Genomic DNA, 55,311 nt, shown 5'->3' on the forward strand with positions numbered 1-55,311 from the left:
CTCAAGGTGGCGCGCAGCGTCGGCGCGCTGGCCCGCTTCGGGCTGCACGCCCGCCACCTGCGGGCCGTCAAGGCGGCCGCCGAGCGGGAGGCGGGCCTGGTCGAGCAGACGGTGGCGCCCATCCTGAAACGGCGGGCGCCCGGCGCGATCGGCGAGGCCGACGAGGTCGCCAGAGAGCTGTCCGCTCTGCTGCTCGACCTGCACGCGGCTCTGCTGCGCACGGGCGTGCGCAGTGTTCTCGGGCGATGAGCGGCCCGAGGGACATTCAGGGCCCCCCGGGTGTTACGTTGAATTGCAGAAGCGGACCAGCTATGAGCTGTGCCGGGTCGCCGGCCAGTCGAATATGGAGCAGCCCGTGTTGCAGATGGAGGTCGTGGGTGTTCGCGTAGAAATGCCCACAAATCAGCCGATCGTCTTGCTCAAGGAGGCACACGGGGAACGGTTCCTGCCCATCTGGATCGGCATGACCGAAGCGACGGCCATCGCCCTGGCCCAGGCGGAGGAGCCGCCGCCGAGGCCCCTGACGCACGACCTGTTCAGAGACGTGCTGAGCGCACTGGGCGTGGGGCTGCGCGCCGTCAACATCGTCGCGCTGCGCGACGGCATCTTCTTCGCCGACCTGGTCTTCTCCAACGGCGTCGAGGTGAGTGCCAGGCCCTCGGACTCCATCGCGCTCGCGTTGCGCACCGGGGCCCGCATCTTCGCCAGCGAGGAGGTCGTCCAGGAGGCCGGAGTGATCATCCCCGACGACCAGGAGGACGAGGTGGAGAAGTTCAGGGAGTTCCTTGACACGATCTCTCCCGAAGACTTTGGCAGGGCGGGGTAGGTATTTCAGTGCATTTACGCTTCACGACGCGCCGAGCCGGATCGTTGACTGAGCATGGTCACGGTCCTACGGTGCAAGTGAAACCCGTGGTCGCCTTTTTACGAACCCCCAGATCAGGCCACGGGATGAGAGAAAGCCGGAGGTCCGCGTGGCGGTCAGCAGCGGCGAGGGAAAGACGGCCGGCCAGGAAGATCCGGTGCGGCGTGAGAGCGCGCGGCAGCGTGCCGGAGAGCAGGGTCTGCTCTTCGACGAGCAGCCTGCGAAGCTGCCGGACGACATCGGATACCGTGGCCCGACGGCGTGCGCGGCGGCCGGCATCACCTACAGGCAGCTTGACTACTGGGCACGCACCGGCCTGGTCGAGCCCACGATAAGAGCAGCGCAAGGATCGGGCTCCCAACGCCTCTACAGTTTCCGCGACATCCTGGTGCTCAAGGTCGTCAAGCGGCTGCTGGACACCGGGGTCTCCCTTCAGCAGATCCGCACGGCCGTGCAGCATCTCCGTGATCGCGGGGTCGCCGACCTCGCGCAGATCACGCTGATGAGCGACGGCGTGAGCGTTTACGAGTGCACCTCGGCGGACGAAGTGATAGACCTCCTCCAGGGTGGCCAGGGCGTGTTCGGCATCGCGCTCGGCCGGGTCTGGCGCGAGGTCGAGGGATCCCTCGCGGAGCTGCCGGGGGAACGGGCGGCGGTCGCGGACACCGTCCCGGCCGATCACCCCGCTGACGAGCTGGCCCAGCGGCGTCGCGCGCGCCGCATTGGGTAGTAATCTAGGACATGCTGACGACCCCGTGCGGGAGAGTCCCCGGCAGGCCCGGGGCGCCGAAGGAGCAACCCTCCCCGGAATCTCTCAGGCATCCTGTACCGCTCGGGTGAGGCAACTCTGGAAAGCAGGTGCGCCCGCCAGGCGCACCTCACCGACGGTGCAAGCCCCTCGGGGTGAAGCTCTCAGGTCGCGAGACAGCGCGCGGTGACAGAGGGGGAGATCCGGCATTCGCCCGCGCCCTGCGCCGGTCTCCATAGCCTCGGGAGGCATCTCCATGACCGACCTGTCACCACCCCCGTTCTCGACCCGGCACATCGGGCCGTCCCAGAGCGAGCAGCAGCGCATGCTCGAAACCGTGGGCTTCGAGTCCGTGGCGGATCTGGTGGCCGTGGCCGTCCCGGAGGCGATCAGGGCCAAGGACCGCCTGAAACTGCCCGCCGCCGCGAGCGAGGTCGAGGCCATCGCCGAGCTGCGCGCCCTGGCCGACCGCAACCAGGTGCTCACCTCCATGATCGGCCTGGGCTACCACGACACCGTCACGCCCGCGGTCATCCGCCGCAACCTGCTGGAGAACCCGGGCTGGTACACCGCCTACACGCCGTACCAGCCGGAGATCTCCCAGGGCCGGCTGGAGGCGCTGCTCAACTTCCAGACCGTGGTGTCCGACCTCACAGGCCTGCCCGTCGCGGGCGCCTCGCTGCTCGACGAGAGCACCGCCGCGGCCGAGGCGATGACGCTGGCCCGGCGGGCCGGTAAGAGCAAGAGCGCGGTGTTCGTGGTCGACGCCGACACGCTGCCGCAGACGAAGGCGGTGCTGGCCACCCGCGCCGAACCGCTCGGCATCACGCTCGTGGAGAGCGACCTGGCCGGCGAACTGCCCGAGTGCTTCGGCGTGCTCGTACAGTATCCGGGCGCCTCCGGCGGGCTGCGCGACTTCCGCGCCGTCGCCGAGCGGGCGCACGCGGCCGGCGCGCTCGTCGTGGCCGCCGCCGACCTGCTCGCGCTCACGCTGGTCGCCGCCCCCGGCGAGCTCGGTGCCGACATCGCCATCGGCTCCTCGCAGCGGTTCGGCGTGCCGTTCGGCTTCGGCGGCCCGCACGCCGCCTACATGTCCGTACGTGAGGGCCTGCAGCGGCAGATGCCCGGCCGTCTGGTGGGCGTGTCCGTCGACGTCGACGGAGACCCGGCCTACCGCCTCGCCCTGCAGACCCGCGAGCAGCACATCCGCCGCGAGAAGGCCACCAGCAACATCTGCACCGCCCAGGTCCTGCTGGCCGTGATCGCCGGCATGTACGCCGTCTACCACGGGCCCGAGGGGCTGCGCCGCATCGCCGCACGCGTGCACCGGCACGCCGCGGCCCTGGCCGAGGGCCTGCGCCAGGGCGGCGTGGAGGTCGTCCACCAGGAGTTCTTCGACACGGTCCTGGCCCGCGTGCCCGGCAGGGCGGCCGAGATCGTCGCCGCCGCCGCCGAGCGGGGCGTCAACGTCTGGCAGGCCGACGCCGACCATGTCTCCGTCGCCTGCGACGAGAAGACCGGCGCGGCCGAGCTGGCCGCCGTGTGGGGCGCCTTCGGCGTCGCCGAGGTCGCTCTCGACGACCCGCGCGTGCACGACGCGCTGCCCGCCTCGCTGGCGCGCGAGTCGGCCTACCTGACCCACCCGGTCTTCCACAGCCACCACTCCGAGACGGCGATGCTGCGCTACCTGCGCAAGCTCCAGGACAAGGACATCGCGCTCGACCGGTCGATGATCCCGCTCGGCTCCTGCACGATGAAGCTGAACGCGACCACCGAGATGGAGCCCATCACCTGGCCGGAGTTCGCCGCCATCCACCCCTACGCCCCCGAGGCGCAGGCGGCCGGCTACGTCGAGCTCATCGAGACGCTGGAAGGCTGGCTCGCCGAGGTCACCGGCTACGACGCGGTCTCCATCCAGCCGAACGCGGGCTCGCAGGGCGAGTTCGCCGGGCTGCTCGCCATCCGCGCCTACCACCGCGACCGCGGTGACAGCGAGCGCGACGTCTGCCTCATCCCGTCCTCGGCACACGGCACCAACGCCGCCAGCGCCGTCATGGCCGGCATGCGGGTCGTGGTCGTGGCCTGCGACTCCGACGGCAACGTGGACCTCTCCGACCTCGACGCCAAGATCGCCAAGCACCGTGACCGGCTGGCCGCCATCATGGTGACCTACCCCTCCACGCACGGCGTCTACGAGGAGACCGTCACCGAGGTCTGCGCCAAGGTGCACGACGCCGGCGGCCAGGTGTACGTCGACGGGGCCAACCTCAACGCGCTGGTCGGGCTGGCCAAGCCGGGCGAGTTCGGCGCCGACGTGTCCCACCTGAACCTGCACAAGACGTTCTGCATCCCGCACGGCGGCGGCGGGCCCGGCGTCGGCCCCGTCGCGGTCCGCGCCCACCTCGCCGCCTACCTGCCGGGCCACCCGCTGCGCGACGGCACGCCGGTCGGTCCCGTCTCGGCCGCCCCGTACGGCTCGGCCGGGATCCTGCCGATCTCCTGGGCGTACATCAGGATGATGGGCGCCGACGGCCTCACCGCGGCCACCGAGCAGGCCATCCTGTCGGCCAACTACCTGGCGCGCCGCCTGGCCCCGCACTACCCCGTCCTCTACACCGGGCGGGGCGGGCTCGTCGCCCACGAGTGCATCGTCGACCTGCGGCAGATCACCAAGGAGACCGGCGTCACCGTCGACGACGTGGCCAAGCGGCTCATCGACTACGGTTTCCACGCGCCGACCATGTCGTTCCCGGTCGCGGGCACGCTCATGATCGAGCCGACGGAGAGCGAGGACCTGGCCGAGCTGGACCGGTTCGCCGATGCGATGATCGCCATTCGTGGCGAGATCGCGAAGGTGGGCTCCGGCGACTACGACCAGACGGACAACCCGCTGCGTAACGCCCCCCACACCGCGGAGGCGCTCACCGCGGACGAGTGGTCCCACCCGTACTCGCGCACCGAGGCCGGCTACCCGGTGCCCTCGCTGCGCGACGGCAAGTACTGGGTGCCGGTGCGCCGCATCGACCAGGCGTACGGCGACCGCAACCTGGTGTGCTCCTGCCCGCCGCTGGAGGCGTACGAGGACTGACCCGCGACCGGGGCCCGGCCCCCGTGCGTGTCGTCGCGCGAGGGGGCTGGGTCTCCAACGTGCGGGCGCGGACCCATGAGGTGCGCTGCGCGCGGCCCCCGCCGGGCGGGGGCCACGCGCGTTTCCGAATCCACCACGAACGCCATCAGTACCGGCCAAAGGTGACCCTGTCATTCCTACGGGCGCAAGTGAGCAGACATGATCGCCAGAAGTCGTTAGGCTCGGGGCGATCGTCGCCGAAGGAGCTCTCTTGACGTCCTCAGAGCTGGAGACCCCGCCCCTCGACACCGCCCGCCGCCTGGCCGAAGACGGTGACCTCGACGGCGCGGCCACCATACTCGCCAAGGTGGCCTCCGCACCGGGCGGTCCCGACGTGGCACAGGCCGCCGTCGGCCTCGCAGTCGTCCTCGACCAGCGCGGCGACGTCGAGGGCGCCCGCGCCGCCGCCAGGACCGCGCTGGCCACCGGCCACCCCGAGTTCGCCGCGCAGGCGGCCTGCCACCTGGCGCAGGGCTTCGAGCGCGAAGGCCGTTACGGCCAGGCCAGGGCCGCGTGGCAGGCCGTGCTGGGGGTCGGCACACCCGCCTACGTCCCCCTCGCCCACCTCGCGCTCGCCAGGCTCGCCACCGAGACCGGAGACTACGACGAGGCCGAGGCCGCGCTCCGCGCCGCCATCGACGCCGGCCACCTGATGGACGCCCAGCAGGGAGGCGGCAGGGACGCCGACGGCGGCCCCCTCCGGGACGGCGGCCAGGGTGGCCAGGGTGGCCAGGGCGGCACGGGTGGCACGGGTGGCACGGGTGGCACGGGCGCAGCCGCGGACGGCCGGATCGGCAGGGCCGCGGATGGAGGAACGGGACAGCCGATCGGCGGCGGCGCGGCAGGGCCTGCGGACGGCGGGCACGAGGGCGCGGACCTCCGCGTGCACGCCACTCAGCAGCTCGCCGACTTGCTGATGGAGCGCGGTGAGCCGGGGGAGGCGGCGGAGGTGCTGCTGGACGCGCTCGAGGACGCCTCGGGTGACCACGCCGCCCGGCTGCGCGTCCAACTCGGCATCGCGCACCTGGAGCTGGCCTGCGCGGAGTTCGCCGGCGCGGTGGAGGACGGCGGCGAGCCGCAGACCAGCGCCCTCGCCATCGAACTGCTGGCCCGCACCCTCCCGCTGCGAGGCCGCGCCGACGACGCCGACCACGTGTGGGCGTACGGCCTGGACCACGAGGACGAGACGCTCGCGTCAGAGGTGCGCCTGCGCTACGGCCGGGGCGCCTGACCCCAGGCGAGCGCGCGCGGGCGAGCGCCTCACCGGTCCTGCCGGAGTCTGTCGCTGTGTCTGTCGCTGTGTCTGTCGCGGTGTCCCGGGGCGTGGGTGGCATGACGGTGAGCGAGCGGAGAGCCGGCCGGCGTGGCCGGAGAGGAAGGGTACGTGGAATTCGTCGTGGTCGAGTGGCGGGACGGCGCGCTGATGCACGACCCGAGCGCCTATCTGGACAAGCTGCCCGAGCTGGGCCCGCGACTGCCCGCCGGTGCGGAGGCGTTCGCCCGCGACCCGGACCACTACGACTTCTTCGGTCCCCGGTGCGTCAAGGATCTCGACTTCGGCGGCCTGTCCCTGACCGGCGGTCCGCTTGACCTGGAACTGCGTCTCGAACCGAACCCGTGGAAGCACTCCGAACGGCTCGTCATCCGCTATGCCAGGGTGGCGAGCGTGCGGGTCGACGCGGACGGCATGCGGGGAGCGCCTGACGGCGGCGCGGGCTGACGCCACGGCCAGCCGGTGGCGCGCTGTGCTACGGGCGGCGCATGATGGCCGTGGCGGCCGCCACATTGATCACGATGATGGAGACCCAGGCGATCATCAGGCCCACCACGCCGGCGGTGCCCGCCGCGACCGCCGTCAACGGGATGCCGATGCCCATCGAGCCCAGCGCGATGGGGATCATGGCGTTGCCGCTGCTCTTCTGCTTGGGGGGCACGGCGCCGCGCATCTGGAGCTCGGCGTGGACCCGGGCGGCGATGGTGGCGTCAAGGCGCTCGACCAGAGAGTCGACCAGGGCGGACTCATACTCGGGGCCGAGGTCGCGGCGGGCGGCCAAGGTGGCCTGCAGGTCCTCGCGCAAGGGACTCGTGTCTGGCATACGGGTAATCCTCCATGCTCGCGGGCACGCCGTCATCCCACCTGAGGGCCATCTTCGACTCATCCCCAGGTACGGTGCTGCCATGGAGATCATGACTCCTCGGGGGGCCGCGCGGGTCGAGGTCGACGAGGTGGAGCGGGCCCGGCTGCTGCTGGTGCTCACCCACGGGTCCGCCGGGGGAGTGGACGCGCCCGATCTCGTGGCGGTGCGGGACGCGGCGCTCGGCGTGGGCGCGAGCGTGGCCAGGGTGACGCAGGCGTTCAGGGTGGCCGGGGCGCGGGCGCCGGGGGTGGCGGCCAGGCAGGACGAGGCGTGGCTGGTCGTGGTGGACCAGTTGCGCGCGCGGTGGCCGGATGTGCCGCTGGTGCAGGGTGGGCGGAGCAACGGGGCGCGGGTCGCCTGCCGGACGGCCGGGACGGTGGGCGCGGTGTCCGTGGTGGCGCTCGCCTTCCCGCTGCATCCGCCGGGCAAGCCGGAACGTTCCAGGGCGGAGGAGCTGCGCGGCGCCGGCGTGGACGTGCTGGTGGTCAGCGGGGACAGGGACCCGTTCGGGATTCCCGATCCGGCGGACGCCGCGCGGTTGGTGGTGCTGCCGGGGGAGGGGCACGACCTGAAAAAGAACCCCGCCCGGGTGGGCGAGGTGGTGGCCGACTGGCTGACGCGCTACAGGAAGTAGCGGGGGCTCGCCGTCCCGTGGAAGGTGGCGGCGCGTGACGCCACCGACGCACGCGGGGGTGCGTGATCGGCCCCGCTGCCGGCTATGGCCGCCGATCGTGTGTCAGGCCGCGCCGACCAGGGGGTCGGGGCGGTGCGGGGCGATGGCGGTGCCGCCGGGCAGGAGCTCCCCGGTGTCCTCGAACAGGACTACGCCGTTGCACAGCAGGCTCCACCCCTGCTCGGGGTGGCAGGCCAGGGTGCGTGCGGCCTCGCGGTCGGGCGCCTCGGCAGACGGACAGACCGGGTCGTGCGGGCACATCGGCGTGCCTCCGATATCTCGTGGGTGCTCCCGGAAGAGGGGTGGGAGCGGCTCGGGTTCAGTTTCAGCAAGTGTGCGGTGTATGTCACACGTTCCGACATAGCCCGTTAGGACTGTTAGAGGAGGATGCCCCGAGCGTGTGACCTTCGACACAGCGTGCCTTATGCAGGATAACGGTCCAAGCTCGACACGCACACTACGTTTCCAAGCCTCGGAGCAAAGCTTCGAGTCCTCGCTCGAAGTCGGCGTCGGCCCGCTCGTCGCGCCGGGTCCACTCGTCGACCTCCGGGTCGGCCCATCCCGACTGCTGCACCTCGACCGCGACGCTGCCGAAGACGAACGCCCGCAGCGACCGCACGGCGTCGCGCGCGTCCGGCAGGCCCGCGTCCGCGAGCTGCTCGATCTGCTCGCCGATGGCCAGGGCGGTGCCGCCCTTGGGCGGTTTGGTCAGGGCGAGCGCGAGCACGCCGGGATGCTCGCGCAGCACCTCCCGGCTGGCCCGGCACCAGGCCCTGGCCGTCTCCTGCCAGGTGGCCGCCTGCTCCACGCGGACGGCGGTGACGTGCTCGGCCAGGGCGTCCATCAGCGCCTCCTTGCCCCTGGGCAGGTGGTGGTAGATGGCCATGGCCTCCACTTGGAGGGCGTCGCCGAGCCTGCGCATCGTCAGCCGGCGCAGGCCCTGGCTGTCGGCGATGTGCAGCGCGGCCTCGATGATGCGCTCGCGGGAGAGGGGGACGGGTGGTCGCTTGGCGGGCATGGTGATCATCTTACTATGTAAAGGCGCCGGGACCGGATAACTCGCGCGGATCCGGTTACTGGGCGTGGCGCGTCTCGGCGTACCCTTGTCGCTGGTAAGAGCCGACAGCTTGAAGGGCAGAGTCGATGGCGTTTTTCCGTCCGCGGGTGAGCCGCGAGGCCGAGGTCCGCTTCCACGCGGATCTGGAGATCTCCAAGAGCATCCCCGAGCTGCTGGACAAGGCGCGGCAGGCAGAGCGGACCCTGCGGGACCTGCGGGCCGCCGACGCGGACGAGGTGGAGCTGCTGGCCGCGGGGCAGGCGTTCGACAGGGCGCTGACCGAGGCGTTGCGCGCGGCGGAGGCGGGGCAGCGGGCCACGTTCGGCGTGAAGGCCTATGACGACCGCATCGCCCGCCGCAAGGCGAAGGCCACCCCCAAGGGCGCCATGTGGACCGCCGAGGTGGATCGGCTGCGCACGCTGCGCGAGGACAACCGGCTGTGGGGCATCCCGCGCGTGCCGCGGCCGCTGCCCGCCGCCCGGTGAGCGCGCTCAGCCGAGCGCGAGTTTGACCTGGGCGGCCTCCGGGCTGCCCAGGGCTTCGAAGAGGGTGAGAGCCTCCCGCCAGGCCGCGCCCGCCGCCGTGGCGTGGCCGGCCGTCTGATGGACCTCGCCGAGCGTGCGCAGGACCCGGGCGGCCTGCGCGCGCACTCCCAGTTCCCCGGCGAGGCAGGCCGCCTCCTCCAGCCACCGCACCGCCTGCCCGTAGCCGTAGGCGTTCGGCTGCGCGCGTCCCTGGTCGTGCTGGGTATGCTCCTGCCCGCGCAGGTGGTCGCGGTCGCACTCGTGTGCGGCCCGGCCGAGCGCGTGCAGGGCTCTGATCTGGATCCGCCGCGACGGTATGGCCTGCCCGATCTCCAGGGCGTCCAGCAGCGCCCTGATGGCGTCGTCGTGTGCTCCCAGGCGGGTGCGGACCTCGCCGAGCCCCAGCAGGCCCATCGCCTGGCCGGTCGCGTCGCCGATGTCGCTGGCCGTGGTCAGCACCTGGCCGAAGGCGGCTTCGGCGGCCTCCAGGCGGCCCTGGCGGAGCTGGAGGGTGCCGAGCCAGAAGAGGGCCTGGGCGCCGTTCCTGGGGGAGCCGCTGCGCTCGCTGATGGCCAGCGCCTCGCCGAGGTAGGCGTGCGCGTTGGGGAAGTCGCCCGACTCCAGGTGGATCTGGCCGATGTTGCGCAGGCAGTACGCCTCCCCGCCGTGGTCCCCGGCCTCCCGCAGCCCGTCCAGAGCCTCGTTCAGGCGGCGCAGCGCCAGGTCAGAATTGCCCAGATACTGGTCCAGCGCGGCGGCGTAGGACAGGGCCAGGGCGTGGCCGTGACGGTGCCCGAGCTCGCCGAACAGTCGCAGCGACCGCTCGAAGCAGTCTCCGGCGTCGTCGTAGCGTTCCTGGTCGGCGCGGAGCAGGCCGAGCCTGAAGAGCACCACGGCCTGGCCCAGCTGGTCGTGGCGGGTGGCCGCCAGGACGGACGACAGCGTCTGCGAGGGCTCCTGCGTGTGGTCGCGGATGGTGAACATGGGCGAGCAGGTCCCCGCGAGGTCCCAGGCGAGCTCGACCCGGCCCGTCCTGATCGCCTGGCCGGTGGTGGCCACGAGGGCGAGCCGCTCGGACTCCAGCCAGCTCAGCGGGTCGGCCGCCACCGAATCCTGGACGCCGCCGTCGGGGATCCAGCGGGGCGCGTCGCCGTGCACCATCTGGTAGTCGCCGCCGTAGACGCCCCGGTAGGCGTGCTCGGCCAGGTAGAGCCACGCGCCGCAGGCGCGGGCCAGGGCATCGGCGTGCTCCTGCGGCCTCAGCGTCGTCTCCGCGCGCTCCCTGGCGTAGATGCGGACGAGGTCGTGGAAGCGGTAGCGCGGCAGCCCGCGGCCCGCGCCGCCCTCCACGTCGAGGAGCTGGGCGTCGACCAGCTCCTCGACCGCGTCCTCCGCCTCGGACTGGGAGCAGTCGAGCAGCGCCGCGGCCGCCCAGGCGGCGAAGTCCGGCGCGTCGAGGAGGCTCAGGGCGTGCAGCGCCCGGCGGGCGGCGGGTTCCAGCGCGTGGTAGGTGAGCGTGAGGCTGGCCCGCACGTCGAGCTGCCCGAACGCCAGCTCGTCCAGGCGGCGGCGCTCGTCGGCCAGCCGGGAGGCGAGCTGACCCACGCTCCAGTGGGACTTGGCCGCCAGCCTGGCCCCGGCGACGCGCAGCGCGAGCGGCAGATGGCCGGCGAGAGCGGCCAGGCGGTGGGCGGTCTCCTCCTCGGTGTGCACGCGCCCGGCGCCGGCGATCCTGGCGAGCAGCGCGACGGCCTGCTCAGGGTCCAGCACGTCGAGTTGGACGTCGCGCGCGCCCGCCAGCGGGGTGAGCCGTTTCCTGCTGGTGACCAGCACCCCGCAGGTGGGCACGCCCGGCAGCAGCGGCTCCACCTGGCCGGGGTCGGCGGCGTCGTCCAGCAGCACCAGCAGGCGCCGATGGGCCAGCAGCCCGCGGAAGAGCTCGGCCCGCTCGTCCAGGCTGGCGGGGATGTCGGCGGCACCGGCGCCGAGCGCCCGCAGGAATCTGCCCAGCGCCTCGCTGGGGTCGGTCGGCTCGGCGTGGCTGCCGCGCAGGTTCACGTACAGCTGGCCGTCGGGGAAGCCGCCGCGCAGCAGGTGGGAGACGTGGACGACGAGTGCGGTCTTGCCGACGCCGGCGCGCCCCGACACGGCGGCCACCGGCAGCGCGGTGCCCTCGCCGTCGAGCAGCACCCGGGTCAGCAGCTCGGCCTCCGCCGTGCGTCCGGTGAAGTCGGCGATGTCGGGCGGCAGCAGGCAGGGTGCCGAGGCGGGCGCGGCCGGTGCGGGGACGGCGGACCGCCGCTCCGGCGGGTCCCGCAGCAGTGCCGTGTGCGCGTCCCTGAGCAGGGGAGAGGGATCGACGCCGAGGTCGGCGGCCAGCCGCCGCCTGATCGACTCGAAGCGGTGCAGCGCCTCGGCCCTGCGCCCGCACGCGCCCAGCAGGCTCAGCAGGCGGGCCTGGATCGACTCGTCGTAGGGGAAGCGCGCCGCCACGGCCTCCACCATGGCCAGCACCTCCGGCGCCCTGCCGGAGGAGAGCGCCAGGTCGGCGAGGGCGCGCGCGCACGAGAGCCGCTCCTGGTCGAGCTGGAGCGCCGCGGGGTCGGTGCGCAGCCATTCGGGCGCGTCGGCGAGCACGCCGCCCCGCCACAGGGCCAGGGCCTCGCCCAGCAGCGGGATCGGGTCGTCATGCAGCCGGGCCGCGGCCAGGCGGGCCTGGAAGCGCCCGGCGTCGACCCACAGGGCGGGCAGGGCCAGCCGGTAGCCGCCGCCGGTGAACCGGACGACGTCCTGGAGCCCTGCCTGATCGTGCAGCCACGCGCGCAGCCGGGAGGCCGCCGTGCGCAGCGCGGCGGTGCTGCCGCCCTGCGGACCCCAGACCCTGGCCAATAACTGGTTTTCGGTCACCCGTTCAGGGGCGTCGAGGAGCAGCGCGCCGAGCAGCCACCGCACGTGGCGGCCCGGCAGGACCAGCTGGAGGCCGTCCGCGTGCGCCTCCAGCGGCCCGAGCATGCGGAAGTCGGCGGAGACGTCCGGAATGCGGTCCGCCACACTGGCCTCCGACAGATAAGCCGCAGATCACTTGAATCTACGCGGTCGGCCCCGTCGGCACCAGGTGGACCAGCGTGTTCACAGGCAGGAGAGAGGCGGCGGCGTTCCCCATTCGAAGTTGCAGTCGATCGGTGGCGGCTCGGCGTGGGCGACGGCGGCGGTCCCCAGACCCGCGGCCAGAGCGATGAGTACGACGCCGGTGAAGCGTTTGATCATGTCTGCCCCCGTGGACGATCGTGCGAGGTCGGGTCGATCGTGCCAGGGACGGATTTCATTTCGTTTGCAGCGGGGGCGCCGGCCCGTCAACGAGCCGCCCGCGCGCGCGGTGATCGGCGCGTCCGCTGCAAGCGGCCCGTGTCACCTTGGGTGGTGTACGGAGGTCTTCGTGGACATCCGAGGAGCGGTGTCCGGCCGGCTCTCATACGGGGGTAGAGCGGCCGGGGAGCGCGCCGACGGTGGCCATGATCGCGGAGCGCGGGCTGCGGGTGAGCATGCGCTCCGTCTTTCCCGCCCGGCCCGATCCCCACGGGCAGCCTCCGGCATGCGCAGGCCCCGGCCCGGCGGCCGGGGCCTGCGCATGGGCGCGGGTGTGGAGGGGCGGTCAGCTGGCCCAGTCGAGCAGCGGGCGGGTGTTGCTCGGGTGGCGCAGCTTGGACAGCGACTCCTTCTCGAGCTGGCGGATGCGCTCGCGGGTCAGTCCCATGTGCTTGCCGATCTCGTCGAGCGTGTGCGGCTTGCCGTCGACCAGGCCGAAACGGAGCGCCATGATCTTCGCCTCGCGCGGCGACAGGTTCCGCAGCACGCCTCGCAGCTGGTCGCCCAGCAGCTGGCGGTCGACGATCTCCGAGGCCTCCGGCGAGTCGACGTCCTCGATGAGGTCGCCGATCGTGGTCTCGCCGTCCTCGCCGATCGTCGCGTTCAGCGAGATGGGCTGGCGGCTGGTGCGCAGCAGTTCCTCGATCTGGTCGGGGGTCTTGTCCAGCTCGACGGCGAGCTCCTCGGGCGTGGGCTCGCGGCCCAGCCGCTGGTGCATGTCGCGCTCGATGCGCGACAGCTTCGAGAGCATCTCCAGTACGTGCACCGGCAGGCGGATGGTGCGCGCCGAGTCGGCGAAGCCGCGCTGGATGGCCTGGCGGATCCACCACATGGCGTAGGTGGAGAACTTGAAGCCCTTGGTGTAGTCGAACTTCTCCACGGCCCGGATCAGGCCCAGGTTGCCTTCCTGGACGACGTCCAGCAGGGACATGCCGCGGTCGGTGTACTTCTTGGCCACCGACACGACCAGCCGGAGGTTGGCCTCCAGCATGTGGTCCTTGGCGGCTCTGCCGTCCTCCACCACCAGCCGCAGGTCCTCGCGCCGGGCGGCGGACAGGCCGGTCGCGGTCTCCAGCTTGTACTCGGCGTACAGGCCGGCCTCGATCCGCCTGGCCAGCTCCACCTCCTGCGCGGCGGTGAGCAGGGTGCGGCGGCCGATGGACTTGAGGTAGGTGTGCACCGAGTCGCCCATGACGGACTGGTTGTCGTCCAGGTCGAGCGGCTCGTTCTCGGCCTCGACCTCCTCCGCCACCTCCGCGGAGATCTCCAGCGCGAGGTCGTCGGGGCCTTCCTCGTCGCCGTCGGCGGTCGTGGTCTTGGTTTTTGCTTTCGCGGTCGCCGAGTCGGTAGTCTCGGTACGCGAGGCCTTCTTGGTGGAGCGCTTGGTCACAGACTTCTTCTTCTGGGCGGAGTCGCCTGGCGAGGGCTCTTCCTCCGAGGCCAGGCTCACCCCGGCGTCGGTGAGCTCGCGCAGGATCGAACGGCCCTGGGCCGGGCTGATCCCAGCCTGGGCGAACGCGTCGCGCAGCTCCGCGAGAGAAAGGTGACCCTGAGCTCGCCCTCGGTCAATCAGCTGCTCGAGGGTTGCGGGTGGGGTCGCCACGGCGGTTCGGGGCATGAGGACACCTCCTCCATACGGAGCGAAAGCGATCTGGGCGGGTTTGTGGTGGGGCGACCGGCTCAGGCCGCACTACTCACCAGTATCAATAACGCCATCAATCGCCATTTGTTCCCGCGAGGTGGAAAAAGGGCGCAACCCTCTTGATAGGGCCTGCTCCGTCGTTCTACTCGGCCAGTTCGAGCTCGCCCGGCTTGACCTCGGGCATGGGCATCGGCTGCGCCTCCTCCAGGCGCTCGTCGGTCCAGTAGCCGGTGACCTCGTCCGGGTCGGGATTGACCTCGGTGGTCACCACGATGCCCTCGGTCGGGTCGGGGGTCGGAAGCGGGCTGGACGGGGTCGCCTTCTCCACCACTGCTCTGGTCTGCCGGACCTGGTCGAGCCTGCCCGCCGAGGCGGCGGCCGCGACAGTGACGCCGCCGACGAGAATCACGCCGACAGCCGCCGCGGACACCCACATCTTGCGGGTCTGGTTCATGAAGGCTCCCTCCTTCTCCCTTACTATGACGCATCCAGCAACGCATCAGGTTCCGGACTTTAGCCGCAGAAGATCGGTTTTGCCGTTAGGCAGGAGCGGCAGGCGGGGCATCAGGCGCAGCTCGCGCGGCGCGGCGAAGGGCGGCAGCCGGTCGGCGCAGTAGGCGCGGAGCTGGGAGAGCGTGGGCGGGCTCGCCGGGTCGGCGGGGACCGCGACGGCGACCACCGCCTCGCCCCATTCGGGGTCCGGCCGGCCCACCACCGCCACCTCGGCGATCTCCGGGTGGGTGCCGAGCACGGCGGCCACGGTGGCGGCCACCACCTTCTCGCCGCCGGTGTTGATCACGTCGTCGGCCCTGCCCAGCACGCGCAGCCTGCCCCCGGACAGCTCGCCGAGGTCGGAGGTGACGAACCAGCCGTCGTCCGACGGCGTCTCCCCGCCGAAGCGGTAGCCGGAGAACAGCACCGGCCCGGCCACGCGGATCCGGCCGTCCTCGCCGATCCTGAGATCCACACGGTCGAGGGGGCGGCCGTCGTACACGCACCCGCCGCTGGTCTCGCTCATCCCGTACGTGGTGACCACCGTGGCGCCGAGAGCCCCGGCCTCGGCGAGGAGCCCCGGCCGGGGCGCCGCGCCGCCGAGCAGGACGGTGCGGAACCGCGACAGGTCCGCCTGGAGCGCGACGAGCCGGTGGAGCTGCGTGGGGACCAGCGAGACGTGCTCGGCGCCGGAGGCCAGCACCGCCTCGGGATCGAAGCGCTCGTGCATCACCGGCTCGCTCTCGCTGAGCAGCGAGCGGACGAGGACCTGCAGGCCGGACACGTGTGAGACGGGCAGGCAGCACAGCCACCGCTCGCCCTTGGACGCCTCCAGCCGGCGCAGCGAGGATGCCGCGCCGGCGCGCAGGGCCGTGGCCGAGAGCATCACGCCCTTCGGGGCGCCCGTGCTGCCGCTGGTCGCGATGACCACCGCCACGTCGCCGGGCACGCCCACGCCGTCGGCCTGCCGTACGCCGTCCACGTGGGTGGGGCGCAGCGCCGCGAGCGCGGCGCGCTCCTGGCCGGGAGTGAGAGGCAGCACGGCGGGCCCGTCGCCCGACAGCGCGTCACGGATCGCGGCGAACAGCCGGGGGCCCGCGGGCTGCACGACGGCGTGCAGCGGGCGGTCCGGATGCGACGGGTTCCTCCACATGCTCGTAAGGTTAATGGCGTCAGTTCGGGCAGCGGCGCAGGGAGGGTCGTGACGCGTTCTCCCGTGGTCTTCCGGATTCCGATGCGTACCAGGTTCCGGGGTCAGACGGTCAGAGAAGGGGTGCTGCTGCACGGGCCGGCGGGGTGGGGCGAGTTCTCGCCGTTCCCCGAATACGGGCCGCGCGAATGCGCCCGGTGGCTCGCGTGCGCGCGCGAGGCCGCCTTCGAGGGATGGCCCGAGCCGCTCCGCGAGTCGGTGCCGGTGAACGCCACCGTGCCGGCCGTGGGGCCCGAGCAGGCGCACGAGATGGTGCGGCGTTCGGGCTGCGGCACGGCCAAGGTCAAGGTGGCCGAGCGGGGCCAGAGCTTCGCCGAGGACGTGGCCAGGGTGGAGGCCGTGCGTGACGCGCTCGGCCCGTCGGGCAGGCTGCGCGTCGACGTCAACGGCGCCTGGGAGGTGGACGAGGCGGTGCGGCGGCTCAAGGAGCTCGACCGGTTCGGCCTCGAATACGTCGAGCAGCCGTGCGCCACGCTGGAGGAGCTGGCGGCCGTGCGGCGGGCCTGCGAGGTGCCCGTGGCTGCCGACGAGTCCATCCGCCGGGCCGAGGATCCGCTGCGGGTCAGGGCCGCCGAGGCCGCCGACATCGCGGTGGTCAAGGTGCAGCCGCTGGGCGGGGTGCGCGCGGCGTTGCGGGTGGTGGAGGCGTGCGGGTTGCCGGCGGTGGTGTCGAGCGCCGTGGAGACCTCGGTGGGGCTGGCGGCGGGGGTGGCGCTGGCGGCCGCGCTGCCGGAGCTGCCGTACGCGTGCGGGCTCGGGACGATGTCGCTGCTGTCGGGCGATGTGGTGGAGGATTCGCTGGTGCCTGTGGACGGGATGCTCGCCGTACGACGTCCTAGCGTGAATTTTCAGTATTTGTCGGAATTTGAGATTGATTCTCCGTCGTGGCTACGCCGGATGCAGGAGGCGTCACTGTGAATCCCGCTACCGCGCTGGCCACGGTCCTGGTCGACGAGCTGGTGCGCTGCGGCCTCACCGACGTCGTGGTGGCGCCCGGCTCCCGCTCCGCGCCGCTGGCGCTGGCCCTGCACGCCGAGTCGCGGGTGCGGCTGCACGTGCGGATCGACGAGCGGTCGGCGTCGTTCCTGGCGCTCGGGCTGGCCAAGCGGTCGGAGCGGCCCGTCGCGCTGATCTGCTCCTCCGGCACGGCCACCGCCAACCTCCACCCGGCCGTCATCGAGGCGAGCGAGTCCGGCGTGCCGCTGCTCGTGCTCACCGCCGACCGCCCGCCCGAGCTGCGCGGCACCGGCGCCAACCAGACGATCGACCAGCTCAAGATGTACGGCTCGGCCACACGCTGGTTCGCCGAGGTCGGGGTGCCCGACGACCGGCCGGGACAGGTGGCCTACTGGCGATCGCTGGCCTGCCGCGCCTACCAGCGCGCGGCCGGTCCCGACGATCCCGGCCCGGTGCACCTGAACCTGGCGTTCAGGGAGCCGCTGATCCCCGACGGCGACGCCTCGTGGTGCGAGCCGCTCGACGGCCGCGCCGGCGGGCCGTGGGTGCGGGCCAGGGTCGCGCCGCCGCCCGTCGCCCTGCACATCCCGCCCACCAGGCGCGGGGTGCTCGTGGTCGGCGACGGCGCCGCGAACGTGCGCCGCTACGTCGCCGCGGCCGGGATGGCGGGCTGGCCGGTGCTGTCGGAGCCGAACGGCGGCGCCCGCTACGGCGACCACGCCGTCTCCACCTACCATCACCTGCTCGGCGTCCCCGAGTTCGCCGACGCCTACCGCCCGGACGTGGTGGTCACGCTGGGCAGGCCGGGGTTGTCGAAGCCGCTGCTGTCGTGGCTGAAGCGGGCCGACGAGCACATCGTGGTGGCCCCCGGCCTGGACCGCTGGCCCGACCCGACCCGGTCCGCCAGCCAGGTGGCGCAGGCGGTGGAGATCCCGGTGGCCTCGGGCGACGACAGCTGGCTGCACTCCTGGCGGCAGGCCGACCTGGCCGCCAGGACGGCGGTGGACGAGGTGCTGGACGCCTCGGGGCTGAGCGAGCCCCGGCTGGCCCGCGATCTGGTCGACATGCTGCCCAACGGGGCCCTGCTCTTCTGCGGATCCTCGATGCCGATCCGGGACCTGGACCAGGCGATGCGGGCGCGGCGCGGGATCAGGCTGCTGGCGAACCGGGGCGCCTCGGGGATCGACGGGCTGGTGTCCACGGCGATGGGGGCGGCGCTGGCGCACAACGGCCCCTCCTTCGCCCTCATCGGCGACCTGTCGTTCCTGCACGACCAGAACGGCCTGATCCTCGGCCCGCGGGAGCCCAGGCCGGACCTGTGCCTGGTGGTGGTGAACAACGACGGGGGCGGCATCTTCTCGCTGCTGCCCCAGGCGGCGCTGCGCGACCCGTTCGAGCGGGTCTTCGGCACGCCGCACGGGGTGGACCTGGGCTACGTCACCGCCGCCACCGGCACCCCCTACGCGCAGGTGCAGGACGCCTCCGAGCTGCCGAAGGCGCTGCGCGGGGAGGGGCCGAGAGTGGTGGAGGTGCGCACGGACCGCGAGGCTAACGCCCTCGTGCACGCCCGCCTGCGCGACGCCGCCGAGGCGGCGGTCATGGCCTTCCTGGAGGGCGCGCCCGCGTGAGCTTCAGCGCGTCATGGTGGGGAAGTGCACGTCGAGGCCGGTGATCCGCAGCAGCCTGGCCATGGGCGGGGGTGTGCCGGCCAGCAGCAGCCTGGTGCGGAGGAGCCGGGCGCGGCTGCGGATGGCGACGAGCGTGCCGAGCCCGGCCGCGTCGATGAACGACAGCCCGCTCACCTCGAGCACCACCTCGCCGGCCCGCTCGAGCGCGTCGAACAGGTGGGCGCGCAGCAACTCGGTCGTGGCGATGTCGAGCTCGCCGGAGACCGAGACGGTTACGGTGTCCTCATGGCTGCTCGTCGTCAGGTGGAGTGGATCCATGTGCTCGCTTGCCCGCCGTTCCCAAAGCGTTCGGACGCTCCGGGACGCCATCGCCCGCCCCGCGGACGTGGTGGACCCGGAGTGGCCGGCGCGAAGCTTGCGTGACGCGGGGTTCGGGCGGCACGTGAGTCATCACGATCTGCGACTGGTCGTTTCCACGGTGCAGTGTAGCGGGGGGACTGCCAGTTTCGCCGGGATAGAACTGATACAGGTAGGAAGAGGGTTCCAGCCAGAAGGATAGGAGAAGTTGCCCGAGGGCGATGGGACGACGTTTTTCACCGCTCGATGAGGGTGACCTCGAGGGAGTAGTGCGAAGCCCGGTAGACGTGCGAGCCGTGCTCGACCGCCCTGCCCTGGTCGTCGTAGGTGGTGCGGATCATGGTAAGCAGAGGGGCTCCGCGCCGCTCGTCCAGCAGTTTGGCCTCCGTCTGGTTGGCGGCGCGGGCGCCGATGCGCTGGTTGGCGACGCGCATCCGGACCCCGGAGCCGCGCAGCAGCTCGTACAGGCCGCGCCCTTCGAGGTCGGCGGCGGTGAGCTGGGACAGGCCGAGCGGCAGCCAGTTGTGCAGCAGGGCCAGCGGCTCGCCCGCGGCGAAGCGCAGGCGCTCCAGGTAGAGGACGTCGCTGCCCGGCTCGACGCCGAGGATCGCGGCGATCTCGTCCTCGACCTGGCGTGGCTCCAGGACGAGCACCTGGGTGGCCGGCTCCTGGCCGGAGCGGCGCAGGTCGTCGTAGAGGCTCGTCAGCTCGACCGAGCGTTTCACCTGGCCGTGCACCACCTGGGTGCCGACGCCGCGCTTGCGCACCAGCAAGCCCTTGTCCACGAGGTATTGGATCGCCTGGCGGATCGTGGGCCTGGACAGGCCCAGCTTGTCGGCGAGCAGGATCTCGTTGTCCAGCCGGGAGCCGGGTGCCAGGTCGCCTCGCCTGATCGCCTCGGCGATCTGCTCGGCCACCTGGAAGTAGAGCGGCACAGGGCTGGATCGGTCCAGGTCGATCGCCAGGTTCGCGGTCATGCTGATCAGATTAACCGAGGTCAGAATGTCCTGACAAATATGGCTTGTTAGGCTGCAGGTCGTGACGCTCGTTCATCTGGAGGTAACTATGTCCTGTCATGGTCTCCTGTGAAGAGCGGCCTGCGATCCTCAGGGGGACAGATGGACGTGACCGGACTGCTGGACACCGCCGCCGAAGCGGCCAGGGCGGTGGGGCCCAGGCTGCGCAAGGCCTTCAGATCCCGGCCGCAGGTCACCACCAAGCGCGACTTCCACGACCCGGTGACCGAGCACGACAGGGCCGCGGAGGAGACCATCCGCGCGGTCATCACCGCGCGCTGGCCGGACAGCGCCATCGTGGGAGAGGAGGGCGGCGAGACCGGCTCGGGCGACCTGCGCTGGTACGTCGACCCGATCGACGGCACCGCGAACTTCGCCGCCGGGCTGCCGTTCTTCTGCGTCTCCATCGCCGCCGCCGTGCGCGGTGAGCTGGTCGCGGGCATCGTGTACGACCCCGTTCGCGAGGACGAGTTCACCGCCTCCAGCGACGGGGCCTGGTGCAACGGCACCCCGATCCGCAGCAGCGGAGCCGCCCGCGACCGCGAGGCGATGCTGCTGTCCAGCTACCCGACTCCGCTCGACCTGGAGGCCGAGGGCGAGGAGGCGCTGCGCCGCTACGGCCGCCTGGTCGGCTCCTTCGCCGCCGTGCGCCGGCCGGGCAGCGCCGCGCTCAAGCTCGCGCACGTGGCCGCGGGCTGGTCGGACGTCGCGTACGGCACCCGCGCCCATCCCTGGGACGTGGCCGCGGGTGCCCTGCTGGTGCGGCAGGCGGGCGGCGTCTATCTGGGCGACCCGCTGGCCCGAGGTGCCTATCTCGCCCACGTCGGCGGCTTCGACCTGGAGGGCTCCGCGCTGGCCGAGGTGCGGCCAGGGCGAGGTTGAGGGCGGGCGCTCAGGCGCGGGCGACCAGCGGCGGCAGCTCGGCGAGCGAGGTGATCCTCGGGAAGCCGGCGGGAGCCGTCTCGACGCCGAGCCGGTCCAGCCAGGCCGAGCGCATCCCGGCCGCCGCCGGTCCCGTGACGTCCTTGGCCACGTCGTCGCCCACCAGCAGCACTTCCTCGGGCGCCAGCCCGAGCGCGGCCGCGGCACCGGTGTAGCAGGCGAGGACGGGCTTGTAGCAGCCGTCCAGCACTTCGCCGGTCAGCACGGGCCCGACCAGCCCGTCCAGCCCGATCGCGCGTACCTTCGCCTCCTGCATGTCCTGGGCCCCGTTGGTGAGCACGCCCAGCCGGAAGCCGCCGAGCGCGGCCACGGCGTCCGCCGCGTCCGGGTAGGCGGTCCACCCCGCGCGGTAGCTCTCGGCGAACGCAGCGAACGCGGCGTCCAGGTCGCCGGGCGCCTCCAGCGCCAGCTCCCGGCAGAGGGCGCGCAGGCGGCGGCGCCGCTGCTCCTGCCAGGTGCACTCGCCCGCGTGCCAGGCGGCCAGGTGCGGCTCCTCCAGGGCGGCCCAGAGCGCGGCCGCCTCGGCGAGCCGGGGATGGCCGGGCGCGTGGCCGGACACCCAGTCGGTGATCCCGGCGTCGGCGGCGGCGCGGTGGTCGAGCAGGGTGCCGTCAAGGTCGAACAGGATGCCTCTGATCACGAGCTCATCCTGCCAGCCGGCTCAGCGGAGCGAGCCGCGCGGGTCCGCAGCGAGGCGAAGCCGCGCGGGCCGGCCGAGTGCGCGTAGATGGCGCGGGGGTCATCATGAGCGATCAGCGCTTCCTGCGATAGTCCCCGGCCTGCCGCACGTGCTCGATCATGAGGCGTTCGGCCTGCGCGCCGTCGGCCACGGCCAGGGCCGACAGGATCGCCTCGTGGGCGTCGAGCTGCTGCCGCACCTGGCCTGGGTCCAGCCACAGCGACGCCGAGGCGGGCACCGGGAAGCTGTCGCGCACCGCCCTGGCGTGCTGGCCGAGGAAGGCGGGGCCGCCGATGTCGGCGATGCGCAGGTGGAACTGCCCGCTCTGCTCGCCGAGGTGGTCGTTGCGGCCCTCGGCGGCGTCGCGCACCATCGCGGCGTGCAGCTCGCGGAGCCAGGCCAGCTCCTCGCCGGTGACGCGGGCCGCCGCCAGCCTCGCGGCGAGGCCCTCGACGACCGCGCGCAGGCCGTAGAACTCCTCGAGCGCGTCGGCGCCGAGGTCGATCACGGTGGCGCCGTGGTGGGCCTCGTAGCTGATCAGCCGGTCCTTCTCCAGCCTGCGCAGCGCCTCGCGCACCGGGGTGACCGAGACGCCGAGGCGCTGGGCCACGGCCCCGGCGCGCAGCGCGGTGCCGCCGGGGATCTGGGCCGTGCGGATCTCGTCCAGCAGGACGCTGTAGACGTACTCGGCCTTGCTCATCGGCGGCCGGGGCTGACTGGTCATGGTTCCCAGTGTCTCCTGAAAGTTGACCTATGACATATTTCTTATAAGTTGCCTAACTATGACAAGCCTCGCCAACCTGCGGGTCATCGACGCCGCGACGCTGTTCGCCGGGCCCTCCGCCGCGATGATGCTCGGCGACTTCGGCGCCGACGTGATCAAGATCGAGCACCCCAGGCGCGGCGACCCGTCGCGCGGGCACGGCGCCTCGCTCGACGGCGTGGGACTGTGGTGGAAGTCGCTGTCGCGCAACAAGCGCGCGGCGGCGGTCGACCTGTCGCAGGCCGGAGGACAGGAGATCCTGCGCAGGCTGGCCGCGAACTCCGACGTGCTCGTGGAGAACTTCCGCCCGGGGACTCTGGAGCGCTGGGGGCTGGCGCCCGCCGACCTGCTGGAGCTCAACCCGCGGCTGATCGTGGCGCGGATGACCGGCTTCGGCCAGCACGGCCCGATGGCGCGGCAGCCCGGGTTCGGCACCCTGGCGGAGGCGATGAGCGGGTTCGCCGCGATGACCGGCCAGCCGGACGGGCCGCCGACGCTGCCGCCGCTCGCCCTGGCCGACGGCATCGCCGGCCTGGCCATGTCCTACGCCATCATGGTCGCGCTGCACGCCCGCGAGCAGACCGGCCGCGGCCAGGTCATCGACATGGCCATCATCGAGCCCATCCTCGGCCTGCTCGGCCCCCAGATGACCGCGTACAAGGCGCTCGGCGTCGTGCCGCGGCGCACGGGCAACCGCTCCAGCAGCAACGCGCCGCGCAACACCTACCGCACCCGCGACGGCCGCTGGCTGGCCGTGTCCACCAGCGCCCAGCCCATCGCCGAGCGCGTCGTCACCCTGGTCGGCCGCGCCGACCTGGTCGAGCAGCCCTGGTTCGGCAGCGGCAGCGGCCGGGTCGAGCACGTCGACGAGCTGGACGAGGCCGTCGCCGGCTGGATCGCCGAGCGGGACGCCGAGGAGGTCATCGCCCGCTTCGAGGAGGTCCAGGCCGCCGTCGCGCCCATCTACGACGTGACCGACATCGCCAAGGACCCGCAGTACGAGGCCCTCGGCACCTTCGTCGAGCTGCCCGACGAGGAGCTCGGCACGGTCACCATGCAGAACGTGCTGTTCCGGCTGTCGGACACGCCCGGCGAGGTGCGATGGCCGGGGCGCGGCCTCGGCCACGACACCGACGAGGTGCTCGGCGAGCTCGCGTACACCCCGGAGGAGATCGCGGACCTGCGCGGGAACGGGGTGATCGCGTGAAGGTCTCCTGGCTGTACGTTCCCGGTGACCGGCCCGAGCGCTTCGACAAGGCGGCCGGCTCCGGCGCCGACGTGGTCATCATCGACCTGGAGGACGCGGTCGCGCCCGGCCGCAAGGACGAGGCCCGCGCCAACGCCGCCGCCTACCTGCGCGAGCGGCCCCCGTCGGGGACACCCGTGCACGTGCGGATCAACGATCTGGCCACCCAGCGCGGGCTGGACGACCTGGAGGCGCTCGGCGCGCTGGCCGACGCCGTCCGGGTGCCCAAGGTCGAGTCGGCCACCGGGCTGGACCTGCTGGAGAGGTTCGGCGTGCGGGTGTATCCGCTGCTGGAGTCGGCGGCCGGGATCTTGGAGGCGCGGGCCATCGCCGCCCACCCGTGCGTCGACGGCATCGCGCTGGGGGAGCAGGACCTGGCGGCCGAGCTGTCCATCACCGACCAGGGCGCCATGAACCACCTCAGGTTGCAGGCCGTGCTGGCGGCCGCGGCGGCGGGCCTGCCGCCGGTGCCGATGTCGGTCTATCCGGATGTACGGGACGAGGCCGGGCTGGTGGCCTCGTGCGCGGCGGGGCGGGGCCTGGGCATGTTCGGCGGGACCGCGATCCATCCGCGGCAGATCCCGCTGATCAGAGCGGCCTTCCGGCCGACGGAGGAGGAGGCGGCCAGGGCCGGGGAGATCGTCCAGGCCGCCGAGGCCGCCGGGGCGGGCGCCCTGGCCCTGCCGGACGGCACCTTCGTGGACGCCCCGATCGTGGCCAGGGCCCGCCGGACCCTGGCCCTGTCGGAGCGACTGGCCGACCGGCTCGTCGACGACGTCTAGGACCCGGCGGGGATCCAGCGGACCGACAGTTCCTCGTCCTCTGGAGCGGGACCCGGCAGGGGGCGGTGGGCGGGCGGCTGCCGCAGGGAGTCGAGCATCATGGCCAGGAAGCGATGGCGGAGCTGGCGCGTCCGCTCCGCGTCGCCGAGCTTGATCGAGGCGAGTTGCTCGAAAAGCAGCGCGATGTCGGCGGGGGTGACGTCCGGCCGGAGCACGCCCGCCTCGACCGCCCGGTGATGCAACTCGATCGCCAGGTCGGAGGCCTTGGTGGCGTCGTGGTAGAGCTCCTCCGTGGGGTGGAAGGTGCCCGCCAGCTTGATCGTGAGCGAGTTGGTGTCGGCGTCGACGATGCCGCACATGTAACCGGCGAACTCCTCCCACGGGTCGTCGTGCTCGGCCATCGCCTGCTCGGAAACGGCGATGTAAAGCTTGAGCCCGTCGCCGCAGAGCTTCTGCAGCAGGGCCTCCTTGCTGGGGTAACGCCGATAGAGGGCACTGATGCCGACGCCTGCCCGCTCGGCCACGGCCGCGATGGGAGCGCCGGGGTCGGCGGTGAAGACGGCGCGCGCCGCGTCGAGGATCAACGCGTCGTTGCGAGCCGCCTGCGCCTTGCGGCCGCTCATGGGTGCACTGGTCATGACCACAGCATACGGGAACGAATGGTTCCGTTCTACCATCTCGGGTGCGCCATTAGTCCGCATGTCTATACAAAGAGTTGATATTGGGGTACAACCGGTGGCGAGCCCGTTGCTCTTGGAGGTGTCGGATGAGACGTATTCCGGTAATGCTGGCCCTGGTGAGCGCCCTGGCGTTGAGCGGCTGCTCATCGCCGGGCGAGCAGACCCCGCAGAGCGCGCCCGCCGAGGGGTCGGCGTCGGCCGCGGCTGGTGCCGGCACCTACGCCGTCATCACGCACGGCGCGCCAGGCGACTCCTTCTGGGACGTCGTCAAGAACGGCGCCGAGGCCGCGGGCAAGCAGTACGGCGCGCAGGTCACCTACCAGGGCGACGGCGACCCCGCCAAGCAGTCGCAGCTCATCGACCAGGCGGTCTCGGGCAAGGTCGACGGCATCGTGGTGTCCATGGCCAACCCCGACGCGCTGCGCGAGGCCATCGGCAAGGCCGTCGCCGCGAAGATCCCCGTGGTCACCATCAACTCCGGCGCGGACTCCTCCAAGGCGCTCGGCGCGATCACGCACGTCGGCCAGTCGGAGGACGTGGCCGGGCGCGGCGCGGGCGAGCAACTCAAGGCCGCCGGCGTCGGCAAGCTGCTGTGCGTGATCCACGAGGCCGGCAACGTCGGCCTCGACCAGCGCTGCAAGGGCGCCGAGGAGACGCTCGGCGGCACCGTCGAGCGGCTGCAGGTGGACGTGAGCAACCTGGCCGACGTGACCTCGAAGGTCACCGCCAAGCTCCAGTCCGACAAGCAGGTCAACGGCGTGCTCGCGCTCAACCCGGCCGTCGCGGTCGCCGCCAGGGACGCCATCGCCGACTCCGGGTCACAGGCCAAGCTGGCCACCTTCGACCTGTCGGCCGACGTGGTCTCCGCCATCCAGGGCGACGAGATCCTGTTCGCGGTGGACCAGCAGCAGTATCTGCAGGGCTACCTGCCGATCACGTTCCTCCACCTGTACAAGAACAACCTCAACACGGTCGGCGGCGGGCTGCCCGTCAACACCGGGCCCGGCTTCGTCACCAAGGACAACGCCGAGCAGGTGGCCAAGCTGGCAGAGGCGGGCACCCGATGAGCCGGAAGGCGCCGTGACCGCCGCCGCGGGCCGCGCCGACGAGCGGCTCGCGCAGGTGGGGCTGGTGCGCCGCCTGCTGATCCGCCCCGAGCTGGGCGCGGTCGTCGGGGCGGTGGTGGTCTTCGCCTTCTTCGCGAGCCAGTCGGCGGTCTTCAGATCCCCCGAGGGCATCGCGAACTGGCTCGACCCTGCCGCCACGCTCGGCATCATGGCGGTGGCGATCGCCCTGCTGATGATCGGCGGCGAGTTCGACCTGTCGGCGGGCGTGCTGACCGGCACGACCGGGCTGATCCTGGTCACGCTCGCCACCCGCTACGGCCTGAACGTGTGGCTGGCCATGCTGGTGGGCCTGGTGGTGGCGCTCGGTGTCGGGCTGCTCAACGGGCTGATCGTGACCAGGACCAGGCTGCCCAGCTTCATCGTGACGCTCGGCACCTTCCTCATGCTCCAGGGCGTCAACCTCGGAGTCACCAAGGCGCTGACCGGCACCGTGCAGGTCAGCGGCCTGCGCAGGGCGGAGGGCTACGAGGGGGCGCGGGCGATCTTCGCGGGCACCGTCCAGATCGGCGGCACCCCCTTCCGGGTGGCGATCCTGTGGTGGCTGCTGGTCACCGCCGTGGCCACCTGGGTGCTGATGCGCTCCAGGGCGGGCAACTGGATCTTCGCGGTCGGCGGCAACGAGCAGGCGGCGCGGGCGGTCGGGGTGCCCGCCGCCCGGACGAAGATCGCGCTGTTCATGACGACGGCGTTCGCCGCCTGGTTCGTGGGCTCGATCCTGGCGCTGCGTTACACGTCCGTGCAGGCCAACATCGGCATCGGGCAGGAGTTCATCTACATCATCGCCGCCGTGATCGGCGGTTGCCTGCTCACGGGCGGGTACGGCTCGGCGATCGGCGCCGCCATCGGCGCGGTGATCTTCGGCATGGCGGACAAGGGCATCGTCTTCCTGGGCTGGGACGCCGACTGGTTCAAGTTCTTCCTGGGCGCCATGCTGCTGCTGGCCACGCTGGCCAACCGCCTGGTCAGGCGCTATGCCGAGGAGGTGAAGCATTGATCCTCGAGACCCGGGGCATCGGCAAGTCGTTCGGCTCGGTGCTGGCCCTGCGCGAGGTGTCGATGGGGGTCGAGCCCGGCCGGGTCACCTGCGTCCTGGGTGACAACGGCGCCGGCAAGTCGACGCTCATCAAGATCCTGTCCGGGGTGCACCAGCACGACGCCGGGACCCTGCTGGTCGACGGCGCCGAAGTCCGGCTGGCCAGTCCCAGGGACGCGCTCGAACGCGGCATCGCCACCGTCTACCAGGACCTGGCGATGATCCCGCTGATGTCGGTCTGGCGGAACTTCTTCCTCGGCTCCGAGCCGCGCAAGGGCCTGGCCTTCGACGTGCGCAAGGCCAGGCGGGTGGCCGGCGAGGAACTGCGGGCGATGGGCATCGACATCCGCGACGTGGACCAGCCGGTCGGCACCCTTTCGGGCGGCGAGCGGCAGTCGGTGGCGATCGCCAGGGCGGTCTACTTCGGCGCCCGCGTGCTGATCCTGGACGAGCCCACCTCGGCGCTCGGCGTCAAGCAGGCCGGGGTGGTGCTGCGCTACATCGCCAGGGCCCGCGACCGAGGGCTGGGCGTGGTGTTCATCACGCACAACCCCCACCACGCCTATCCGGTGGGGGACCGGTTCCTGCTGCTGAACCGGGGGACGAGCCTGGGCGAATACGCCAAGGCCGACATCAGCCGGGAGAAGCTCACCTCGCTCATGGCGGGGGACGCCGAGCTGGAGGAGCTGGCACACGAGCTGGAACGCGAATGATTGCAAACAGTTCTTCGCGAAGAACTGTTTGCGAAGAACTGTTTGCAGTTTAATCTGGGCGGCATGACCGAGCCTGGAAGACAGACCACCGAGGTCGTCCTCGACGCCAAGGGGCTGCGCGCCCTCGCGCACCCGCTCCGTGTGGAGCTTGTCAACCTGCTGCGCAGGCACGGCCCCTCCACCGCGACCCGCCTCGCCGACCTCCTGGGCGTCAACTCCGGTACGGCCAGCTACCACTTGCGCCGGCTGGCCGCGGCGGGATTCGTCGAGGAGGACACCGAGCGCGGCAATGCCCGGGACCGCTGGTGGCGACCGGTGCACCAGATCACCCGGCTGACCGACCCGGATCTGTCCGAGCGGGAGCCGGAGGCCACCATGGCCTACCTCCAGTCGGTGGCCGCCAGCTACAACCTGCGCCTCCAGCAGGCGCTCAACGGGCTCGACACCATGCCCCGCGACTGGCGCCGCGTCTTCGACCTGAGCAGCCGGGCGCTGCGCCTCACCCAGGAGGAGGCCGAGACCCTGCACGGCGAGCTGATGGAGCTGCTCGACCGCTACCGTCGTGACACCCCCGAGCTGGCCGCCTCGGCGCCCGAGGGGGCCGAGCGGCTCTCGCTGATCACGCTCTTCCTGCCCGACCTGGAGGAGTCATGACGCACCGCTCGCTGCTGCCTTTAGGCGGCGTGCTGGCGGCGATGGCCATGTCGCTGACCGGCACCCGGGTGTCGGCGATCGCGCTGCCCTGGTTCGTGCTCGTCACCACCGGCAGCCCGGTCCAGACGGGGGTCGTGGCGTTCTTCGAGATGACCCCGTACGTGCTGGTCAAGGCGCTGACCGGGCCGCTGGTCGACCGGGTGGGGCCGCGGCGGATCTCGTGGATCGGCGACGTGGTGAGCGCGGCGGCGGCCGGGGTGGTGGTGGTGCTGCACGCCGTGGACTCGCTCGCGTTCGGGACGCTGCTGGTCCTGGTGGCGGTGATCGGCGCGGCTCGCGGGCCGGGCGACCTGGCCAAGGAGGTCATGGTCCCGGAGGCGGCGGAGCGAGGGCTGGTGCCGCTGGAGCGCGCGACCGGGCTCGCGGGCGTGACCGAGCGGCTGGCCGCGACGCTGGGCCCGGCGGCGGGGGGCGCCGTGGTGGCGCTGTCAGGGCCGCTGGTGGGCCTGGGGGTGAGCGCGGCCTGCTTCGCCCTGGGCTCGGTGGTGGTGGCGTGGGCGTTGCCGCGCGGTGTCGGAGGGCGGGCGCTGCCGCACGGCGAGGAGGAGCCGGTGGGCTACTGGCTGCGGTTCGGCCAGGGCTACCGGTTCCTGCGCGGGGAGCCGCTGCTGCTGGCGCTGATCGTGATGGTCGGCATCACCAACCTGCTCGACGCGGCGTTCTCCGCGGTGCTGGTGCCGGTGTGGGGCAGGGAGTCGGGACACGGCCCGGCCATGATCGGGGTGAACGCCGGCGTGATGGGGCTGGCGGCGGTCGGCGGGAGCCTGGTGGCGGCGGCGGTGGCGCACCGGATGCGGCGGCGGGTGGTGTTCTTCGTGGCGTTCCTGCTCGCGGGGGCGCCCAGGTTCCTGATCCTGGCGGTGGACGCACCGGTGTGGGCGATGGTCGCGGTGTTCGCGGTGAGCGGGTTCAGCGGGGGGTTCCTCAACCCGATCCTGGCGGCGGTCGCGTTCGAGCGGGTGCCGCGCCACCTGCTGGGGCGGGTGAACGCGCTGGGGGACTCGGTCGCGTTCGCGGGCATCCCGCTGGGCGGGCTGCTGGCGGGGGCGGCGGTCGCGTCGGCGGGCCTGGCGCCGGTGCTGGTGGCGTGCGGGGTGGCGTACTTCCTCACGACGAACCTGACGGGGCTGCGTCCGGAGTGGCGGGAGATGGACAGGCTGCGCGGTCACGGGCAGCCCGCCGCACCGGCGCGGGAAGCGGGCGCCGATACGGCGGGCAGGGGCGGGTGACGGCGGGGCCGTCACCCGCAGGGCTCCGGGCTCAGCCGAGGCTGGTGAAGAAGGCGCGCACGTCGGTGACGAACGCCTCCGGCTCCTCCAGCGCCGCGAACGTGCCGCCGCGGTCGTGCTCGACCCAGCCGACGATGTTGTTGTCGCGCTCGGCGAAGCGCCGGATCGGGCGCAGGATGTCCTTGGGGAAGACGGAGACCGAGGTCGGCACCGTGGCGGCCGTGAGTTCCCACTCGACGCTGGTGTCCTGGTCGGTGTCGGGCGTCTCGACGAAGGAACGGGCGGCCGAGCCTGCGGTGTTGGTCAGCCAGTAGATCATCGTGGTGGTGAGCAGGCGGTCGGTGTCGACGTCGCCGTCGCTCCATTCGTGATAGACGCTCGCGAACCAGGCCAGCAGAGCCACGGGGGAGTCGGCCATGCCGTAGGCGAAGGTCTGCGGCCGGGTCGACTGGATGAGCTTGTAGCCGTACTGCTCGGTCAGGTAGCGCTCGCGGAAGGCCATGCGCTCCTGCTCGACCTGCGTGAGGCCGTCGAGCTCGCCGGGCGCCCCGATGGGGAAGCAGATGATGCCGTTGCCGTGCATGCCGGCGACCCGCTCCGGGGCGAGGACGCCGACCTCGCGGGAGATCCAGGTGCCCCAGTCGCCGCCCTGCACGCCGAAGCGGTCGTAGCCGAGCCTGGTCATGAGCTCCAGCCAGGCGTGGGCGATGCGGGTGGAGCCCCAGCCCGTCTCCGTGGTCGGCCCGGACAGGCCGTAGCCGGGCAGTGACGGGATGACGAGGTGGAAGTCGCGGCTGAGCGGCTCGATGACGTCGAGGTACTCCACCGGGCTGCTGGGCCAGCCGTGTGTGATCAGCAGGGGGAGCGCGCCCGGGGCGGCGGAGCGCACGTGCAGGAAGTGGACTCGCTGGCCGTCGATCTCGGTGACGAACTGGTCGTGCTGGTTGAGCTCGTCCTGGGCGCGCTGCCAGTCGTAGCCGTCCCGCCAGTGGGCGACGAGCTCCTTCAGGTGGGGGAGCGGCACGCCGTGATCCCAGCCGAGGCCGGGGACCTCGTCGGGCCAGCGCACCCGGTCGAGCCGCGCGCGCAGGTCGTCGAGGTCGGCCTGGGCGGTTTCGAGGCGGAAGGGCCGGATGTCGTTCAAGCGTGATCCTCCATTATGTTCGGTACGCTGTACCGTACAGCATACGGTTCATGGAGCGCAACCCGGCGCGGAGCCCCAGTTCTTAATCTACAAAGTAAAGGCACTAGCCTGGTCGGGTGCCGTCGCCGTACCTCACCCTGAAGACCCCCGTCGAGCACGAGACCGAGGCCCGGCGCTCGCGCTTCGTCTGCGCGGTGGCACCCGTCGAGACGGCGGGGGAAGCGGCCGCCTTCATCGCCGATCGCCGCCGCCTGCACGCCTCGGCCACCCACAACTGCACCGCCTACCTCGTCGGCGGTCTGCGGAAGGGCGACGACGACGGGGAGCCGGGCGGCACCGCGGGCACTCCCATGGTGCAGGCGCTGGCCGGCCGGGGCTTCGACCACGTGGTCGCGGTGGTGACGCGCTATTTCGGCGGGATCCTGCTGGGCGCGGGCGGCCTGGTGCGGGCGTACGGGTCAGCGGTGACGGAGACGCTGGACCGGGTAGAGGCGGTGCGGATGGTGCCGGCCAGGCTGGTGCGGGTCTCGGTGGCCCACGATCAGGCGGGGCGCGTGGAGAACGACCTGAGGGCCTCCCGGTACGCGGTCCGGGAGGTCGCCTACGGCGCGGCGGTGGACTTCGTGGTGGCCGTGGGCGAGGACGAGGTGGCCGCGTTCGGGGAGTGGGCGGCGTCCCTGACGGCGGGGCGGGCCAGGGTGGACGTGGGCGGGGAGGTTCACGTACCGGGGTGAGCGCTCAGCCTTCCAGCGCGTACTGCATGACGCGGAACTTGGCCTGGGCCTCGGCGAGCTCGGAGGCGGGGTCGGAGTCGCCCATGATGCCGCCGCCGGCGAACAGGCGGGCGCGGCGGCCCTCGATGATGCCGGACCTGAGCGCGATGCCCCATTCGCCGTCGCCGTGGGCGTCGATCCAGCCGACGGGGCCGGCGTAGCCCGCGCGGTCCATTCCTTCGAGCTCGCGGATGACGTCGATGGCCTTGTGGGTCGGGGTGCCGCCGACGGCCGCGGTGGGGTGCATGGCGGCGACGACGTCGAGGACGGAGGCGCCGTCGGCGAGACGGCCGCTGACGTGGCTGGCGAGGTGCTGGACGTTGGGCAGGACGAGGAGCTCCGGCTCGTCGGGGGTGTGCAGCGAGGCGCAGAGAGGCGCGAGGGTGTGGCGGACCGAGTCGATCGCGCACTCGTGCTCGTGGCGGTCCTTGGCGGAGGCGAGCAGGGCGGCGCCGCGGGTGAGGTCGTCCGCGTCGCTGGTGCCACGCGGGGTGGTGCCGGCCAGGACGAGGGACTGGATCTCCTGTCCGGTGCGGCGGATGAGGAGCTCCGGGGTGGCTCCGACGAGGCCGGCGACGGAGAAGGTGTAGCACTCGGGGTAGCGGCGGGCCAGGCGCAGGAGCAGGAGACGGACGTCGATGGGGTGCTCGGCGGTGGCGAGGAGGTCGCGGGCGAGGACCACCTTCTCGAGCTCGCCGCTGCGGATGCGGCGCGCGGCGCGGGCGACGACGTGCTCCCAGGCGGGGGCGGTGAGGCTGCCGTCGCCGTAGCTGACGCGGCCGGGGTCGAGTATGGGGGTGAAGGTCTCGAGCGGGGTCTCGCCGATGGTGGTGAGCCAGGCGCGGCCGTTCTTGCGGGCCAGGATGGTCTGGGGGACGACGAGGGTGGAGCCGGTGGAGCGCTCGTCGAAGGTGAAGGTGCCGAAGGCGACGGGACCGCTGCCGGGGGTCTGGACCGTGTCGTTGATGTGGGCGTCGGCGAAGACGGTGGCGAGCCACTCGCGGGCCCAGGTGAAGCGGTCCCGGCCTGGGGGGATGTCGGTGCGGGCGGCCTGTCCCCAGCCGACGAGGCCTTCGCCGTGCCTGATCCAGGCGTAGGGCGCGGTCCTGGGGAGGGAGGCCAGCAGGTTACCGGGGTCGCGGATGGGGGTGGTGCGAACCGGTAGCGGGCGGGTTGTTCCGAGCGCGACACTCACCCGAGACACTCTATGCGGGAACTGAACACGTTCGACTGGGACCCCCGTGTATGGCCGGTTGCGGTTCATGCTCCTGGAAAAACGCTGACGTTAGGCCACTATCGGGGCAACCTGATCGGCTCGGGGGCGTCAAGCGGGGATATGAAGTCGGTCCTGAGATGGCAGGCGTCGCCCTGAGGTCATGGTGGGGTGGTGGCGCGCTGCCTACCTTGGGGCCATGATCGCTCGCCGTCTGGGGCCTGTCGTGGCCGCCGTCGTTGTCCTCGCCGGTTCCGGCAGTGCTCAGGCCGCCCCGGTGGAGCCGGTGCCGGAGGTGATGGCGGCGCTGGGGGACTCGATCTCGGCGGGGTTCAACAGCTGTGGCTGGTACGTGTCGTGCACGTCACGATCATGGTCCGCCGGCGACCACGCGGAGGTGGGCAGCCACTACGTGCGGCTGCTGCGGCTGGGGTCGTCGATCAAGGGGCACAACCGCAACTTCGCGGTGCCGGGGGCGACGAGCGCGAACCTGCTGGGGCAGGTGCGGCAGGCGGTCGAGGCGAAGGCCGGCTACGTGACGGTGCTCGTCGGGGCTCAGGACGCGTGCAAGCCCTCCGAGGGGGAGATGACGCCGGTGGCGGTCTACCGGCGTCGGCTGGACGAGGCGCTGTCGGCGCTGCGGGCGGGGTTGCCGCAGGTCCGGGTCTTCCTGTCGAGCGTTCCGGATCTGCGCAGGCTGTGGCAGGTGGGCAAGGGCAACGCGCTGGCGCGGACGTTCTGGACGGTGGGGCGGATCTGCCCGACGATGCTGGCCAGGCCGGCGTCGATGAAGCGGGCCGACATGGATCGGCGGGCGCGGGTGCGGGCGAGGGTGATGGCCTACAACCGGGAGGCGGCGGGGGCGTGCGCGTCGCTGGGGGCGTCGTGCCGCACTGACAGGGGCGCGGTGTTCGCGTTCCCGTTCACGCTGGATCATGTGAGCCGGTGGGACTACTTCCATCCGAACGCGGCGGGGCAGCGGGTGCTGGCGGAGCGGACGTTCGTCAACGGGTTCTCGTGGATGGATCCGCGCTAGCCGGCGCACTGGGTGAGCATGGCGTTCTTGTCGGCGCGGGTGACGGGCAGGTCGTACTTGGCGGCGACCTGGGCGAAGCGGGTGACGTAGGCGCAGCGGATGCGGCGTTGCGGGGGGAGCCAGCCGGCGGGTCCCGAGGCGTCCTTCTGCTCGTTGGCGCGGCCGTGGACCGGGAGCAGGTTGAGCGGGTCGTTGGCGAAGTCCAGGCGTTTGGTCCTGGTCCAGCGCGCGGCTCCCATGCGCCAGCTGTAGGCGAGGGGGACGACGTGGTCGACCTGGACCTCGTCGGCGTCGCTCTTGCGCCAGTCGATGATCTGGCCGGTGTAGGGGTCGTTGAGGTCCATGGCGATGACTTCGCAGGTCGAGCCTTTGCGGTAGCGGATGTTGTGTCCGTCGCGGGCGAGGAGGTCGTCACGGGTGCGGCAGCCGTTGCGGGCGTAGGGGACACCGGTGGCGTTGTCGGCCCAGTTGTCGCCGTAGCGGGTGCGTCTGTAGCCGGTGCTGGGGCCGCGTCCGGCGACGCGCAGGCGTTTGATGAGGCTGCGGGCGGCTGTCTTGTCGGGGTTCGTGGTGATAGGGGCGAGGCCGGGCAGGGTGCCGCTGGCGTTGCCGAGTGGGCTGGCCGCGGTGGCGGCCGGGGTGCTCTTGGCGGTGTTGAGTAGGCCGATGACGAGCGCGGCTCCGGCGAGGATGGCGACGGCGTCCTTCGTGCTCAAGCACGCCTCCGGGGGGTGTGTGGGGGTTCTCTAGAGAGGTTCCCTTGTGGGAGGTTGTCGACACGGTGAGGGTTGTGTTCCGGTTGGTGGTCATCCGGCACCGAGGCAGACGAACGCCAGGCCGGTGGCGGTGGCGACAGGGTCGCCGGCGGTGTCGAGACGGGCGTCACGCAGGGCGGTGGCGAGGCCTGCGCCGGTGCGGAGCCTCCGGTGCAGGGCGATCATGAGGGGGACGGCGGCGACGTCGTTGACGAGTACCACGCTGGCGGCGATGGCGGTGGTGCCTAGCTGGATGAGGGAGCTGGCCAGGCCGAGGAGTTCGTCGGCGCCGGTGGGGGCGGTCAGGCCGGAGTCGCAGCTTGACAGGATGACCTGGCCGGGGGCGCGATTGAGCCGTTCGAGGTCGTACACGGTGAGGGGGCCGTCGTCGACACGCAGGGCGGAGAACAGGGGGCTGTCGGCGCGGAAGGTGCCGTGTGCGGCGATGTGCACGAGGCGGGCACCGTCCATGGCGCGCAGGACGCGGCCGACGGTGGCGGAGCCTTCGCCGAGCACGATCGGCGCCGGGTATTCGGTGGTGACGTCACGTATTTCGGCTCCTTGCGAGGCGAGGCCGGGGCCGCGGACGAGGACGACGCGGCCGTGCCCGGGGGTGCCGGTGTGGCGGGCGCGTAGCCAGGATCTGGCCGAGGGGGCGACGCTGAGGGGGCGGTGGCGCAGCGAGGGGAGCAGCGCCCAGGGGACGGCGTGCAGGCGGCCAGGCGGAACGATGGTGACGTCCCGGTCGCCGAGGTGGTGGACGGCGTCGCCGAGCAGGGCCTGCTCGAGGGTGTGGCCGAGGCTTTCGAGCTGCGTGAGGAGTTCGGCGGGCGTCAGGGCGGAGCGGCCGTGTGCGAGCCGGCTGAGGGTGAAGCGGGCGAGGTCGATGTGGCGGGCTGCCTGTTCGGTGCGTCCCGCGGGGTAACGGCGGATGGCGCCGGAGCCGCAGACGATGACGTGCAGGTGCCCGTCGACGTCGACGAGTTCGAGCAGGCGGCCGTCGGCGAGTTCGTCGAGGAGGGCGTCGACGTCGCAGCCGGGGGTGGCCGCGGCGTCGTGGCCGTGGGCGTGCAGGGCTCTGGAGCGGGCGGCGCGTTCCAGGCGGCGCTGTTCGGCGGACAGGTGCGCGGTGGGCAGGCCGCCGGCGCGCGCCTGGGCGAGGTTGCTGGTGACGGCGCGGATGGCGGCGAGTTCGGCCTGGAGGCGTTCGTCGTCGGGCGGGCGGACGGCGGGGACGGCCAGGGCGGTGGCGCGCCAGCGTTCGCTCCAGGACAGCAGGAGCCGGGGTCGGTCGAGGCGCAGGGCGTGGCGCTGGCCGAGTGCGGCGAGTTCGGCGCCGTGCGCGCTGGCTTGGGCGCGCAGCTCGCTGGAGCCGAGGGTGGCGCGGTGCTGGTCGAGGACCTGCAGGCCGCGGCGGCAGGCGCGCATGAGCCGGGCGGGGTCGTGAGCGGCTTCGGCGCGCAGTGCCTCGGCGAGCCAGGCGACGGCGCGGGAGAGCGCCGGGCCGCGGCGGCGGCCGCGGGCGGCGGTGGCCAGGTGGCCGGCGGCGAGCGCGCTGTCGCCGAGGGCGAGGGCGAGGCGCCCGGCGATGAGGTGGGCGAGCGGCAGGTCGGGGGAGGAGAGGGTGGCGAGTTCACGGGCGCACTGTTCGGCTTGGCGGAGCAGGCGGGTGCCCGTGGTCCCGGCGGCGAGCTGGGCGCGTACTTCGACGAGGCGGGCGTGTGCGCGCCACCAGTGGCGGTGCTGCCGGTCGAACAGGTCGGCGGCCTGGGTGGCGTGGTCCAGCGCGTCGCCGGGCCGTCCGGCGGCCAGGGCGCAGTTGGCGGCGGTGAGCAGGAGTTCGGCCTTCTTCGTGGGCTGGCCGTGGATGCGTTCGAGCTGTGTGACGGCGGTGTGGGCCTCGTCGAGGGCGTCCTGTGGGAGGCCTGCGGCGAGCAGGGCCGCGCAGCGTTCGATGCTGAGCCGGGGGTCGGGGGTGCCGAGCTTGTCGAACCGTTCGGCGGCCTGGTCGAAGCAGAGCAGAGCGGCGGGCAGGTCGCCGATGCGCAGGGCGAGGACGCCGCGGTGGACGATGGCGTCGGCTGATTCGAGTTCCTGGCCGGTGGTGTTGAAGAGGTCTTCGGCGCGGGCCAGGTCGGTGGCGGCCCTGGCGATGGAGCCGAGCGCGAGATTGCAGGTGGCGCGTTCGGTGCGGGCGCGGGCTTCCCAGATGGGATCGTCCGCGGCGCGCAGGGCGGTGATGGCGTTGTTGAGGTCCGCCAGGGCGTCGTGATGGTGGCCGAGGGTGAGCAGGACACCGCCTCTGCGCAGCAGGATGCGGCCGTTGAGCTGCCCGGCCGACTGCCGGACCGCGGCGTCGAGGGCGTTGCGGCCGGCGGTGGTGCGGCCGGCGAACGCGAGCGCGACACCGAGGGTGGCCTGTACGTCGGCTTCGCGTTCTGCGGAGCCGGATCGGCGGGCCAGGCGGCGGGCGGTCCGAAGTTCCTGTACGGCGGCGTCGATGTCGCCGAACTCGCGCAGGACGATGCCGACGGCTTGGCGGGCGACGGAGGCGGCTAGGGGAGGCGGGTTGCCCGACAGCAGGTCGCGCGCCCTTTCGAGGGCTTCGTGGGGGCGCGACAGAGCGAGGGGGAGCAGCTCCGCCGTGGTCGTCGGGAGGGGTTCGGGGTCCGCCGGCATGTTCTGAGCGTTGACGATCGGCTGTAGCGCTCGCAACCCCGTGTCGATATAGGGATGGGGAAGCAGCCTGATCCGAGTCAGCGACGCCTGGGAGAGGCACTACATGGACGCGGTGTTCGACGCTCAGTTCCGGATCATCAAGGACGCCTTCGCGGCGCGCAGAGTGCGGGTGGAGGCGGCCTACACTCCCGCGGGCGAGGTCGACTACCTGTATGAGGTGGGCCGCCTGCTGACGCTGGACCGGGGCGAGAACATGGATCGGATCCAGGGGGCGCTGCCGGGGGTGCGCCGGATGGAGGACCGGGGCCGGGGGGACCTGGTGGTCCTGTCGCTGGACGATGTGGCGGGCGGTGCGATGACGGTGCCGGAGGCGCTGGAGGTCATCGACAGGCGCGAACCCCGGCGGGCGGACGAGGAGCGGGAGCGGCTGCCGGTGGCCTCGCCGGTGCACGTGATGCACATCAGCCGGTTGTGCCCGGGGACCGAGCCGGAGGTCCCGGCAGGGGCGCCGGATCAGCCGTGGCCGCCGCCATGCCCGGCCGGGGAGGTGGTCCGGGCGGTGCGGATCGGCGTGAGCGACACGGGCTGGCTGGGGCTGGATCCGCTCGTCCATCCGTGGCTGAGCGACGTGGGCGGGGATCTGGAGACGCTGGATCCGCCTTCGCCGATCAGCGGGCTGCCGCGGATCCCGCCGTTCGCCGGGCACGGCACCTTCGTGGCCGGGGTGGCGAAGTGCATGGCGCCGTCGGCCTCGGTGGCGATCGTCGACCACTTCTCGGCGTCGGGCGCGGAGCTGGAAGACGTGATGATCGCCAAGCTGGAGGCCCTGGTCGCCCGGAGTCCCGCGCCGGACGTGGTGAACCTGTCGGCGGGCACCTACACGCGCGAGAACTGGTCGTCGCTCGGCTTCGAATCGTTCCAGCAGGCGCATCCGGACGTGGTGCTGGTGGCGGCGGCGGGGAACGACGCGACGGACCGGCCGTTCTATCCGGCGGCCTACGACTGGGCGGTGTCTGTGGGGGCGCTCGGCCCGGATCAGGCGCATCGGGCGTGGTTCAGCAACTACGGCGACTGGGTGCAGGTGTACGCGCTGGGCGAGGGGCACGTCAACGCCTATGCCAGCGGCGAGTACACCTACCGGGAGCCGCCGAAGATGCCTGCGGTGCAGAACTTCTCCGGGATGGCCCGGTGGGATGGGACGTCGTTCGCGGCGCCGCTGGTGGCGGGGCTGATCGCGGCGCGGATGGCGCAGACGGGAGAGTCGGCCCAGGACGCGAAGGCGGCCGTGCTGGCCTCGGCGCAGGAGGTCGCCGGGGTGGGCAGGGTGCTGTTCCCGTGCGGGCAGGCGTGAGCCGGCCGTTGGAGCGGCGACGGGCTACCGGACGCGGGGCCCCCGTGCCCGCGCCCGTGCGCCCGGTAGGCCACCCCGGGTGATTACCTACGCCTTTAGGAGTGCGGCGGCCCGAGTTTGATACACGTGACGTTCGTCAGGTGCGGCCGGTGAGGTATCAACGCGCGGTCCGGCCGCTCCGTCAGGGTGACCGCCGTTGCCGAGCAGTGAAGAGACGACATGGCCCGGACCTCGCCTGTTCTTCCGTGCTCAAGCCGTCCGATGAAGCGTCACGCCTGGACGCACCGCGCATCTGCGTTCACCCTTGCTGGGTGGGTCGTGCCGGGAAGGGAGCACACGGACATGCGAGACGATCCATCGGTCGTCGCTTTGGTGGTACGGGCGAGGGGCGGTGACAAGGACGCATGGGACGAGATCGTCGAGCGTTACGCGTCGCTGGTCTGGTCGATCTGCAAGGCGTTCCGGCTCAGCCGGGCCGATGCCGACGACGTGGGCCAGTCGGTGTGGCTGTCGCTGGTGGAGCAGCTGCCGCGGTTGCGTGAGCCGGCGGCGCTGCCGGGGTGGCTGGCGACGGCGACCAGGCGTGAGTGTCTGAGGTGGGCCCACCGGGCCGAGCGCCAGCAGCGGCTGAGCCTGCAGGTGGACGCCGATGTGCTGGTGGATGCCGGGGCGCCGGCGCTGGATCAGGAGTTGATCGACACGGAGCGGAACGCGGCGTTGATCGCGGGGTTCCGGCAGTTGGACGAACGTTGCCAGGAGTTGCTGTCGATGCTGATGCGCCAGCCTCCGGTGCCGTACACGGACATCAGCGCGAAGCTGTCGATGGCGGTCGGCGCGATCGGGCCGACGCGGGCGCGGTGCCTGGCCAAGTTGCGCCGGTCCCCGGCGGTGGCCGCCTTGATCAGGTCCGAACGGGAGACCCAGGAAGGAGGCGAGCGGCATGGCCACGCCGTGGTGGAGTGACGACGATCGGTTCCTGGCCGCTGTGACGCAGGCGCGCAGGGCGGCCGAGGAGGTGCCGGAGGAGTTCGTGGCGGCCGGTAAGGCGATGTTCTGCTGGCATGACATCGACGCGGAGCTGGCGGCTTTGACGTACGACTCGGCGGTGGAGTCGGCGGCGGCGACGAGGAGCGCGGAGCACGCGCCGTTGCGGGCGCTGATCTTCGCGACGGGGGAGTTGACGATCGAGCTGGAGGTGGGGCATGAGGCGCTGCTGGGACAGGTGGTGCCTGCCCGGGCGGGGACGGCTTACACGCACCTGGTGACGGGTGACGTGGTCATGTCGGTGATCGACGAGTCGGGGTGTTTCGTGTTCCGGCCGGCGCCGGCGCAGGCGTTCCGGCTGCAGTGCCGTCCCGCCAGCGGCAGCAACGTGGTGACGGACTGGATCGCGCTGTAGGGGGCGCGCGGTCAGCCGGCCTCTTCGGCGCGGAAGGCGCCGGCGTGCTCCGCCGCCCAGGAGCCGAACGTACGTGCCGGGTCCGCGGTGACCTGCTGCACGGTGGTGGTGACCGGCGCCGGGCCGGTGGTCATCTCGCTCTGGGCACGCAGGATGCCGTCGACGGCCTCGGGTGGCCAGCCCCGGGCGAGCATCTGCCGCCGGGCGTCCTGCGGGGAGGTCTCCTCCCAGCGCACCGGGCGGCCGACCGCCTCGCCGATGATGCGGGCCTGTTCGGCCTGGGTCAGCGAGTGCGGCCCGGTCAGCTCGTAGACGGCGCCGGCGTGGCCGGGCCGGGTCAGCGCCCGCACCGCGACCGCGGCGATGTCCCGCTCGTGGACGAGGGACATGGCGGCCAAGCCGTACGGTTCACGTACCAGCCCCGACGCGCGGATCTGCTCGGCCCAGCGCAGGGTGTTGGCCGCGAAGGCGTGCGGGCGCAGGATCGTCCATTCGAGCCCGGACCGTTCGATCAGCCGCTCGGCCCGCCGTTCGTGGTCACGCACGGCCGCCGACGACAGGTAGACCACCCGGCGGGCGCTCTCGGCCGCCACCGCCAGCACCGCCTCCAGTCCCTCGGCCGAGGCGAACGGCCACACCAGGAACACGGCCTCGACACCCTCGACGGCGGTACGCAGGGAATCAGGTCTGGACAGGTCGCCGCGCACGCCCCCGACAGGGCTCCGGGTCAGGGCGCGCACCTCGGCGCCGGCTTCCAGCAGTTGCGCCGTCACCTGGCGGCCGACCGTCCCCGTCGCTCCGGTGACCAGAACTCGTCGCGGCATCCGCTGACTCCCTTCGTAGGTTCCACTGCTGGTCAACCGTAGGGATGGCGCGGAGGAAGACCCATGCTCCATGGCCTGGGATTCATACGCGATCGTCTCGCGTTAGGTTCTCCGCATGGATGTGCTCAGCGATGTGATCGCCCTCGTGCGCTCCGGACAGGCCCGCTCGGCGCGCGTCGCCTGGCATGGGTCCTGGGGGCAGCGCTTCCCCTCTGCGCCCGGTTCGGCAGGCTTTCAGGTGATCTTGGAGGGGTCTTGCTGGCTCATCCCGCCCTCCGGTGATCCCGTCGCGCTCGGAGCCGGTGATGTGGTCTTCTTCCCGCACGGTCACGGTTACGCCCTCGCCGACGATCCGTCAGTGCCGCCGGCCGAGGCCCTCTGCGACCCGCTGGAGGACGCCGAGCTGTTCGTCTCCGACTCCAGAGGGCGAGACGGGCCGGTCACGGTGACCCTGTGCGGCGGTTACCGGCTCGACCTCCGTCACGCCCACCCGCTGTTGCGCGACCTGCCCGAGGTGATCCATCTGCCGGTCCGGCCCGGTCATCACCCCGAACTCCGCGCCGCCGTCGGCCTGCTCGGCGACGAGGTCGGCAACCCGCGCCCGGGGGCGGACACCCTCGTGCCCGCCCTGCTCGACATGCTGCTGCTCTACATCCTGCGCGCCTGCTTCGCGCAGGCGGCCACTCCGGCCAAGGCCACCGGCTGGGCGGCGGCGATCGCCGACCCCGCTGTCGGCGCCGCGCTGCACGCCATCCACCGTGACCCGGCCCACCCCTGGACCGTCCAGGCGCTCGCCGTCCAGGCCGGCCTGTCCCGGGCGGCCTTCGCTGGCCGCTTCACGGCCCTGGCAGGCCGGCCGCCCATGACGTACCTGACCTGGTGGCGCCTGACCGTCGCGGCCGGCCTGCTGCGCGATTCCGACGCGCCGCTCAGCGAGGTGGCCGCCCGCATCGGCTACCTGTCCGAGTTCGCCTTCGCGAGCGCCTTCAAACGCGAGTACGGCATCGCGCCCGGCAAATACCGTCACTCCCTCCGGGCTTGAGCAATTCTTGACTTGGTGGGTAATGATGTAAGCGGAACACTGGCCGTGCTGGGGAGGCTGTGACCGTGGACTCCTACTCGCAGATCGTCTCCTCCGTCGCGGCCGAGCTGCAGCCGAAGGTCGCCAGTGTGCGGGCCGGCCGGGGCAGCGGGTCGGCCGTGGTGTTCACCGCCGACGGGTTCCTGCTGACGAACGCGCACGTGGTCGGATCCTCCAGGTCGGGCACGGTGGCGTTCGCCGACGGCACGTCCGGTGGGTTCACGGTGGTCGGCCGGGACCCGCTGTCCGATCTGGCGGTGATCAGGGCGCAGGTGCCGACGCCCGAGCCGGCGGTGCTCGGCGACAGCGACGAGCTCGTCGTGGGCCAGCTCGTGGTGGCGGTCGGCAATCCGCTGGGGCTGACCGGGTCCGTGACGGCCGGGGTGGTGTCGGGGCTGGGCCGGTCGCTGCCCGCCCGCAGCGGCTCCGCCGTACGGCTGATCGAGGACGTGATCCAGACCGACGCGGCGCTGAACCCGGGCAACTCCGGCGGCGCGCTGGCGGACTCGCGGGCACGGGTGGTCGGGGTCAACACGGCGGTGGCCGGGGTGGGGGTGGGCCTGGCCGTGCCGGTGAACGGCACGACCCGGGCCATCATCGCGGCGCTGATCAGGGACGGCCGGGTGCGGCGGGCGTTCCTGGGGCTGGTCACCTCGCCCGCGCCGCTGGCCGAGCCGCTGCGGCTGCGTACCGGGCAGGGCAGCGCGCTGCGGGTGGTGGAGGTGATTCCCGGCTCGCCCGCGGGGCGGGCCGGGCTTCGGGCGGGCGACCTGGTGCTGAGCGCGGGCCGCACCCCGGTGGACGACGCGCAGAGTCTGCAGCGGCTGATGTTCGCCGACGCGATCGGGCGGCCGCTGCCGATCACGGTCTATCGCAACGGCGCGCTGGTCGACGTCATCGCGGAGCCGGTGGAGTTAACGGGGTCGGAGGTCTGACCCAGGCGTCCCCGATGACCAGAGCGTCTCCGGTGGCGGGAGTGCCGCTCGAGTCCGCGGCGTCCTCGCCGGCGGGGGCCGCCTCGACGACGCGAGGGCGCGTGCGGCGGGTGAGCAGGTCGTCGATCAGGGTGTCCCAGCGGGCGCCGATGGTGGCGATGTCGTAGGTGCGAGCGGTGTCCAGCGCTCCGGCGGCCAGGCGTCGCCGCAGCGGCTCTTCCTCGATGACCCGCAGGATGGCCGCGGCCAGGTTGGCGTTGGTGCGCGGCTTGACGAGCAGCCCGTCGACCTCGTCGGTGATCATCTCCTTGGGGCCGTGCGGGCTGTTGAAGCTGACGATGGCCAGTCCCTTGGCCATGGCCTCCAGGATGGTCATGGGGAAGCCCTCGTGGCGGGAGCTGAGCACGTAGATGGAGGACTTCTCCAGCTCGGCGCCGACGTCGGAGGTCGGCCCCGGCAGCATGACCTTGCCTTCGAGGCCGGCCTCGGCGATCTGGGCGCGCAGGTTCTCCTCCTGGGGGCCGGCGCCGAAGATGCGCAGCGTCCAGTCGGGATGGGCCTCGGCCACCTGCTGCCAGGCGGTGATGAGCCGGTGGAAGCCCTTGATGCGGGTCATCCTGCCGACGGCGATGGCGGTCTTGGCGTCGAGCTTGGCCGCCTCGCCGCCCATGGGCGGCACCGCGTTGGGGATGCGGACCAGCTTCCTGGGCTTCTTGGTCAGGGCCTCGCGGTAGTCGCGCAGGTCGGCCTTGGTGAGGGTGACCAGGGCGTCCAGGCGGCGGTAACGCCACTTGATCAGCTCCTGGATCGGCTCCGGCTGCGTGCGCAGGGCGACGTGTTCCTGGCCGATGGTGATGACGCTCGGCAGCGCGAGCTGGGCCGCCGCCAGGTTGAGGCCGGGGCGGGTGGCGATGAGGACGCCGCTGTCCATGGAGCGGATGAAGCGGGCCAGCTTCAGGTCGGTCCACAGGTTGAAGCGGTGGTAGGCCGACTCCTCCTTGGGGATGAGCCTGCTGGGTAACTTCGACAGCATCGCCCGCACCGGATCGGGGCCGGGGTTGAGCCGGTCGTCCAGATAGCGGAACCGCACCCGCGGGTCGATCGGGAAGAACGGCTGCTCGGCCTCCTTGAGGATGCTGACGATCTCCACATCGTGCCGGTCGGCGAGATGGCCCGCCAGGTTGAACACGGTCCTGATCGTGCCGCCCATGCCGTTGGCGTGCAGCAGCAGGATCTTCACCTGCCGGGTGGAAGGCGGCGGCGCCTGCCGCGCCTTGCGCCGGTTGTAGCCCCGGTAGAGCCGGACCACCGCTGACTTGCCCTTACGCGCCAGTGCCCGCACCTGAAAGATCCCCCTGCCGTCCGACGAATGACCATGACAAGCAGCCGGTGGCGAGAAGGCCTCTCACCACCGGCGTGCTGTGGAGCTTCGAGTGGCGTGCGCCGTCCATCCCCGTGGCGCTTTCCACTCCTATGATCTTTAGACGCCTCAAGGGTGCCTAAGGTTGCATGCGCGGTCTATGCGAATGATCAGGAGTGTGTACGGGTATGTCCGCCAGCAGGCCGAGCGCCACGTCGATGGCCTTCTCCAGCTGGGTGTCCACCCCCGCGGCGTAGTCCTGCGGGGTGATGTCGACCTCGATGTCGGGGTCGGTGCCGTAGTTCTCCACCTGCCAGCCGACGTCGTCGAAGGCGAAGGAGAACTCCGGCTGCGTGGTCACCGTGCCGTCCGCCAGCCGGTGCCGCGGCCAGATCCCGATCACGCCGCCCCAGGTGCGCCTGCCCACCAGCGGGCCCAGCTTCAGCACCTTGAAGGTGTGGCTGAAGATGTCGCCGTCGGACCCCGCCCACTCGTTCGTGATCGCCACCAGCGGCCCGCGCGGCGACTCCGGCGGGTACGGCTCCGCGGCGCCCCAGCGCGGGTAGTCGTAGCCGAGCCGGCGGCGGGCCAGCTTCTCCAGCAGCAGCGCCGAGACATTGCCGCCGCCGTTGAACCGCACGTCCACGATCAGCGCGTGCCGGTCGTACTCGGCCAGGAAACCCCGATGGAACTCGGCGAACCCGTCGGTGCCCATGTCCGGCACGTGCAGGTAGCCGATCCGGCCCGCCGAACGCTGGTGGCACTGGGCGCGGTTGAGGTTCACCCAGTCGCGGTAGCGGCCCGGCCGCTCGTCGGCGATCGCCCGCACCGTGACGGCGAAGACGCGCTCGCCGCGCCGCAGCGTCAGCTCCACCTCCTCCTCCGCCTGGTTCACCAGCCGCTCGTTCGGAGTGGCCGAGGCGCCGATCGGCGCGCCGTTGATCGCCAGCACCGCGTCGCCCGGCCGCACGTCCAGGCCCAGCCGGTTCATCGGCGAGGTCGCGCGCGGATCCCACGGATCGCCGCGGACGATCGCGCCGATGTGGTAGACGCCGTCGCGATGGTCCCAGTCGACGCCGAGCTTGCCCTGGCTGTAGTCGGGGCCGGGCCGGTACTCGCCGCCGCTCTCGTAGGCGTGGCTGGTGGCCAGCTCGCCGTGCAGCTCCCACAGCAGGTCGGAGAACTCGCCGCGGGTGGTGACCCGCTCCACCAGCGGCCGGTAGCGGTCGTACACGGCGGGCCAGTCGACCCCCGACATGTCCTCGGTCCAGAAATGCTCCAGCTGCAGCCGCCACGCCTCGCGGAACATCTGCCGCCACTCCGCCTCCGGGCACACCGACACCTTGACCCGCGACAGGTCGATCCAGCCGCTCTCACGGCCCGGCGCGTCCTCGTCACCCGGCGGCTCGTCGGCCTTCACCACGCGCAGCCGGGCGCCCGCGCGGTAGAGCAGCGTCCTGCCGTCACGGCCGAGCTCGAAATCGGTGACCCCCTCGGCGAAGGTGTCGTTGGCGGCCTTGTCGAAGTCGAACAGATGCAGGGTGCTGTCGCCCTCCAACGGGCTGGCCAGGATGAGCGCCTTGCCCTTCAGCCCGGCGACCCGCTCGTAGCGCCCCTCCGGCAAGGGGAAGGCGGTGATGCGGCGGGTCAGCCCGTCCACGTCCACGCGCACCGGCTCCGGCCCGCCGTCCTCACCGTCCTGATCACCGTCGTCGTCCTTGTCGTCGTCCTTGTCGTGCAGGGGCCGCGGCCGGGCCACGAACGGGTCGGGCACGTCGGCGCGCAGCGCGACGGCGTACGGCCGGGTGCCGAGCGGGAAGCACAGGTCGAACTGGAGCTGGTCGTAGGCGGGGGAGAAGACGCGCTGGCCGATGAAGTACAGGTAGCGGCCCTGCGGGTCGAAGGCCGGCCGGGAGTCCCGCAGGAGCGGCTCGGTGGCGGCCAGGCTGCGGCCGGTCTCCGGGTGGTGGAGTTTGATGGCGGTGCTCTGGGAGTTCAGCGGGCTGGCGTAGGCGAGCCACTGCCCGTCGCGTGACCAGGCGGGGTCCTCCGGCGCGCCGTACGGGTTGGCCTCCACGAGTACGGACCGGCGGGTGGACAGGTCGACGAGGTGCAGCTCGTGGCGGTGGTTGGTGACGGCGACGCGATCGTGGGCGGGGTCGGGCACCATGGAGACGATGCGTCCCAGCCGCGCCACCTGCTCCACCTTGCCGACAGCCTCCTCCCCGAGACCGTCATCCCTGGGAGCGTCCTGCGTGGGGCCGTCATCCCCGGGGCCGTGGGGTACGAGGCCGTCATCCCTGGGACCGTCATCTCCTGGGCTGTCACTCCCTGGGCTGTCAGTCCGTGGACTGTCATCCCCCGAGGCCGGCGTCCGGCAGCCGTGCAGGATGACCAGCGACTCCTCGTCGTCGTCGCCCGCGGCCGCGGCGATCAGGCGGCGGCCGTCGTTCAGCCAGGTGAGCAGGCGGTAGCGGACCCCGTCGGGCGCGCCGTACTGGCGGACCGGCCCCTCCCAGCCCGCCATGCCGTACGCCTTACCGCGGGCGGTGACGGCCAGCGCGCTGCCGTCGGGGCTGAGCGTGGCGCCCTCGAGGTAGTCGTCGGCGTCGACGAACCTGCGGTTGCGCTGCGTCCGCGAGCTGGCCAGCCGGACCTCCAGCCTGCGCGGCTCCTCGCCGGGATCCAGCAGGTAGAGGTCGGCGCCGGCGTGGTAGACCAGCCGGTGGCCGTCGCCGGACAGGTTGCGCGCGTAGTAGTCGTCGTGATGGGTGTGCTTGCGCAGGTCGCCGCCGTCGGGCGTGCACGAGTAGACGTTGCCGACGCCCTCGTGGTCGGACAGGAAGCACACGCGGCCGCCGCTCCAGCAGGGCGAGGCCAGGTTGCCGGGGAGCCGGACGAGCCGCCGGAACTCGCCGCCGCCCTCCCGGTCGATCCACAGGTCGCCGACCGTGCCGCCCCGATACCGCTTCCATCGCGCCGGGTCGGCCGTGTTGCGTCCCAGTACGATCATGCCGTCGGGGCCGTGGGCGATCGAGTTCGCGGGCCCGTACGGCAGCCGCTCCGGCACGCCTCCGGGCTCCACCCGGTGCAGCCACTTGCGCCCCTCGAACGGCTGCGACTGGTCGCTCGCGTACAGGATGCGCCCGCTGGGATCCCAGCCGGTGACGGTGCAGCGCGCCCCGTGGAACGTCACCCGCCGGGCGGCACCCCCGTCGGCCGGCATCACGTACACCTCTTCGGGCCCTTCGTCGCGCCCGACGAAGGCGAGCTGGTCGCCGCGGGGCGAGATGCGTGGATAGCCGGCCTCGGCGACCCCCGCCGTCAGCCGGAACGCACGCCCACCCTGCGCGGACACCATCCACAGATCGTCCTCGGCGGCGAACACCACGACATCCCGGAACACGGCGGGAAAGCGCAGGTAACCCGACATTTGGGCCCTCCACGGTCGATCAGACAGCCGGGGGGCAGGCCCTCGGCTGTCTGATCATTTCACCCGATTACGCCTCTTCGGGCTTCGTGGCGTCCTTCTTGCTGTCCTTGGCCTGCCTGCTGGACTTGATGGCCTGCTTCTTCGCCTTGCCGGACTTCGCGCCGGGTTTCTTCTTCGTCTCGGCCATGGTGTTTCCCCCCTGTACGGACATGTGAGCCGGATTGGCGCACCAATGCCCTTAATACCCATCTGTCACCAAAAGATGACATAGCGTCATCTGAGTGCGTGACAGCAGCCGGAAGTCGCCCTTCCCGTGGGCTCGGACAGGGCTGCCGTGCGCCAAGCGGGGGCACTTCCTTCTGGTGCCGTTCGAGCCCCCTGTCGTTCGTGTCCGGTGCCAGCGGACCCAGAGCCAGTGGACCCAGAGCCGGTGGACCCAGAGCCGGCTGCCACTTCACTGACCGGCGAGAACTCTGCTCACCGCCCGGGCCGCGGCCCCTACGCCGTCCTCCGCCGCGAGGTGGTGCGCGAGCTCGCCGGCCCTGAGGCGATAGGCGGGCTCGTCGACGGCGGCCTTGAGCGCGTCGGCCAGCCGTTCGGCGGTCAGGTGGCGCAGCGGGATCGCGTCGGGCCCCACGCCGAGCGCCGCCAGCCGTGACGCCCACAGTGGCTGGTCGGCCATCGCGGGCAGGCCCACGGCGGGCACCCCGGCGCGCAGTCCCGCCGCGGTCGTGCCGCACCCGGCGTGGTGCGCCACTGCGGCCACGCGCCGGAACAGCCAGTCGTGCGGCACGTCGCCCACCCCGAGCACGTCGTCGCCCGAGGGCCCTGCCAGGCCGGTCTGAAGCACGCCGCGCAGCTTCGCCCGGCGCAACGCGGTTACGGCCAGGTCCGTGAAGCGCTCGGCGCGGCTGCCTCCCAGGCTGCCCAGGCCGATGAACACCGGCGGCGGCCCCGACTCCAGAAAGTCGCCCAGCTGCGTGGAAGGCTGCCAGGATCGGGGCGCGGGCCACCAGTATCCGGTCACCTCCAGCCCCGCGCGCCAGTCGGACGGCCGCGGGAGCACCAGTGGGCTGAAGCCGTGCAGAACCGGCCAGCGTGTGGCCTCCCGGCGGCGATACACGGCCGACGAGCTCATCGGCGCCAGGCCGAGCGCCGCCCGCAGTCGTTTCGCGGATCCGGCGTGGGCGGGTGACGGCATGGCGAACGCCAGCCGGGCCGACGCACGGTTGCCCCACCGGCCGAGCGAGCGGGTGAAGGCGCCCACGACCGGGGGGAAGTCGCCGGTCGGCTCGATCGGCTGCAGGTGCACTCCCATGCTCGGAATCCCCATGGCCTCGGCCACGTGATAGCCGGCGGAGGCGGGCACGTTGAGGAGCAGGATGTCGGCGCCCTGGCCGACCGCCCCCACGATGCCGTCGGTGAGCTGCCTGCTGTAGTCGGCGAACATCCTGGCCTTGTCCGCCATGGAGACCCGGGGGCCGCCCTTGCCGGCGGGCAGCAGCGGCAGAGGATCTCCCGGGATGTCCCGGAACTCCAGTCCCGCGTCACTCACCAGGGCGGCGTAAGGTTCGTGGGCGGCGATCGCCACCTCGTGCCCGTCGGCGAGCAGGCGCACGCCCAGGCCCGTGTAGGGAGCGACGTCACCGCGCGTGCCCACCCCGATGATCAACACGCGCATGTCGGCTGCCCCCGTCCGGTTACAATGCACTCGCATGGTAAAACGGCGCCGTGCCGTGTTGCAATGCACTCGCATGGAGAAAAGGAAATGCCGAAGATCGTCGACCATGAGGCACGGCGGCGCCACATCGCCGAGGCCGTGCACCGCCTCATCGACGCGAAGGGGATGGACGGCGTCAGCCTCCGCGAGGTCGCGTCGGAAGCCGGGGTGTCCATGGGCATGGTGCAGCACTACTTCGCCACCAAGGACGAGATGCTCCTGCTGGCCCTGCAGCATCTGAATACGCGCATCAGCATCCGGGTGGCCGCGGCTCCGGACCAGGACTCCCCTCGGGCTCTGCTGCGGACCGGGATCCTGGAGCTGCTGCCGCTGGATGACAACCGCCGCTTCGAGGCTCGCGTCGGCACGGCCTTCCTCGCCAGGTCGGTCGTCCTGGACCCGCTCGCGAGCCTGCTGGCGGGCCTGCTGCGTACGGGATTGCCGTACGTGCTGGCGTTCTATGCCGACCAGATCAGGGCCGCACAGACCGCCGGCCAGATCCCCGCGAGGCTCGACCCGCTACAGGAGGCGACCATCCTGTTCGCCTTCGCTCAGGGAATGGTGAACCCTGCCCTGATCGGCCACTACGCCCCGGACGAGGTGGTTGCGGCGGTCGACTACCACCTCGACCGCCTGTTCGCGCCCGTCTGATTCGACGCCTGCGAGTGACCGCGGGGGCGGACTTCTGCTTCTGGCGTGGAGACCTGACCCAAGCGGGTCCTGACGAAATGATCTAGGCCCGCCGTCGCCGCGAGGATCATCTACTGGCGACATCTCGTCCGCTGATCTAGCGTGACCGGCTATGGTCAGGGCCTGGTGGGTGCTCGGCGTCCTCATTGTGGTGAGCGGCGCTGCCCTCGGGTTCTTCTTCCCCAACCCCTGGGGCTGGGACGGTCACAGCTCGCTGGCGTGCGGAAGCGCCTTTCTCGGCGATGGCTACCAACCGAGTGACCCCCGGTGCCCAACTCGTAGGCTGCTGTCCGGGAGCCTCGCATGCGTCCTCATCGTCCGGCGGCGGCGAGGCTGGAGGCGTTCGGGCCGGTGGTGAACGCCTCCTGCGCCGCCTTCAGCAGTTCGCCCGCGAGGCGGTGGGGCAGGTCGCCCGCGAGGCGGTGGGGCAGTTCGCCCGCGATGGCGGTGGGCAGGTCGCTCGCGAGGCGGTGGGCAGATCATCCGTCGCGGCGGCCGGTCAGAGCAGGGTGAGCTGCTCCGGCGCTTTCTCATCGGGAATGGGCGGGGGTGGAAGCCGGCGGGCCATGGCCGGGGTCGCCCGGCCGACGCCGTGGCGTGCGGCCAGGTCCTTGACCTGCGCGGCGATGCGGTGCTGGTAGGGCTTGGGGGCGTAGGCGCCCCTGCCGTAGAGCTCCAGGTAGCGCGGCACGAGCCGCGGGTGCTCGCGGGAGAGCCACGCCAGCCACCACTCGCGCGCCCCCGGCCGCAGGTGCAGCACGATGGGGGCGATGTGGGTGGCGCCCGCCTGGGCGATCTCCCGCACGGTGCGATCGAGCTGGGCGGGCGAGTCGGTGAGGTAGGGGAGGATGGGCGCCATCAGCACGCCGCAGGCGATGCCGTTGTCGTTGAGGGTGGCGCAGGTCTCCAGCCGTCGGCGAGGGTCGGGGGTGCCGGGCTCGACCGAGCGCCACACGTCCTGGTCGACGAAGCCCACCGACACGGCGGCGCCCACCTCGGCGCGGTCGGCCGCCTCGGTGAGCAGGTCGAGGTCGCGCAGGATCAGCGTGCCCTTGGTGAGGATCGAGAACGGGTTGGCCGCGTCACGCAGCGCCGACAGGATGCCGCGCATGAGCTTGTAGCGGCCCTCGGCGCGCTGGTAGCAGTCGACGTTGGTGCCCATGGCCACGTGGCGCCCGCCCCAGCCCGGCGCGGCCAGCTCTCTGCGGGCCAGCTCCGCCGCGTTGACCTTGACGACGATTTTGGAGTCGAAGTCCGCCCCCGCGTCCAGGTCAAGATATTCGTGAGTTTTCCTGGCGAAGCAGTAGACGCAGCGGTGGCCGCAGCCGCGGTAGGGATTGATCGTGAATTCGAACGGCACCCGGCTGGCGGCCGGGACCCGGTTGATGATCGATCGAGCCTGGATCTCGTAGAAGGTCATCCCCTGGAACCCAGGAGTGTCGAACGTGCGGGTGACCGCGCCGCGGGCGAACAGCGGCACGGCCGGATCGTCCCGGCCGGAGTCGGCCAGACGCAGGTTGTCCCAGCGCATGCCATGATTAGAACAAAGGTTCGACGTTGATCGCAAACCAAAACACGTGGCAATTACATGGTCAGCATGGGGCTAATGATCTTCAGGGTTGGGCAGGAAACCGGCACAGAGCTTGCGTTCCGGAGGTGCACCCATGGCCTGGTCGCAGGATGAGGAGCGGATGCTGGCCCAGATTGAGCAGCACCTCGTCGACGACGATCCGAGACTCGTAGCCCGGCTCGAGTCGTTCAACGAGCGGGTGCGCCGCAGCGAGGCGAGATCCGGCGGCAGGCCCGCCGGTGTCCGCAAACCTCAGCGTTCGACGGTCATCATCCTGATCAGCTGGCTGCTCATCGCCACGCTGGTCGCCACACTTCTGATCATGGTTCTCCGCCACGAGACCGCTGCCGCCCTCGCGCTGGCCGCCGCCTTCTGACCCTTCGTCCCGGAGCTTTCGGTGCCGGGAGTCGCCCGCTGACGCCCACGTCCCGGCGAACGTGCCCGTTCGCCGCATGGGCCGTCACCGGGCACCTCGCCGATCACTTCGCGGATGGTGAGGGCTCGGTCGGCGTCAGCGCATTTTCCTGGCGGCTTCGAAACGGCGTCCGGAACAGCTCGGCGACGGCGAGCACCGGTTCGGTGCGCTGGTGCGGACGCGCGCGTCGGTGCTTTCAGGACGCCGTAACGGCCGGTTCGTGCCGTACGGGGAAGTTGACGGAGCTCGCGATGAAACACGCCTTGTGCGCGTCGGTGTGCAGGCGCGTGGCGGCATCCACCATGTCCGGCGACTCCACCGTGACCTGCGGGCGCAGCACCACCTCGGTGAAGTGGCCGCCGCCGGAGGTCTCGGCCATGGTGCCCACCGCGTGGTCGGCGTACGCGGTGATCACGACCCCCGCCTCGGCGCACAGGTGCAGGTACCACAGCATGTGGCACTGCGAGAGCGAGCCCACGAGCAACTGCTCGGGGTTCCATCGTGCGGGGTCGCCCCGGAAGGCCGGGTCGGAGCTGCCCGCGATGGCCGCGGGGCCGTCGGCGGTGAGGTCGTGGTCGCGGGCGTAGTCGCGGTATCCGCTGGTGCCGGTCCCACGGTTACCCGTCCAGGTCACGGTCGTGGGATAGGTGTGCAGGCGGGCCATGTCGGCCGTCCTCTCAGGTGATCGGGTACGGTGCCCGCCGCGCGTGAGCGAGACGAGCGCGGCGCGTGAACCATTGAGGTCGGAGGGAGGGCCCGGTGGTGCCTCCGCCTGCTCGGCGCGGGAGCGAGACGGAGCGTGGAATGGGCGGGGGCGGGCCCTGGCGAGTAAGCGGACGGGCGGGGAGGTGGGGCGTGGCAGGGAGTGGACGGGTGGGGAGGCGGGGTGTGGCAGGGAGCGGACGGGTAGGGAGATGGGCTTTGGCATGGTCACGCCCGTGGGGCCGTCTCTTGCGCTGTGGCGCGGGTGTCGAGGACGTGCAGGCGGGCGATCCGGCCCGCATCCTCCGCCCGGCCGTCGACGATCGCGGACAGAAGCTCGTCATGCTGCGCGGAGACGTGCGCGTGACGGACTGCCGGCTGGAGCGACCGTAGCGTGGAAACCTGGATCTGGTCCCAGACCCGGTCCAGCGTCCGCAGCGCGATCGCGTTGCCGGCCAGCTCGGCGATCCGCCGGTGGAAGCGGCGGTTGAGCCCGACCGCTTCCGCCAGGCGCCCCTCCCTCGTCACATCGGCGGTCACGATGGCGAGATCCCGCAGAGCGGCCAGATCTGCGGGCGCGATCCGGCCTGCTCGCTGACGGGTGGCAGCGGTCTCCGCGGTGAGCGCCTCGAGCGCGGCCCGCACCTGATAGGCGTCCTCCAGGTCGTCCGGATCGAGCGCGACCACGACGGCACCGCGGCCGGTCGTGCGCACCAGCCCGTCGGCGGCCAGTGCCCGCAGCGCCTCGCGCACCGGCGTCCTGCTCATCTCCAGCGTCGCCGCCGCGTCCACCTCGGTCAGCCGCACGCCTGGCGGGTACGTCCCGTCCAGGATCAGCTCCCGCAGGCGTCGATGCGCCACGTCGTTCTGCATGGAGCGATCGTATCCATTGCATGCAATGCATGCAAAGCGCTTTCAAGCTCACACAGTTGTCAGACAGTGGCAACTACACCGAGGCGTCCACCGCACCTCCCAACCATGGGAGTCGAGCCAGGTCCGGCCAACAGCCTCTCAGACGGCAAAGCAAGCGCACGTAACGGCGCCCAGCCCCGTGCGGGGTCAGAGGCCGTATTCCTGGAGGCCCCCAGCCACCAGCGGCGAGTGGGCGATCCTTGGCCGTGCCGTAAAAGACCTTGGAAAACCCCGGCTACAGGTGGCGCGGCAGGCTCATTGAGGGGGATGGTGGCGGAGGCCCGCCGGCGGTGGCGGACCGTTACGGGGCGTCCGGTGGAAGGGCGAACGGATCCTCGGGCGGGAAGCAGCCGTAATCCCGCAACGGTCTGGGGTCATCGAGCACGATGCGCTGGAGCTCGCCTGCCGGCGACAGGCCGTCGGCGCGGTCCGGGATGGGCAGGTCGGGGCGTGACCCGCAGCGGGCGGTCAACAGGTCCGGGGCGTCGGCCGCGAGCCGGCCGTCCCGGTCCAGCAGGACGTGTACCGCGTCATGGACATCGAGGACGTTCTCGGCGGCGCTCTCCTCGGTGGCGTCGGGGTAGAGCTCGAGGTACGCTCCGCGGGCCGCGGCCAGGAAGCGCTCCGGGTCGACGATCACCACGTCCCGGCGCGTCCGGACACTGATCGTCATGCCCGCCTCTGGGATCATTTGTCCGTCCACCGGCCGAGCGTACTCCGCGCCTCGTTACTCAGACCGGAAGTCGCCCAGCTCACGCAGGAAGTCGGCGCCGATGGGGGCGGCCACCTTGCCGCCTCCGCCGCCGCCTTCCACCACCACCGCGAAGGCCACGTCATCCTTGAACCCGATGAACCACGCGTGCGAGTCCAGCTTCGGCCCGGTCCCGTACTCGGCGGTGCCGGTCTTGCCGCGGGTGCCCGCCGGGAGGCCCGCGGCCTTGGCGGTGCCCTTGGTGACGACGGCGGACATCATCGCGTGCAGCTGGGGGACGACGTCGCTGGGCAGCTCCTGCTCGGTGGCCTTGTGGTCGTGGTCGGGCACAAGGGTGGGCGGGCGCCAGGTGCCGTCGGCGATGGCAGCGGCGACCGAGGCCATGGAGAGCGGGCTGGCGGTGATCCGGCCCTGGCCGAACGATTCGGCGGCGAGTTCGGCGTCGGACTCGGCCTTGGGGAAGCTGGCCTTGGTGGCGGGGACGCCGATGGTGAGCGGCTGGTTGAAGCCGACCGTCTCGGCGGTGCTCAGCAGCTTGTCGGCGCCCAGATGCTGCTTGGCCAGAGGGGCGAAGGTGGTGTTGCACGAGTGGGCGAAGGAGTCCTGGAACGACAGCGACCCGTATTCGGCCTTCTCGGAGTTGCGGATCTTGAGGCCGCCCACGGTGGCGTACTGGGGGCAGGTCACGGTCTGCTTGGGGGAGATCCCCTCGGCGAGCAGCCCGATGGCGGTGACCGCCTTGAAGGTGGAGCCAGGCGCGTAGCGGCCGTCCAGGGCGCGGTTGAAGCCACCGCGGTTGTTGACCACGGCCAGGATCTCGCCCTTGCTCGCCTTGATGGCGACCAGCGAGGTCGGCTTGTCGACGTCCTTGACGGCGGCGACGGCGGCGGCCTGGACGC

General features: G+C 72.0%; 53 protein-coding genes and 1 riboswitch (2 of these 54 running past the window's edge). Of the genes, 27 read left to right on the top strand and 26 right to left on the bottom strand.

The window, feature by feature from the left end; all coding sequences use genetic code 11:
- From ftsR to V5E28_RS11180, 6 genes are all read left to right on the top strand, one after another.
- Nucleotides 1-249 carry the 3' end of a transcriptional regulator FtsR gene (gene ftsR, locus V5E28_RS11155; protein WP_336206518.1) on the top strand. 378 nt of this gene lie to the left of the window's left edge, so only the last 249 of its 627 coding nucleotides appear in the window; the start codon falls outside the window, past its left edge; the stop codon is at nt 247-249.
- A gap of 106 nt (nt 250-355) precedes the next feature.
- A complete protein-coding gene (locus V5E28_RS11160; RefSeq protein WP_082310546.1) occupies nt 356-826 on the top strand; it encodes a bifunctional nuclease family protein in 471 nt (156 codons plus the stop codon).
- A gap of 148 nt (nt 827-974) precedes the next feature.
- Nucleotides 975-1,595: a MerR family transcriptional regulator gene (locus V5E28_RS11165; protein WP_336206522.1), complete on the top strand. Its 621-nt coding sequence runs from the start codon at nt 975-977 to the stop codon at nt 1,593-1,595.
- Nucleotides 1,596-1,613: 18 nt separating this feature from the next.
- A riboswitch (glycine riboswitch) is annotated at nt 1,614-1,706 on the top strand.
- Nucleotides 1,707-1,869: 163 nt separating this feature from the next.
- Entirely contained in the window at nt 1,870-4,701 is a 2,832-nt protein-coding gene (gene gcvP / locus V5E28_RS11170) for an aminomethyl-transferring glycine dehydrogenase (RefSeq protein ID WP_336206524.1), read from the top strand.
- Nucleotides 4,702-4,951: 250 nt separating this feature from the next.
- Nucleotides 4,952-5,971, top strand: a complete 1,020-nt coding sequence (locus V5E28_RS11175) for a tetratricopeptide repeat protein (RefSeq protein WP_336206526.1) — start codon at nt 4,952-4,954, stop codon at nt 5,969-5,971.
- A gap of 153 nt (nt 5,972-6,124) precedes the next feature.
- Entirely contained in the window at nt 6,125-6,460 is a 336-nt protein-coding gene (locus tag V5E28_RS11180; protein WP_336206527.1) for a hypothetical protein, read from the top strand.
- A 28-nt stretch (nt 6,461-6,488) separates the two neighbouring features.
- On the opposite strand, the gene V5E28_RS11185 is transcribed toward V5E28_RS11180, so the two are convergent.
- Nucleotides 6,489-6,836: a hypothetical protein gene (locus V5E28_RS11185; RefSeq protein WP_336206530.1), complete on the bottom strand. Its 348-nt coding sequence runs from the start codon at nt 6,834-6,836 to the stop codon at nt 6,489-6,491.
- A gap of 82 nt (nt 6,837-6,918) precedes the next feature.
- Here V5E28_RS11185 and V5E28_RS11190 point away from each other — a divergent pair, with 82 nt between their 5' ends.
- Complete coding sequence (locus V5E28_RS11190; RefSeq protein WP_336206532.1) at nt 6,919-7,512, top strand: alpha/beta hydrolase family protein; 594 nt, start codon at nt 6,919-6,921, stop codon at nt 7,510-7,512.
- A gap of 102 nt (nt 7,513-7,614) precedes the next feature.
- On the opposite strand, the gene V5E28_RS11195 is transcribed toward V5E28_RS11190, so the two are convergent.
- Together V5E28_RS11195 and V5E28_RS11200 are read right to left on the bottom strand one after the other, a co-directional pair.
- Nucleotides 7,615-7,812 carry a DUF5999 family protein gene (locus tag V5E28_RS11195; RefSeq protein WP_336206534.1) on the bottom strand — a complete coding sequence of 66 codons (198 nt, stop codon included), beginning with the start codon at nt 7,810-7,812 and terminating at the stop codon, nt 7,615-7,617.
- Between the two features lie 196 nt (nt 7,813-8,008).
- A complete protein-coding gene (locus tag V5E28_RS11200) occupies nt 8,009-8,569 on the bottom strand; it encodes a TetR/AcrR family transcriptional regulator C-terminal domain-containing protein (RefSeq protein WP_336206536.1) in 561 nt (186 codons plus the stop codon).
- 125 nt (nt 8,570-8,694) lie between these two features.
- Here V5E28_RS11200 and V5E28_RS11205 point away from each other — a divergent pair, with 125 nt between their 5' ends.
- Nucleotides 8,695-9,093, top strand: a complete 399-nt coding sequence (locus V5E28_RS11205; RefSeq protein WP_336206537.1) for a hypothetical protein — start codon at nt 8,695-8,697, stop codon at nt 9,091-9,093.
- A 6-nt stretch (nt 9,094-9,099) separates the two neighbouring features.
- On the opposite strand, the gene V5E28_RS11210 is transcribed toward V5E28_RS11205, so the two are convergent.
- The 5 genes from V5E28_RS11210 to V5E28_RS11230 all read right to left on the bottom strand — a co-directional run bounded on the left by V5E28_RS11210 (nt 9,100) and on the right by V5E28_RS11230 (nt 15,785).
- A complete protein-coding gene (locus tag V5E28_RS11210) occupies nt 9,100-12,183 on the bottom strand; it encodes an AfsR/SARP family transcriptional regulator (RefSeq protein ID WP_336206539.1) in 3,084 nt (1,027 codons plus the stop codon).
- A gap of 78 nt (nt 12,184-12,261) precedes the next feature.
- Nucleotides 12,262-12,399: a hypothetical protein gene (locus V5E28_RS11215; protein ID WP_336206542.1), complete on the bottom strand. Its 138-nt coding sequence runs from the start codon at nt 12,397-12,399 to the stop codon at nt 12,262-12,264.
- A gap of 385 nt (nt 12,400-12,784) precedes the next feature.
- On the bottom strand, nt 12,785-14,116 hold the full coding sequence (locus V5E28_RS11220; protein ID WP_336206544.1) for a sigma-70 family RNA polymerase sigma factor: 1,332 nt from the start codon (nt 14,114-14,116) through the stop codon (nt 12,785-12,787).
- A 166-nt stretch (nt 14,117-14,282) separates the two neighbouring features.
- Nucleotides 14,283-14,594 (bottom strand): hypothetical protein, encoded by a 312-nt coding sequence (locus V5E28_RS11225; protein ID WP_336206546.1) that lies wholly within the window; start codon nt 14,592-14,594, stop codon nt 14,283-14,285.
- Between the two features lie 45 nt (nt 14,595-14,639).
- Nucleotides 14,640-15,785 (bottom strand): AMP-binding protein, encoded by a 1,146-nt coding sequence (locus tag V5E28_RS11230; protein WP_336206548.1) that lies wholly within the window; start codon nt 15,783-15,785, stop codon nt 14,640-14,642.
- 81 nt (nt 15,786-15,866) lie between these two features.
- On the opposite strand from V5E28_RS11230, the gene V5E28_RS11235 reads away from it, so the two are divergent.
- The gene (locus V5E28_RS11235; protein ID WP_442945806.1) at nt 15,867-16,760 is read left to right on the top strand and encodes an o-succinylbenzoate synthase; all 894 of its coding nucleotides are present in this window, start codon (nt 15,867-15,869) and stop codon (nt 16,758-16,760) included.
- Nucleotides 16,757-18,427, top strand: a complete 1,671-nt coding sequence (gene menD, locus V5E28_RS11240; RefSeq protein ID WP_336206551.1) for a 2-succinyl-5-enolpyruvyl-6-hydroxy-3-cyclohexene-1-carboxylic-acid synthase — start codon at nt 16,757-16,759, stop codon at nt 18,425-18,427. Before V5E28_RS11235 ends, menD begins: the two co-directional genes overlap by 4 nt.
- A 3-nt stretch (nt 18,428-18,430) precedes the next feature.
- Here the strand turns inward: menD and V5E28_RS11245 are convergent, their stop codons facing one another.
- Nucleotides 18,431-18,745 (bottom strand): STAS domain-containing protein, encoded by a 315-nt coding sequence (locus tag V5E28_RS11245; protein WP_336206553.1) that lies wholly within the window; start codon nt 18,743-18,745, stop codon nt 18,431-18,433.
- A gap of 275 nt (nt 18,746-19,020) precedes the next feature.
- Entirely contained in the window at nt 19,021-19,761 is a 741-nt protein-coding gene (locus tag V5E28_RS11250) for a GntR family transcriptional regulator (RefSeq protein WP_336206555.1), read from the bottom strand.
- Nucleotides 19,762-19,902: 141 nt separating this feature from the next.
- Between V5E28_RS11250 and V5E28_RS11255 the strand changes: the two genes are divergently transcribed.
- Nucleotides 19,903-20,682, top strand: coding sequence for an inositol monophosphatase family protein (locus V5E28_RS11255; protein ID WP_336206557.1), 780 nt, complete (start codon nt 19,903-19,905; stop codon nt 20,680-20,682).
- Between the two features lie 10 nt (nt 20,683-20,692).
- Here the strand turns inward: V5E28_RS11255 and V5E28_RS11260 are convergent, their stop codons facing one another.
- Nucleotides 20,693-21,382, bottom strand: a complete 690-nt coding sequence (locus V5E28_RS11260) for an HAD family hydrolase (RefSeq protein ID WP_336206559.1) — start codon at nt 21,380-21,382, stop codon at nt 20,693-20,695.
- Nucleotides 21,383-21,494: 112 nt separating this feature from the next.
- A complete protein-coding gene (locus tag V5E28_RS11265; protein WP_336206561.1) occupies nt 21,495-22,145 on the bottom strand; it encodes a GntR family transcriptional regulator in 651 nt (216 codons plus the stop codon).
- A gap of 58 nt (nt 22,146-22,203) precedes the next feature.
- On the opposite strand from V5E28_RS11265, the gene V5E28_RS11270 reads away from it, so the two are divergent.
- Nucleotides 22,204-23,391 (top strand): CaiB/BaiF CoA transferase family protein, encoded by a 1,188-nt coding sequence (locus tag V5E28_RS11270; RefSeq protein ID WP_336206563.1) that lies wholly within the window; start codon nt 22,204-22,206, stop codon nt 23,389-23,391.
- A complete protein-coding gene (locus tag V5E28_RS11275) occupies nt 23,388-24,212 on the top strand; it encodes an HpcH/HpaI aldolase/citrate lyase family protein (RefSeq protein WP_336206565.1) in 825 nt (274 codons plus the stop codon). Before V5E28_RS11270 ends, V5E28_RS11275 begins: the two co-directional genes overlap by 4 nt.
- Here the strand turns inward: V5E28_RS11275 and V5E28_RS11280 are convergent.
- Nucleotides 24,209-24,850, bottom strand: a complete 642-nt coding sequence (locus V5E28_RS11280; protein WP_336206567.1) for a TetR/AcrR family transcriptional regulator — start codon at nt 24,848-24,850, stop codon at nt 24,209-24,211. The genes V5E28_RS11275 and V5E28_RS11280 overlap by 4 nt on opposite strands.
- A gap of 128 nt (nt 24,851-24,978) precedes the next feature.
- On the opposite strand from V5E28_RS11280, the gene V5E28_RS11285 reads away from it, so the two are divergent.
- The 5 genes from V5E28_RS11285 to V5E28_RS11305 all read left to right on the top strand — a co-directional run bounded on the left by V5E28_RS11285 (nt 24,979) and on the right by V5E28_RS11305 (nt 29,708).
- Nucleotides 24,979-25,959, top strand: a complete 981-nt coding sequence (locus V5E28_RS11285; protein WP_336206568.1) for a sugar ABC transporter substrate-binding protein — start codon at nt 24,979-24,981, stop codon at nt 25,957-25,959.
- A 13-nt stretch (nt 25,960-25,972) separates the two neighbouring features.
- The gene (locus V5E28_RS11290; protein WP_336206571.1) at nt 25,973-27,013 is read left to right on the top strand and encodes an ABC transporter permease; all 1,041 of its coding nucleotides are present in this window, start codon (nt 25,973-25,975) and stop codon (nt 27,011-27,013) included.
- Nucleotides 27,010-27,765: an ATP-binding cassette domain-containing protein gene (locus V5E28_RS11295; RefSeq protein ID WP_336206573.1), complete on the top strand. Its 756-nt coding sequence runs from the start codon at nt 27,010-27,012 to the stop codon at nt 27,763-27,765. Before V5E28_RS11290 ends, V5E28_RS11295 begins: the two co-directional genes overlap by 4 nt.
- Before the next feature lie 63 nt (nt 27,766-27,828).
- The gene (locus V5E28_RS11300) at nt 27,829-28,419 is read left to right on the top strand and encodes an ArsR/SmtB family transcription factor (protein WP_336206576.1); all 591 of its coding nucleotides are present in this window, start codon (nt 27,829-27,831) and stop codon (nt 28,417-28,419) included.
- On the top strand, nt 28,416-29,708 hold the full coding sequence (locus tag V5E28_RS11305) for an MFS transporter (protein WP_336206578.1): 1,293 nt from the start codon (nt 28,416-28,418) through the stop codon (nt 29,706-29,708). Before V5E28_RS11300 ends, V5E28_RS11305 begins: the two co-directional genes overlap by 4 nt.
- A 31-nt stretch (nt 29,709-29,739) precedes the next feature.
- Here the strand turns inward: V5E28_RS11305 and V5E28_RS11310 are convergent, their stop codons facing one another.
- Entirely contained in the window at nt 29,740-30,852 is a 1,113-nt protein-coding gene (locus tag V5E28_RS11310) for an epoxide hydrolase family protein (RefSeq protein ID WP_336206580.1), read from the bottom strand.
- A 116-nt stretch (nt 30,853-30,968) separates the two neighbouring features.
- Between V5E28_RS11310 and V5E28_RS11315 the strand changes: the two genes are divergently transcribed.
- On the top strand, nt 30,969-31,586 hold the full coding sequence (locus tag V5E28_RS11315; RefSeq protein WP_336206582.1) for an IMPACT family protein: 618 nt from the start codon (nt 30,969-30,971) through the stop codon (nt 31,584-31,586).
- Between the two features lie 4 nt (nt 31,587-31,590).
- Here the strand turns inward: V5E28_RS11315 and V5E28_RS11320 are convergent, their stop codons facing one another.
- Entirely contained in the window at nt 31,591-32,820 is a 1,230-nt protein-coding gene (locus tag V5E28_RS11320; protein WP_336206585.1) for an isochorismate synthase, read from the bottom strand.
- 217 nt (nt 32,821-33,037) lie between these two features.
- Between V5E28_RS11320 and V5E28_RS11325 the strand changes: the two genes are divergently transcribed.
- Complete coding sequence (locus tag V5E28_RS11325) at nt 33,038-33,874, top strand: SGNH/GDSL hydrolase family protein (RefSeq protein WP_336206587.1); 837 nt, start codon at nt 33,038-33,040, stop codon at nt 33,872-33,874.
- Here the strand turns inward: V5E28_RS11325 and V5E28_RS11330 are convergent.
- A complete protein-coding gene (locus tag V5E28_RS11330; RefSeq protein WP_336206589.1) occupies nt 33,871-34,590 on the bottom strand; it encodes an HNH endonuclease family protein in 720 nt (239 codons plus the stop codon). The two genes, V5E28_RS11325 and V5E28_RS11330, sit on opposite strands and share 4 nt — an antisense overlap.
- Before the next feature lie 90 nt (nt 34,591-34,680).
- Nucleotides 34,681-37,308, bottom strand: a complete 2,628-nt coding sequence (locus V5E28_RS11335; protein ID WP_336206591.1) for a CHAT domain-containing protein — start codon at nt 37,306-37,308, stop codon at nt 34,681-34,683.
- A 103-nt stretch (nt 37,309-37,411) separates the two neighbouring features.
- Between V5E28_RS11335 and V5E28_RS11340 the strand changes: the two genes are divergently transcribed.
- The 3 genes from V5E28_RS11340 to V5E28_RS11350 all read left to right on the top strand — a co-directional run bounded on the left by V5E28_RS11340 (nt 37,412) and on the right by V5E28_RS11350 (nt 40,058).
- Complete coding sequence (locus V5E28_RS11340) at nt 37,412-38,659, top strand: S8 family peptidase (protein WP_336206593.1); 1,248 nt, start codon at nt 37,412-37,414, stop codon at nt 38,657-38,659.
- Nucleotides 38,660-39,001: 342 nt separating this feature from the next.
- Nucleotides 39,002-39,622, top strand: coding sequence for an RNA polymerase sigma factor (locus V5E28_RS11345; protein WP_336206595.1), 621 nt, complete (start codon nt 39,002-39,004; stop codon nt 39,620-39,622).
- A complete protein-coding gene (locus tag V5E28_RS11350) occupies nt 39,600-40,058 on the top strand; it encodes a hypothetical protein (RefSeq protein WP_336206597.1) in 459 nt (152 codons plus the stop codon). Before V5E28_RS11345 ends, V5E28_RS11350 begins: the two co-directional genes overlap by 23 nt.
- 11 nt (nt 40,059-40,069) lie before the next feature.
- Here the strand turns inward: V5E28_RS11350 and V5E28_RS11355 are convergent, their stop codons facing one another.
- Nucleotides 40,070-40,882, bottom strand: a complete 813-nt coding sequence (locus V5E28_RS11355; protein ID WP_336206598.1) for an NAD(P)H-binding protein — start codon at nt 40,880-40,882, stop codon at nt 40,070-40,072.
- A gap of 115 nt (nt 40,883-40,997) precedes the next feature.
- Here V5E28_RS11355 and V5E28_RS11360 point away from each other — a divergent pair, with 115 nt between their 5' ends.
- A complete protein-coding gene (locus V5E28_RS11360; RefSeq protein WP_336206600.1) occupies nt 40,998-41,924 on the top strand; it encodes an AraC family transcriptional regulator in 927 nt (308 codons plus the stop codon).
- 65 nt (nt 41,925-41,989) lie between these two features.
- Nucleotides 41,990-42,898 (top strand): S1C family serine protease, encoded by a 909-nt coding sequence (locus tag V5E28_RS11365; protein WP_336206603.1) that lies wholly within the window; start codon nt 41,990-41,992, stop codon nt 42,896-42,898.
- Here the strand turns inward: V5E28_RS11365 and V5E28_RS11370 are convergent.
- From V5E28_RS11370 to V5E28_RS11380, 3 genes are all read right to left on the bottom strand, one after another.
- Nucleotides 42,858-44,240 (bottom strand): glycosyltransferase family 4 protein, encoded by a 1,383-nt coding sequence (locus V5E28_RS11370; RefSeq protein ID WP_336206605.1) that lies wholly within the window; start codon nt 44,238-44,240, stop codon nt 42,858-42,860. The genes V5E28_RS11365 and V5E28_RS11370 overlap by 41 nt on opposite strands.
- 157 nt (nt 44,241-44,397) lie before the next feature.
- Nucleotides 44,398-47,691 carry a S41 family peptidase gene (locus V5E28_RS11375; RefSeq protein WP_336206606.1) on the bottom strand — a complete coding sequence of 1,098 codons (3,294 nt, stop codon included), beginning with the start codon at nt 47,689-47,691 and terminating at the stop codon, nt 44,398-44,400.
- Nucleotides 47,692-48,145: 454 nt separating this feature from the next.
- On the bottom strand, nt 48,146-49,372 hold the full coding sequence (locus V5E28_RS11380) for a glycosyltransferase (protein WP_336206608.1): 1,227 nt from the start codon (nt 49,370-49,372) through the stop codon (nt 48,146-48,148).
- 87 nt (nt 49,373-49,459) lie between these two features.
- On the opposite strand from V5E28_RS11380, the gene V5E28_RS11385 reads away from it, so the two are divergent.
- A complete protein-coding gene (locus V5E28_RS11385) occupies nt 49,460-50,062 on the top strand; it encodes a TetR/AcrR family transcriptional regulator (protein WP_336206609.1) in 603 nt (200 codons plus the stop codon).
- Between the two features lie 538 nt (nt 50,063-50,600).
- Here V5E28_RS11385 and V5E28_RS11390 read toward each other — a convergent pair.
- Nucleotides 50,601-51,632, bottom strand: coding sequence for an Rv2578c family radical SAM protein (locus tag V5E28_RS11390; RefSeq protein WP_336206611.1), 1,032 nt, complete (start codon nt 51,630-51,632; stop codon nt 50,601-50,603).
- A 133-nt stretch (nt 51,633-51,765) separates the two neighbouring features.
- On the opposite strand from V5E28_RS11390, the gene V5E28_RS11395 reads away from it, so the two are divergent.
- Nucleotides 51,766-52,047 carry a DUF3040 domain-containing protein gene (locus V5E28_RS11395; RefSeq protein ID WP_336206613.1) on the top strand — a complete coding sequence of 94 codons (282 nt, stop codon included), beginning with the start codon at nt 51,766-51,768 and terminating at the stop codon, nt 52,045-52,047.
- 235 nt (nt 52,048-52,282) lie between these two features.
- Here V5E28_RS11395 and V5E28_RS11400 read toward each other — a convergent pair whose 3' ends face one another.
- The 4 genes from V5E28_RS11400 to V5E28_RS11415 all read right to left on the bottom strand — a co-directional run.
- Entirely contained in the window at nt 52,283-52,750 is a 468-nt protein-coding gene (locus V5E28_RS11400) for an OsmC family protein (protein WP_336206615.1), read from the bottom strand.
- 266 nt (nt 52,751-53,016) lie between these two features.
- Entirely contained in the window at nt 53,017-53,661 is a 645-nt protein-coding gene (locus tag V5E28_RS11405; RefSeq protein WP_336206617.1) for a GntR family transcriptional regulator, read from the bottom strand.
- Between the two features lie 340 nt (nt 53,662-54,001).
- Nucleotides 54,002-54,373 (bottom strand): hypothetical protein, encoded by a 372-nt coding sequence (locus V5E28_RS11410; protein ID WP_336206618.1) that lies wholly within the window; start codon nt 54,371-54,373, stop codon nt 54,002-54,004.
- A gap of 54 nt (nt 54,374-54,427) precedes the next feature.
- A protein-coding gene (locus V5E28_RS11415) for a penicillin-binding transpeptidase domain-containing protein (protein ID WP_336206620.1) crosses the window boundary here: on the bottom strand, nt 54,428-55,311 show its 3' portion. 739 nt of this gene lie beyond the right edge of the window; 884 of the gene's 1,623 nt are visible here — the last part of the coding sequence; its start codon lies off the right edge, out of view; its stop codon occupies nt 54,428-54,430.

The sequence above is a fragment of the Nonomuraea sp. LPB2021202275-12-8 genome (assembly GCF_037044575.1).
Classification (GTDB): Bacteria; Actinomycetota; Actinomycetes; order Streptosporangiales; family Streptosporangiaceae; genus Nonomuraea.

Coding starts and splice junctions, on each gene's coding strand:
- gcvP (WP_336206524.1), top strand. CDS start 1,870: ATGACCGACCTGTCACCACCCCCGTTCTCGACCCGGCACATCGGGCCG.
- V5E28_RS11185 (WP_336206530.1), bottom strand. CDS start 6,836: ATGCCAGACACGAGTCCCTTGCGCGAGGACCTGCAGGCCACCTTGGCC.
- V5E28_RS11190 (WP_336206532.1), top strand. CDS start 6,919: ATGGAGATCATGACTCCTCGGGGGGCCGCGCGGGTCGAGGTCGACGAG.
- V5E28_RS11195 (WP_336206534.1), bottom strand. CDS start 7,812: ATGTGCCCGCACGACCCGGTCTGTCCGTCTGCCGAGGCGCCCGACCGC.
- V5E28_RS11200 (WP_336206536.1), bottom strand. CDS start 8,569: ATGCCCGCCAAGCGACCACCCGTCCCCCTCTCCCGCGAGCGCATCATC.
- V5E28_RS11205 (WP_336206537.1), top strand. CDS start 8,695: ATGGCGTTTTTCCGTCCGCGGGTGAGCCGCGAGGCCGAGGTCCGCTTC.
- V5E28_RS11215 (WP_336206542.1), bottom strand. CDS start 12,399: ATGATCAAACGCTTCACCGGCGTCGTACTCATCGCTCTGGCCGCGGGT.
- V5E28_RS11220 (WP_336206544.1), bottom strand. CDS start 14,116: ATGCCCCGAACCGCCGTGGCGACCCCACCCGCAACCCTCGAGCAGCTG.
- V5E28_RS11225 (WP_336206546.1), bottom strand. CDS start 14,594: ATGAACCAGACCCGCAAGATGTGGGTGTCCGCGGCGGCTGTCGGCGTG.
- V5E28_RS11230 (WP_336206548.1), bottom strand. CDS start 15,785: ATGTGGAGGAACCCGTCGCATCCGGACCGCCCGCTGCACGCCGTCGTG.
- V5E28_RS11235 (WP_442945806.1), top strand. CDS start 15,867: ATGCGTACCAGGTTCCGGGGTCAGACGGTCAGAGAAGGGGTGCTGCTG.
- V5E28_RS11245 (WP_336206553.1), bottom strand. CDS start 18,745: ATGGATCCACTCCACCTGACGACGAGCAGCCATGAGGACACCGTAACC.
- V5E28_RS11250 (WP_336206555.1), bottom strand. CDS start 19,761: ATGACCGCGAACCTGGCGATCGACCTGGACCGATCCAGCCCTGTGCCG.
- V5E28_RS11255 (WP_336206557.1), top strand. CDS start 19,903: ATGGACGTGACCGGACTGCTGGACACCGCCGCCGAAGCGGCCAGGGCG.
- V5E28_RS11265 (WP_336206561.1), bottom strand. CDS start 22,145: ATGACCAGTCAGCCCCGGCCGCCGATGAGCAAGGCCGAGTACGTCTAC.
- V5E28_RS11270 (WP_336206563.1), top strand. CDS start 22,204: ATGACAAGCCTCGCCAACCTGCGGGTCATCGACGCCGCGACGCTGTTC.
- V5E28_RS11280 (WP_336206567.1), bottom strand. CDS start 24,850: ATGACCAGTGCACCCATGAGCGGCCGCAAGGCGCAGGCGGCTCGCAAC.
- V5E28_RS11285 (WP_336206568.1), top strand. CDS start 24,979: ATGAGACGTATTCCGGTAATGCTGGCCCTGGTGAGCGCCCTGGCGTTG.
- V5E28_RS11300 (WP_336206576.1), top strand. CDS start 27,829: ATGACCGAGCCTGGAAGACAGACCACCGAGGTCGTCCTCGACGCCAAG.
- V5E28_RS11305 (WP_336206578.1), top strand. CDS start 28,416: ATGACGCACCGCTCGCTGCTGCCTTTAGGCGGCGTGCTGGCGGCGATG.
- V5E28_RS11325 (WP_336206587.1), top strand. CDS start 33,038: ATGATCGCTCGCCGTCTGGGGCCTGTCGTGGCCGCCGTCGTTGTCCTC.
- V5E28_RS11335 (WP_336206591.1), bottom strand. CDS start 37,308: ATGCCGGCGGACCCCGAACCCCTCCCGACGACCACGGCGGAGCTGCTC.
- V5E28_RS11340 (WP_336206593.1), top strand. CDS start 37,412: ATGGACGCGGTGTTCGACGCTCAGTTCCGGATCATCAAGGACGCCTTC.
- V5E28_RS11345 (WP_336206595.1), top strand. CDS start 39,002: ATGCGAGACGATCCATCGGTCGTCGCTTTGGTGGTACGGGCGAGGGGC.
- V5E28_RS11350 (WP_336206597.1), top strand. CDS start 39,600: ATGGCCACGCCGTGGTGGAGTGACGACGATCGGTTCCTGGCCGCTGTG.
- V5E28_RS11355 (WP_336206598.1), bottom strand. CDS start 40,882: ATGCCGCGACGAGTTCTGGTCACCGGAGCGACGGGGACGGTCGGCCGC.
- V5E28_RS11360 (WP_336206600.1), top strand. CDS start 40,998: ATGGATGTGCTCAGCGATGTGATCGCCCTCGTGCGCTCCGGACAGGCC.
- V5E28_RS11375 (WP_336206606.1), bottom strand. CDS start 47,691: ATGTCGGGTTACCTGCGCTTTCCCGCCGTGTTCCGGGATGTCGTGGTG.
- V5E28_RS11380 (WP_336206608.1), bottom strand. CDS start 49,372: ATGCGCGTGTTGATCATCGGGGTGGGCACGCGCGGTGACGTCGCTCCC.
- V5E28_RS11385 (WP_336206609.1), top strand. CDS start 49,460: ATGCCGAAGATCGTCGACCATGAGGCACGGCGGCGCCACATCGCCGAG.
- V5E28_RS11390 (WP_336206611.1), bottom strand. CDS start 51,632: ATGCGCTGGGACAACCTGCGTCTGGCCGACTCCGGCCGGGACGATCCG.
- V5E28_RS11395 (WP_336206613.1), top strand. CDS start 51,766: ATGGCCTGGTCGCAGGATGAGGAGCGGATGCTGGCCCAGATTGAGCAG.
- V5E28_RS11400 (WP_336206615.1), bottom strand. CDS start 52,750: ATGGCCCGCCTGCACACCTATCCCACGACCGTGACCTGGACGGGTAAC.
- V5E28_RS11405 (WP_336206617.1), bottom strand. CDS start 53,661: ATGCAGAACGACGTGGCGCATCGACGCCTGCGGGAGCTGATCCTGGAC.
- V5E28_RS11410 (WP_336206618.1), bottom strand. CDS start 54,373: ATGACGATCAGTGTCCGGACGCGCCGGGACGTGGTGATCGTCGACCCG.